General features: G+C 58.2%; 26 protein-coding genes and 2 pseudogenes (1 of these 28 running past the window's edge). 18 read left to right on the top strand and 10 right to left on the bottom strand.

What is annotated here, in order from left to right; translation table 11 throughout:
- The 10 genes and pseudogenes from IVB01_RS04860 to IVB01_RS04815 all read left to right on the top strand — a co-directional run.
- Positions 1-376: pseudogene (locus IVB01_RS04860) on the top strand (chitooligosaccharide synthase NodC); the annotation flags it as partial.
- A gap of 23 nt (positions 377-399) precedes the next feature.
- Positions 400-1,029: a nodulation methyltransferase NodS gene (gene nodS / locus IVB01_RS04855; RefSeq protein WP_247281312.1), complete on the top strand. Its 630-nt coding sequence runs from the start codon at positions 400-402 to the stop codon at positions 1,027-1,029.
- A gap of 11 nt (positions 1,030-1,040) precedes the next feature.
- A complete protein-coding gene (gene nodU, locus IVB01_RS04850; RefSeq protein WP_247494282.1) occupies positions 1,041-2,753 on the top strand; it encodes a nodulation protein NodU in 1,713 nt (570 codons plus the stop codon).
- A gap of 4 nt (positions 2,754-2,757) precedes the next feature.
- Positions 2,758-3,672, top strand: coding sequence for a nodulation factor ABC transporter ATP-binding protein NodI (gene nodI / locus IVB01_RS04845; RefSeq protein ID WP_247494281.1), 915 nt, complete (start codon positions 2,758-2,760; stop codon positions 3,670-3,672).
- A gap of 3 nt (positions 3,673-3,675) precedes the next feature.
- Positions 3,676-4,464 carry an ABC transporter permease gene (locus IVB01_RS04840; protein WP_247494280.1) on the top strand — a complete coding sequence of 263 codons (789 nt, stop codon included), beginning with the start codon at positions 3,676-3,678 and terminating at the stop codon, positions 4,462-4,464.
- Positions 4,465-4,662: 198 nt separating this feature from the next.
- Positions 4,663-6,675 (top strand): carbamoyltransferase, encoded by a 2,013-nt coding sequence (locus IVB01_RS04835; protein ID WP_247494279.1) that lies wholly within the window; start codon positions 4,663-4,665, stop codon positions 6,673-6,675.
- A gap of 192 nt (positions 6,676-6,867) precedes the next feature.
- Positions 6,868-7,842, top strand: coding sequence for a nodulation protein NodZ (locus tag IVB01_RS04830; RefSeq protein ID WP_247414818.1), 975 nt, complete (start codon positions 6,868-6,870; stop codon positions 7,840-7,842).
- A 929-nt stretch (positions 7,843-8,771) separates the two neighbouring features.
- Positions 8,772-9,608, top strand: coding sequence for an SDR family oxidoreductase (locus tag IVB01_RS04825; RefSeq protein WP_247494278.1), 837 nt, complete (start codon positions 8,772-8,774; stop codon positions 9,606-9,608).
- A 191-nt stretch (positions 9,609-9,799) separates the two neighbouring features.
- Positions 9,800-11,623, top strand: a complete 1,824-nt coding sequence (nifA, locus tag IVB01_RS04820) for a nif-specific transcriptional activator NifA (protein ID WP_247494277.1) — start codon at positions 9,800-9,802, stop codon at positions 11,621-11,623.
- Positions 11,624-12,039: 416 nt separating this feature from the next.
- Positions 12,040-12,906: an electron transfer flavoprotein subunit beta/FixA family protein gene (locus IVB01_RS04815; RefSeq protein WP_247468399.1), complete on the top strand. Its 867-nt coding sequence runs from the start codon at positions 12,040-12,042 to the stop codon at positions 12,904-12,906.
- Positions 12,907-13,391: 485 nt separating this feature from the next.
- Here the strand turns inward: IVB01_RS04815 and IVB01_RS04810 are convergent, their stop codons facing one another.
- From IVB01_RS04810 to IVB01_RS04785, 6 genes are all read right to left on the bottom strand, one after another.
- Entirely contained in the window at positions 13,392-14,741 is a 1,350-nt protein-coding gene (locus IVB01_RS04810) for an MFS transporter (protein WP_247458873.1), read from the bottom strand.
- Positions 14,742-15,732: 991 nt separating this feature from the next.
- Positions 15,733-17,559: a glutamine--fructose-6-phosphate transaminase (isomerizing) gene (gene glmS / locus IVB01_RS04805; RefSeq protein ID WP_247494276.1), complete on the bottom strand. Its 1,827-nt coding sequence runs from the start codon at positions 17,557-17,559 to the stop codon at positions 15,733-15,735.
- 234 nt (positions 17,560-17,793) lie between these two features.
- Complete coding sequence (locus IVB01_RS04800; protein WP_276577598.1) at positions 17,794-18,753, bottom strand: GDP-L-fucose synthase; 960 nt, start codon at positions 18,751-18,753, stop codon at positions 17,794-17,796.
- A complete protein-coding gene (gene gmd / locus IVB01_RS04795) occupies positions 18,734-19,819 on the bottom strand; it encodes a GDP-mannose 4,6-dehydratase (RefSeq protein WP_247281322.1) in 1,086 nt (361 codons plus the stop codon). The genes IVB01_RS04800 and gmd overlap by 20 nt, the downstream gene beginning before the upstream one ends.
- Positions 19,820-20,176: 357 nt before the next feature.
- Positions 20,177-20,353 (bottom strand): hypothetical protein, encoded by a 177-nt coding sequence (locus IVB01_RS04790; RefSeq protein WP_247494275.1) that lies wholly within the window; start codon positions 20,351-20,353, stop codon positions 20,177-20,179.
- A gap of 557 nt (positions 20,354-20,910) precedes the next feature.
- Positions 20,911-21,069 carry a hypothetical protein gene (locus IVB01_RS04785; protein WP_247302419.1) on the bottom strand — a complete coding sequence of 53 codons (159 nt, stop codon included), beginning with the start codon at positions 21,067-21,069 and terminating at the stop codon, positions 20,911-20,913.
- A 3,469-nt stretch (positions 21,070-24,538) separates the two neighbouring features.
- Between IVB01_RS04785 and IVB01_RS04780 the strand changes: the two genes are divergently transcribed.
- From IVB01_RS04780 to IVB01_RS04750, 7 genes and pseudogenes are all read left to right on the top strand, one after another.
- Positions 24,539-24,994, top strand: coding sequence for a hypothetical protein (locus IVB01_RS04780; protein ID WP_247494274.1), 456 nt, complete (start codon positions 24,539-24,541; stop codon positions 24,992-24,994).
- 579 nt (positions 24,995-25,573) lie between these two features.
- A complete protein-coding gene (gene bioB / locus IVB01_RS04775) occupies positions 25,574-26,557 on the top strand; it encodes a biotin synthase BioB (protein WP_247494273.1) in 984 nt (327 codons plus the stop codon).
- Positions 26,558-26,607: 50 nt separating this feature from the next.
- Positions 26,608-26,961, top strand: a complete 354-nt coding sequence (gene panD, locus IVB01_RS04770; RefSeq protein ID WP_247494272.1) for an aspartate 1-decarboxylase — start codon at positions 26,608-26,610, stop codon at positions 26,959-26,961.
- Positions 26,962-27,047: 86 nt separating this feature from the next.
- A complete protein-coding gene (locus IVB01_RS04765) occupies positions 27,048-28,202 on the top strand; it encodes an 8-amino-7-oxononanoate synthase (protein WP_247494271.1) in 1,155 nt (384 codons plus the stop codon).
- Positions 28,199-28,831 (top strand): dethiobiotin synthase, encoded by a 633-nt coding sequence (gene bioD / locus IVB01_RS04760; protein ID WP_247494270.1) that lies wholly within the window; start codon positions 28,199-28,201, stop codon positions 28,829-28,831. The genes IVB01_RS04765 and bioD overlap by 4 nt, the downstream gene beginning before the upstream one ends.
- Positions 28,828-30,093 carry an adenosylmethionine--8-amino-7-oxononanoate transaminase gene (locus tag IVB01_RS04755; protein WP_247494269.1) on the top strand — a complete coding sequence of 422 codons (1,266 nt, stop codon included), beginning with the start codon at positions 28,828-28,830 and terminating at the stop codon, positions 30,091-30,093. The genes bioD and IVB01_RS04755 overlap by 4 nt, the downstream gene beginning before the upstream one ends.
- Positions 30,094-30,945: 852 nt before the next feature.
- Positions 30,946-31,551, top strand: a pseudogene (locus tag IVB01_RS04750) (3-methyl-2-oxobutanoate hydroxymethyltransferase); the annotation flags it as partial.
- 456 nt (positions 31,552-32,007) lie between these two features.
- On the opposite strand, the gene nolL reads toward IVB01_RS04750, so the two are convergent.
- The 4 genes from nolL to IVB01_RS04725 all read right to left on the bottom strand — a co-directional run bounded on the left by nolL (position 32,008) and on the right by IVB01_RS04725 (position 37,758).
- Entirely contained in the window at positions 32,008-33,129 is a 1,122-nt protein-coding gene (nolL, locus tag IVB01_RS04740) for a nodulation factor fucose acetyltransferase NolL (protein ID WP_247494268.1), read from the bottom strand.
- A 1,047-nt stretch (positions 33,130-34,176) separates the two neighbouring features.
- Positions 34,177-35,439: a diaminobutyrate--2-oxoglutarate transaminase gene (gene ectB / locus IVB01_RS04735; RefSeq protein ID WP_247494267.1), complete on the bottom strand. Its 1,263-nt coding sequence runs from the start codon at positions 35,437-35,439 to the stop codon at positions 34,177-34,179.
- 1,208 nt (positions 35,440-36,647) lie between these two features.
- Positions 36,648-37,037 (bottom strand): response regulator, encoded by a 390-nt coding sequence (locus IVB01_RS04730; RefSeq protein ID WP_247354904.1) that lies wholly within the window; start codon positions 37,035-37,037, stop codon positions 36,648-36,650.
- 91 nt (positions 37,038-37,128) lie between these two features.
- Positions 37,129-37,758 (bottom strand): response regulator transcription factor, encoded by a 630-nt coding sequence (locus IVB01_RS04725; RefSeq protein WP_247355029.1) that lies wholly within the window; start codon positions 37,756-37,758, stop codon positions 37,129-37,131.
- Positions 37,759-38,724: 966 nt separating this feature from the next.
- On the opposite strand from IVB01_RS04725, the gene IVB01_RS04720 reads away from it, so the two are divergent.
- Positions 38,725-43,054, top strand: partial view of a trifunctional serine/threonine-protein kinase/ATP-binding protein/sensor histidine kinase gene (locus IVB01_RS04720; protein ID WP_247494266.1) — the 5' portion only. It continues 1,235 nt past the right edge of the window; only the first 4,330 of its 5,565 coding nucleotides appear in the window; it begins with the start codon at positions 38,725-38,727; the stop codon falls past the right edge of the window.

Below are 43,054 nucleotides of genomic sequence, written 5' to 3'. Positions count from 1 at the left end.
CGCGCTCACCGGCACCGTGCCCTGGTGGACCGGTCTGACCATCGTCGCGATGACCATGATTCGATGCGGCGTGGCGGCCCTTCGTGCCGGCGAGCTTCGATTTATCGGCTTCTCGCTCCACACCCCGATCAACATCTTCCTCCTGCTCCCGATGAAAGCCTATGCGCTCTGTACCTTGAGCAACAGCGACTGGCTCTCGCGCAAAGTAGCGAAATCATCACACGTTGACGAATCGAAGGCCTCGATCGAAGACGCGACAACTGGACCAAGCCTTAACCCGGTATCGGGAGCGCCTGGCTCAATTCGCGGGGCCGGTCTTTCGCGCGCTCCCTCGCAGCTGACCGCGTCTGATGGCATTGCGGCCGAGACTGACTGACAGCTTTATAGGGGCATTTAGCGGTGAGCGTGGACAAGACACATCAATCGTTGCAACGGGAGCTGACTAACGATGACCCGTGGCGGCTTGACGACAATCCGTTCGAACGTGAGCGTCACACCCAATTGCTACGGCTATCGCTGTCGAACGGCGCCGTCTCAACCGGGCTCGAGATCGGGTGCGCGGCCGGTGCATTCACAGAGAAGCTTGCTCCTCACTGCAAACGGCTCACGGTCATCGATGTTATGCCGCGAGCGATCGGTCGAGCGGTCCAGCGGACCAAGAGGTGGTCGCATATCAGCTGGGCGGCGAGCGATATTCTGCAGTTCTCGACCGAAGAGCTGTTCGATCTGATCGTGGTCGCCGAAGTTCTCTACTATCTCGAAGACATGACACGGATGCGTACCGCAATCGACAAAATAGTGAAGATGCTTGCTCCAGGTGGGCATCTGGTCTTCGGATCTGCACGTGATGCCACCTGCAGGCGATGGGGGCATGTCGCTGGCGCCGAGACAGTCATCACGATGTTGACTGAAGCGCTCATCGAGGTCGAACGCGTGCAGTGCCAGGGGCAGTCGGCTGACGAAGACTGCTTGTTGGTCCGCTTTCGCAATCCGGAGCGATCTTCGATCCGTCCTAACGGCCGAGCTTGAAAGGAGCCACTATGCGTATCTGCGGTATCAAGCTGACGCATGACGGGGCAGTCGCTCTGATCGAGCACGGCCGGGTGGTGTTTTGTGTCGAACAGGAGAAGCTGAACAACAATCCGCGTTATCAAACCATCGACAACCTGGATGCCGTTGTTAGCGCCTTGGCGGAGCACGGGTTGCATCCGAGCGATGTTGATCAGTTCGTTATTGATGGCTGGGATGGAGAGTTCGAGTCGCAGTTTGAAGTCCTTAGTGGGACGACGACCATCAAGCTCAAGGGCGCGCCGTATGTCGAACGGCTAGGCGATAGCCCCCTGACGTCCCGCGATGGCATCGGCCTCATGCTTGATGGGAAGCTATATCCCTATCAAAGCTATCCCCATGTCACCGGGCACGTAGCATCCGCATATTGCGCCAGCTCGTTTGCCAAATCCGCGCAATCTGCTTTCTGCTTGGTGTGGGACGGCTGCATGTTTCCACGCCTCTACTATGTCGAGCCCCATGGCATCCGGTTCATCGAGTGCCTGTTTCCGATGATAGGTCACGCCTATGCGACGGCAGGACATCACTTTGGACCTTACAGGCGGGCAGACCGCACCAGCTGGGATCTCGGTATTGCCGGCAAGCTGATGGCCTATATCGCGCTGGGATCGCCCGACGAGGACAGTATTAAGACGTTTCATGAACTTTATGAGGCGCACTTTGCCACGGATGCTGAGGGCGCTTGTCCTGAGCTTGGAGAGATCAACAGCTCACAAGCGCCGCTTGAAGCTCTGCACGACTTCTTCGATGCGTGCGCAATGCGATTGAAGGAAAAGCAAGCCGAAGACGTCCTTGCGTCATTTCACGTTTTTCTAGAGCGTCTGCTGGTTCGCACCATTGCTGATGTTGTGGAGCGGCATTCGGATCTTGCGGGGGCGCGTAACCTCTGCATAGCCGGCGGCTGTGGCCTGAATATTAAGTGGAATAGTGCATTTCGTGCGACCGGCCTATTCGATGTCGTGTGGGTGCCGCCCTTTCCGAACGACAGCGGCTCAGCCATTGGTGCTGCTTGCTCTGCGCTGGCGGCACAGCAAGGCTTTAGAGCTCTGGAATGGTCGGTCTACAGTGGACCGGCCGTGCGTCCCAGCGAAGTCCCGCCCGAATGGGAGGGCGCGCCCTGCACTATGGGCGAACTTGCGGCAATCCTCGCTTGCGACAAGCCAGTGGTCTTCCTTGCCGGGCGTGCCGAGCTCGGACCACGAGCCTTGGGTGGCAGAAGCATTCTCGCGGCTGCGAGCTGGGAAGGAATGAAAGATCATCTCAACGACATCAAACTTCGCGAGCATTTCAGGCCGGTAGCGCCGATATGCCTGGAGGATCGTGCGGCGGAGATTTTTAGCCCTGGAATACCCGATCCGTACATGCTGTTCGATCACCAGACGCGACCGGAATGGCGGGACAAAATTCCCGCCGTCGTACATCTCGACGGATCTGCTCGTCTACAGACCGTTTCCAGAACCTCTCAGCATAAAGTGGCCGAGCTTCTCGTCGAATACGAGAAGCTCACAGGCATTCCGCTGCTTTGCAATACCAGCGCCAATCTGCATGGACGCGGCTTTTTCCCGGATGCTGCCGCCGCGTGCCAGTGGGGACGCGTCGATCACGTATGGTGTGACGGGCTGCTTTGGACAAAAAAACGCGCAAGCGAGGAAGCGGCGCGAACAACGTCCGTCGCGATAGCGTAAGCAAATGTCAACCGCGGCAGTCGACCTTTTCCAGGTGAGCAAGTTCTATGACGACAGGGTCGTCGTGGACGCTCTTTCGTTTACGGTCTCGCCGGGAGAGTGCTTCGGTCTGCTGGGACCAAATGGCGCGGGTAAAAGCACGCTTGCGCGTTTGATCCTGGGCGTTGCATCGCCCGACGCAGGTAAGATATGCGTGCTCGGCGAGCCAGTGCCGGCAAGGGCGCGCTTGGCGCGCCGGGGGATCGGGGTTGTCCCACAGTTCGATAACCTTGATCTTCAGCTCACGGTGCGCGAAAACTTGCTCGTTTTCGGGCGCTACTTCGCGATGAGCGCGGCTGAGGTGAAAGCGGTCACGCCGTCACTGCTCGAATTCGCGCGCCTGGAGAACAAGGCGGATGCCCGCGTCTCCGAACTGTCCGGCGGCATGAGGCGACGCCTGACCTTGGCACGGGCCCTCATTAACGACCCGCAGCTCTTGGTGCTTGATGAGCCGACGACCGGCCTTGATCCGCACGGCCGTCACCTGATCTGGGAACGCTTGCGCTCGCTATTAGCGCGGGGCAAAACGATCCTTCTCACCACCCACTTCATGGAAGAGGCGGAGCGATTGTGCGACCGCCTGTGCGTGCTTGAGCACGGCCGTAAGATCGCCGAAGGTCAGCCTCACGCGCTCATCGAGCAGCAGATCGGCTGCCAAGTGATCGAGATTTACGGCGGTAATCCGCATGAACTGCTGCCGCTGGTCAGACCCCAAGTGCAGCGCGCTGAGGTGAGCGGGGAGACGCTCTTCTGCTATGTCACGGATCCAGAGCAGGTGCGCCTCCGGCTTGCCAACCGCACGAATCTCCGCTTTCTGCAGCGTCCTCCAAATCTGGAGGATGTCTTCTTGCGGCTAACCGGGCGAGAGATAAAGGACTGAACGATGTGGCAACGTTTTGCGCCGGCGCTCCCTGCTAATCCATGGAACTGGATCGCGGTATGGCGCCGCAATTTTTTGGTCTGGCGGAAAGTCGCTCTGGCATCGATTCTTGGGAATCTGGCCGAGCCGATGAGCTCTCTGTTCGGTCTCGGGTTTGGCCTTGGAATGATCATAGGTGGTGTTGAGGGGACCTCATACATCTCGTTTCTGGCGGCTGGCATGGTCGCCACAAGCGCGATGGTCTCCGCAACCTTCGAAACGATCTATGCGGCTTACGCTCGCATGCAGACAAATTGCACGTGGGAGGCAGTGCTCTGTACGCCCCTTACGCTCGGCGACATTGTTCTCGGTGAAGTGGCATGGGCAGCGAGCAAGGCCTTGCTCGCCGGGACAGCGATCACGATTGTCGCCGTCGCGTTGGGTTACGCAGAGTGGTCATCCATCCCCTATGCGTTACCAGCCATCGCCCTCACTGGCGTTACTTTCGCGAGCCTCGCAATGGTCGTTTCAGCCCTTGCACCAAGCCACGACTATTTCATCTTCTACCAGTCGCTTATTCTCACGCCCATGATGTATTTGAGCGGGGCGATCTTCCCAATGAGCCAGTTGCCCGGTTCATTTCAACGCATCGCGGCCTTATTGCCGCTGACTCATTCGGTCGATCTCATTCGTCCGGCAATGCTCGGTCGGCCGGTCGACAGCGTCGGATTGCATGTGGGCGCACTTTGCATCTACGCGGCATTTCCCTTCCTCGTATCGGCCGTGCTGCTTCGGCAGCGCCTGATGCGGTGAGAGGAACAAGACCTAAAGCGAAGCATCGCGTGTGCGAGATGCGATATCGGGCGTAACGAACTGCCGATGCGTGCGACGCTTATGTGAGTCTCGTCACGCTAGCGATGCCTGATCGGCCCCGCGACGACGTGCGGCCTACTCCCAAAGCAAGCGATACGAAATAGGCCAACAGGCCTCTCAGGATTAACGGAGAACAAGATGCTGTGTCTAGGATTGAGTGGCGGCCTCGACAGGGTCTATGAAAACCCCCTCGGACTACCGAACACGTTTCTGCACGACGGCGCCGCGGTACTTGTCAAGGACGGGCGCGTGCTCGCTGCCGTGGAAGAGGAGCGCCTCAACCGGATCAAACATTCAAACAAGCTCCCGAGCAGTGCGATTGAATACTGTCTTGCAGCCGCGGGTGTGGAGCTTCGCGACGTCGATCGTATTGCGTTCTACGCTACTGAAGCCTATTGCAATGCGATGCTCGAACGGTTGTTCATCTCACAACCGGAAATCTCAATTCCGCTAGATGCCAATCTGCTGTTACGGCATCTTCTAGCCACGGAGTTCGGTACCCAAGTTGATCCTTCGCGGGTGTCATTCGTAGGCCACCATCAGGCCCACGCCGTGAGCGCTCTGGCGATGTCGGGTTTTGAAGAAAGCCTGGTCCTCGCGATCGACGGTTGTGGCGACTTCCTGTCGGGTCTGTTGGCGGTCGGGTCGGGCACCGAAATGACCGAGCTTATGACCTTTCCAGAGAATAACTCTCTCGGACTGTTCTATCTGGAGACGATCCGATATCTCGGCTACGGCCTGTTCGACGAGTATAAGGTTATGGGGCTGGCTCCTTACGGAGATCCCGCACGCTATCGCGAGCTCTTTTCCCAATTCTATGAGCTCTCCGCAAACGGTGGCTACCGCGTTCACCTCGACCGTATCGGTCCGGCATTGCTGCGCAATATTGAGGTCCGGCGAAAGGGAATGCCGTTCACGCAACAGCATCGAGATGTGAGCGCATCGTTGCAGGAGGCGCTGGAGCGGATCGTGTTTCACATTCTTCGGCATTACCGTGAGTCGACTGGAATGAAACGGTTGTGCCTGGCTGGCGGGGTGGCTCACAACTGCACGCTGAACGGAAAACTCCTGTATTCAGGCCTGTTCGAAGACATCTTCGTGCAGCCGGCTGCGCATGACGCCGGATGCGCATTGGGCGCGGCACTGATGGTGTCGAACGAGGCCGGGCAGCCTGCGCCCCGCGAGCGACTACAGGCGGTTTATTGGGGGCCAGATGTCGGCAGCGACGACAGCATCGAACAGGAGCTGAAGGGATGGGCCGGACACCTCGAGATTGAACGGACTGCTGACGTCGCAACCAGAGCAGCCGAGTGGATGGCTGATGGCGCCGTGATCGGGTGGGTACAGGGCCAATCGGAGTTCGGCCCTCGTGCGCTCGGCAACCGCAGTATTCTTGCCGACCCGAGGCCCGCGGCGAACAAGGACCGGATCAATGCGATGGTCAAGAAGCGCGAGAGTTATCGACCATTTGCGCCATCGGTTCTGGAGGAGGATGCGGGCGCGTTCTTTGAGTTGCCGGATGGTCGCGCAGAATATCCCTTCATGAATTTCGTCGTTCGCGTGCGCGAATCCAAGCGTGCTTTGCTAGGCGCGATCACGCATATCGATGGTACGGCTCGGCTGCAGACGGTTTCCCGCACGAACAATGCCGCCTATTGGGAACTCATCAATGCGTTCAAGAGCCGGACAGGCGTCCCGATTCTGCTTAATACGTCCTTCAACAACAATGCCGAACCGATCGTAGATTCCGTTGCCGATGCGATTACGGCGTTTTTATCGACCGAGCTGGATGGTCTTGTAGTCGGGTCATTCCTCGTCAAGAAGCGGGCAACAACGCTCGAAAGCTGGACTGCACTCGCCGTATCACTGCCGCCCCATGTATCTCTTTACCGGGTTCGCGCTCATGCGGGCCGAGAACGCCAGGAGACAGTCTGCGAGATCCGCATGGGTCACTCCAGCCAGGACAGCGTGCGCGTCTCGCATGACCTGTTCGACATGCTGATGCAAATTGAGAAGGAAGCTGTTCTTGCCGATCTTCTCGCCAGGGTCACCTCTGACAGGACTAGGCGAGAAGCTCTCGTGAACGAACTGCGCGGGCTCTGGGATCTGCGCCGTATTCGGCTGCATCCGTCACAGACTGCGCGGTCGTAAAAGGTGGGCAATGCGGAAGAGGGCTCCTTGGACGCCTCTTGCATGACCTGCCAATCGCGGTGCCGTGGAGGAGGGCTTGCGGGTTGATCGCCTTGCGTCCAGGTGACCAGCCGTCCATTGGCGTGGATCGGAATCGCAAGAGTAGGTGCGCCACACAAAACTAATCTTACGCAACGAGAAGGGTTTGATAACTTGACGAAGGAACGCTTTGTTATTTCTCGGAGGCGTACCGGCTTTGGTGACTGCCTCTGGTCGCTGGCGTCAGCCTGGTCGTACGCGCAGCGCACCGGGCGGACGCTCGTCGTTGACTGGCGCGGTTCCTGCTACATCGACCAACCGTTCAGCAACGCCTTTCCGGTGTTCTTCGAGCCGCTTGAGGACATCGCTGGGGTACCGGTGATTTGCGATGACCGGGTCAACCAGATCTCGTTTCCCGGACCGTTCTTCCCGCGGTGGTGGAATAGGCCATCGATCGACTGCATCAATCGTCCGGATGAGCAGATCTTCAAAGAACGTGACGAACTGACCGAGCTGTTCCAGGCAAGAGAAGATAACGAAGCCAACACCATTGTCTGTGACGCCTGCCTGATGTGGCGTTGTGGCGAGGAAGCCGAACGACTGATCTTTCGGAACATCAAGCTCAGGTCTGAGATTCAAGCGCGGATCGACGCCTTGTATGAGGAACACTTTAACGGCCATAGCATCATTGGCGTTCATGTTCGGCACGGCAATGGCGAAGATATCATGGAGCATGCGCCGTACTGGGCCGATTCGGAGCTCGCCCTTCGTCAGGTCTGCATGGCAATCCGTAAAGCCAAGGCTTTGCCATATCCAAAGCCTGTAAAGGTCTTCCTGTGCACGGACAGTGCACAGGTGCTCGATCGACTATCGGATCTGTTTCCCGATGTCTTCGCCGTACCAAAACGTTTCCAGGCCGATCGGGCAGGGCCGTTGCATAGTGCGGAAATGGGAATTGAAGGTGGAGCTTCCGCTCTCATCGACATGTATCTTCTTGCGCGATGCGCTACAGTGATCCGCTTTCCCCCCACCAGCGCCTTCACGCGCTATGCCCGTCTGCTCGTGCCACGAATTATTGAATTCGACCAGAGCAAGCCGGAGCACTTGACCATGATCGATAACCCATACGAGCATTTCGCGGCTTCATGAAGCGCCAGAATGTGAGCCTGAGCAATGGCGGGCTAGATCATCGGTCTGATACTGCTGGCTTCGACACCATCGGTTTCGCAACGTCTCGCAGGATCGGTGGATGGCGACTTCCGTCCCGCAAGCGACGGCTGACCGGCGCACCACCACGGATGCGGTGGGGTGCGAGGGCGAACGCCTGCGAAGCGTAAGGGCCAATGCCCGCGGGCGCCGGCGGCCTTGCCCCGCAATGCTTCGGGCCCTCCTGTGTAAGTCGAGTCGCGCGGAAAGGTTATGGTTCTGTCATCCTCCGGCCAAATCCGCCATCGCTGGCCAGACGGTGAAAAGCACGGCAATGGCGGTCCGGGTCGCCGAGGAAATCTGACGTAACAGACAGTCACGTCAGAATGTCCCAGCAGCAAGGAGGCGCGTCCGGTAGATGGATCGCCTTTGCTGGGCAACCCTTTTGCGGTCAGCTCGTTTTCTGGACGACAGCCTTGTTCATGCGCCGCTCGCAGAGTCCTTTCGGACGGAGGTGTGATGAACCGCGCGGCCGGCGGCCCATCGATATTGCTCAAGAGCCGCATGTGCGGCCGCGCGTACCATTGGCCGAGAGCAACTTGGACGAACTGGCCATTAAATCCTGATCTCCGCCAAAGGCAGCTAACCTATCTCGTCCAGCCCCGCATGACCCACAGACCACTCTGGAGGGCGACGCAGTCAGCTCGCGATGGAAACACCAGCCTCTCGGCTCGAAGGCTTAGCGCACGCAGTGGGCAGCACCCGGGAGCTCGACGACAGCCATTGCTGCGTTGCTGGTGTCGAAAAGCAAACAGGCCAGATGTTCGGAACCTGCCATTTGCGTCCTAAAAGCGCGCCACCTGTGCCCTGCATCGCTCTGGCCCGGATCCTGCACCAGGTGCACAGGCGAGGGGTGCGGAGGGGAGTCGCGTGTGAATCTAGGTCTACCAGATGACAATGCGGTCGCAGCTCAATCGTCGGAAACGGACGCTCGCGGTCCAATTCACGCCGATGGAGGGGGCCGTCCGCTGCGTGAGCGGAAAACGCTGGTATTGACCGGGGCATCGCGCGGTATCGGTCGCGCCACCCGAAGATTGTTTTCGGAAGCCGGTTGGCGCATCATTTCTTGCGCGCGCCAACCATTCGACGCGGTGCGCTGCCCATGGGACTCAGAGGGGGATAGCTATATCGAAGTCGACCTGAGCGATCATCGGACGCTGCCGCGCGCGATTGCCCAGATAAAGGAGCGCCTTGCCGGCGCACCGCTGCAGGGACTGATAAACAATGCCGGAAACTCGCCAAAAACGCCAAACGGTGCCCGGCTGACGTCGCTGGCGACCTCAGTCGATACCTGGATGCGCGTGTTCCACCTCAATCTGGTGGCGCCGATCCTGCTCGCTCAGGGTCTGTTCGATGAGCTAAAAGCGGCTTCAGGCTCGATCGTCAATGTGACTTCGATCGCCGGCGCGCGGGTGCATCCATTTGCAGGCACGGCATATGCGACGTCGAAAGCTGCGCTCGCTTGTCTCACGCGCGAACTGGCGCACGATTGCGCCTCACATGGCATTCGCGTCAGTGCGATCGCGCCGGGCGAAATCAAGACGGACATTTTGTCGCCTGACACGGAAGCGCATCTTGTGCCAAAGATCCCACTTCGCCGGGTGGGTACACCCGAAGAGGTCGCCAAGGTCATTTTCTTCCTATGTTCAGATGCGGCAAGTTATGTCACTGGCGCCGAAGTGCCGATCAATGGCGGGCAACACTTGTGAGTGAATCCGTCCCTGCCGAACCCGGCTAACTGAGTTTCATCGATGGAAGCCATGTTGGCCGGGGCGAATCCGCGCAGCGAGTTGGAAAGAATAAAGCGGCAAATCTAGTCACTGTAAGTGCTGCCGGCGTGCCATGAAGAGGCGTCATCTCTCGCCCCGCCCTGAGAACTGGATGTCAGATCGAGGCAGGCATGCAACACGAGTCCAACAAGTCCGATCGAGGTGATGGGGAGGATCAAGAAAGGAACGGAGAAGTCATTATGCTGGACAGCGTTTCCCTGCGCGAAAAACCAAACTCAACCTCCGACGCGGACCCTTCAGCTTCTATTCTGCGGTCGCAAGAGAAATCGCTAAGCACGATCTTTGAAATAGCGCACACGCTCACCGGCCTATGCCGGCTCGAAGCCAAGCTGGCGACCGTCATCGAGCGTCTGCCATTGCTCGTGCAGATGCGGCGCGGCATCGTATGTCTGTTCGATCATGACGGGGTGCCCGAGATCATCGTAGACGACGGCCGGAGCGAAGGGCGCGACGCGCGTTGCGGGGTGCGCTTGCCGCAAGGAGCAATTGATCAAATTGTGGCGACGGGGCGGCCGCTCATCGCCGAGAACGTAGCGCTGGATTCGATCTTCAGTTCTTCGGACGTCGAGATGCTGGACGCCGCCGGTAATACGCGTATTGCGTTCATCGGTGTTCCCATAGACATTGACGAGAAAGTTGTGGGTACGCTGAGCATCGACCGCATCGCAGACAACGGGACGCACGCGCAGCTCGAGGACGACCTCCGCCTGCTGACGATGGTCGCAAGCCTTCTGGGCCAGACGGCGAAGCTGCATTGCGCTTTTGCGCGCGATCGCGGGCGGCCTATGGACGAGGAGTTCCGGCCGCAGAAGCAGCTGTCCGAACTCAAGCCTCATGGGCGGGAGCGTAAGAAGGTCCAAGTCGATGGAATTATCGGCGACAGCCCGGCGCTGCGCGCGTTGCTTGAGAAGATCGAGCTGATCGCAAAATCGAATAGTACCGTTCTGTTGCGTGGCGAATCGGGTACCGGCAAAGAGCTGGTCGCGAAGGCTATTCACGAGCGTTCAGCGCGCGCCAAACGCCCCTTTATCAAGCTGAATTGCGCAGCCCTCACCGAGACGGTGCTGGAATCCGAATTGTTCGGCCACGAGAAGGGGGCGTTTACGGGCGCATTCAACGCGCGCAAGGGTCGCTTCGAGCTCGCCGACAAGGGAACGTTGTTTCTGGATGAGATTGGCGAGATCTCGGCGTCGTTCCAGGCGAAACTCCTGCGCGTGCTTCAGGAGCAGGAGTTCGAGCGGGTGGGCGGCAATCAGACGATCAAAGTGGACGTCCGCGTGATTGCAGCCACGAATAAGAATCTTGAAGAGGCGGTGGCAAGGAAGGAGTTTCGTGCCGATCTCTATTATCGCATCAGCGTGGTTCCTCTGCTACTGCCGCCGCTGCGCGAAAGACGCACTGATATTCCGCTTCTCGCCGCTCGATTCTTGAAGAACTTCAACAATGAGAACGGCCGTGCTCTGGTCTTCGATTCAAGTGCGATTGACGTTCTTATGAATTGCGGATTTCCCGGTAATGTCCGCGAGCTGGAGAACTGTGTGCAGCGGACCGCGACCCTGGCGCACGGATCGTCGATCGTAAGAGACGATTTTGCCTGCTGCCACGGGCAATGCCTGTCGGCCACGCTATGGAAGTGCGGGCCGGAGCAAGTGGCGCGACAGCCGAGCCCGATAATCTCACTCCCCGCGAGGCTGAGCATGCCGCCAACACAAGCTGTGGCACACGTTCAGCCGTTCGGTAGCGAACTGACGCCGCTAGAGCCACCCGGCCGACCTAGCATAGGTGCCGCCAAGGTCACAGATCGCGAGCGCGTAGTCGCGGCGATGGAAAGGTCCGGGTGGGTACAGGCCAAGGCGGCGCGCCTGCTTGGACTGACGCCGCGCCAGATTGGTTATGCCTTGAGAAGGCACGGTATCGAGATCAAGCGTTTCTGAATAAAAGTCGGGCTCGCGTCTCTCTCGCTCGCCCGGGCGCGGTAGGAGAACGTGCCAAGAGGCGGTACTCTGGTCCATGAAGCGGATACGAAACCGATGTGCTCTGCTTGGGGGTGGCCATGCCGGGAAGCGTAAGCCCTATTCGCGTTAGCCGGGTGCTGGTCATCGTCTGCTTGCAATTTATTCGCCCTATGAGAAATGATTAGGTGTCGAACGAGCGCAAGATCACGGCCGCGCCATTTCTGCGACTCAGATCAGAGAGAGATCACGTCCGCTTTGCGCAGCCCGTCGCAGTTCCGACAACGGTCTCACCGTCAGTCGCCAGCCATTGCATTCGTCCCTCGTCGGCGAAATGCCTGGGGTGGTATGACAGTTGCTATTCGTGGGGAGCCTGCTCAACATCTTAGGAGAAGCATATGCACAGCATCGTCTGCATCAAACAGGTCCCCGACTCCGCACAAATCCGCGTGCATCCTGTCACGAATACGATCATGCGTCAGGGCGTGCCGACAATCATCAACCCATATGATCTGTTCGCACTGGAAGCTGCGCTCGAGCTACGAGACAAGTTCGGCGGCGAAATCACTGTTCTGACTATGGGCCCGCCGTCGGCTGAAGAATCTCTCCGAAAGGCGCTGACATTTGGTGCCGATCGTGCTGTCCTGCTCACTGATCGTAGTTTCGCGGGCTCCGATACGCTGGCGACGAGTTACGCGCTGGCGTGCGCGATTCGCAACATCGGGAAGGAATATGGCCCACCAGACCTCATATTCACTGGCAAGCAGACTATCGACGGCGATACCGCGCAGGTGGGACCTGGCATTGCGAAGAGGCTCGGGGTCCAGCAGCTTACTTATGTTTCCACAATCAAAGCGTTGGACTTCAAAGCACGCACGATCGATGCGGAACGGCGCTGCGAAGGAGGAGTCCAGGTGCTGCGTTCCAAGCTTCCTTGTCTCATCAGCATGTTAGAGGCAAGCAATCAAATTCGCCGCGGTGCAATGATCGATGCCTTGCGTGCGGCCCGTGCCTCAATCGTAAAATGGAGCGCTCAAACTGCCGGCGTGGATGACATGGCCAAATGCGGTCTGAGGGGGTCGCCGACCGTCGTCAAGCGTGTCTTCGCGCCCTCCGCACGAGCGGAGAAGGCGACGTGGGTGGAAGCGACCGAGCAGCCGGCGCAAGCGTTGATCGACGCCATGTTCAAGCGTAACCCTACGCTCGAGACGGAGCTCGCACAGCTTGCGCGCGGTACCTCATCCGCGCAAACTAGCGGTGCGTGAAGTCGCGGCTGATCGAGCGGAGCCAGCGCTGGCCTGGGTCGTGGTCATGCATTGGCCCGTCGCTCGGTGCACCAGGCACGATTCAAGCTTTTCGAGCGCTCGCTAAGGTTTGGCGAGCTGCGATACACCGGTCCCCTGGGAATTCATGCAACCTCAAGACGTGCGCGTTAAGTTTGCTTGGCAGCGCACGTGAAGCTCGCGCGAGGGATGTATTTCCCTCGCGCGAGCTCTGCCGTGTTTCACGTAACCGCAAAGTGCGAGCATTATCATCGCGCCGCCGACCACAGAACGAATCGAGCGTGGCGATAGTGCTCAGCCATTCCCGGTCAACATCAGCCACGGCTCGTCCCGATACGGCTCGACTCGCATAGGAAGAACCGTGACCCGCAGAGTGGCACGTGGACCACCGCGAGATCACCGCAAGGACCGCCACGCACCCCGTTCAGTTCAGTCTTGGACGTGAAGGTCCCCGCGTGGGCGCGCTGCTAATGCGTGGTAAATTGCGCGCTTACGGCCCGGTTAGACCGCTCGGGTCGCGACAGCTTCGCAACTCTCTTGGTGTTTCCTGGATAAATCGTGAGCGCGGCGATAATGCCGAGCAAAGCTGCAAACATCAACCAGAAACCCGGCGAAGCCTTGTCGTCGGTCCGATCGATCAGCCAAGTCGATGCGAGCGGCGTAAAGGTGCCAAAGAGAGCTGCGGCGAGTGCGAAGGCCAAAGAAAAGCAGGTTGTGCGAACGTGCTTCGGCACGATTTCGACCAAAGCGCCCAACATGGCGCCGCTGTAGGTGCCAAAGTAGAACGAGAACATCATTTCCACTACCAGCATCTTGCCAAAGCTTGGGTCGGTCACAAGCCAAGACAACGCCGGATATACAGTCACCAAGGCAAGGCCGGCAATGGTCAGCAAGACCGGCTTCCGACCGATTCTGTCAGAAATCGCGCCGCCAATTGGGTTCCAGATGAAGTTCGTCACGGCGACCAAAAGCGTCACCAAGAGCGTGTTCTGCGAGGACAGCTGCAATACGTGCTTGCCGAAGGTAGGCGTGTACACTGTGACGAAATAGAAGGTCGTGGTCGTCAGCATCGCGATCATCATGCCGAGAATGACAATGCGCCAGTTCGCAACTGTGGAGGTAAAGACCTCGCGGGCCGTTGGGTGGGTCTTCATGACCAGAAACTCCGGAGTTTCCTCCAGCGTCCGGCGCAGGAAGAAGATAAGCGGAACGATCAAGCAGCCAAGGAAGAATGGGATCCGCCAGCCCCAGGCCGCAACCATTTCGGCCGGAAGTGCTTCGCTCAAAAAATACCCGATAAGAGCCGCGACAAAGATCGCAACCTGCTGGCTCGAGGACTGAAACGATGTGTAAAAGCCGCGGTTGCCCGGAGTGGCAATCTCGGAGAGGTAGACGGAAACGCCGCCAACCTCAACGCCGGCAGAAAAGCCCTGCAACAGCCGTCCGAACAGCACGATCGCGGGTGCGGCAATGCCGATTGTTGCATAGCCGGGACAAAAGGCGATGATGACGGTGCCAACAGCCATGATCGAAAGCGTGATGATCAGGCCTTGCCGACGGCCAATCTGGTCAATATAGGCTCCAAGCACAATCGCGCCAACCGGTCGCATCAAGGCCCCCAACCAGAACACACCGAAGGTGTTAAGCAGTGAAGCGGTTTCGCTTCCTGATGGAAAGAACGCGTTTCCGATGGCACTGGCGTAGAACCCGAACAAGAAGAAGTCGAACTGCTCGAGGAAGTTGCCGCTCGTCGCACGTAAGATGGCGCCAATGCGCGATTTGGCATTTGACGCATGCGCGATGGACGCTGGTGACATGGCGAGTTTCCTCTCGGTTTGAAATGGCCGGTTCCGGAGAAAATCTCACGCCAGCCCAGTGCAGTTTCATGGCCGCGAATCTGCCATCAGGGCACTATCGACCAACCCGTAAGCGCCTGACGTTTCCGGCATATTTTCGGCAATTGCCGCAAACTCGCACAGTTTTTCGGGCGTTATTCCGCTCGCACGGCAGGAGTGACTCTCAAGCTACTGAAACGTCGGGCAATTCTCGGTGACAAGGGTTGTTGTCTGTGGCGTGGCCGAATTCGCTCATTGAGCGCACCGACATGCAATGAAAAGGAAAGGACGAGATGCATGGCATTCGAGCGGCAGGGAAGAGCTCCGTGAGATGTCGTGCTAGAACAGCTCGCGAGCCTGCGATTGGGGCCGAGGTCCGTTAGCATCTCACCCCGACGTCCAGCGATTTGGCCTCGAGTTGCTCAAGTTAACCTGAGGTTTGACGGAAAACGTTTGGTGAGCGTGCTGGCGATCGAGCCCGTCCGATAGCGCCGATCGCCATGCTCGGCAAGTGCCACGTTGTCCTTCGAAGCGAGGCGCGCCTCGTACTTCGAGGGGCGCTGCGGTCCTAATGCGCTCCAAAACCCGTGTTGAGGGGGAAGAACGTAGCGAGCCTCCTCAGCGATAACCGAGTATTCGTTTGGATCAATCGAACAGGTTCATCTGGCTTCCACGCCGTACGAAAAACCTGACGTTCGTCACGAATTATGACCAGGTCCAAGCAATCGGAATGCCATGATAAGTCATACGCGACTCCTTGCTTGCCGGAGGCAACGCCACACCAGCCTCGTAACCTGATTGGCCGTAGATTTTGCACATGAGTCTCGGCCTCCGTAAGCAAGCGCTATGAACCGGCACAAACCATGCTGTGGCATCGGGCCAGGAGCCGGGCGGCACATCGTAATTCGATCTGACCGAGGCTTGTGCGCATTCGGAATCTGACCACGACACTTCCAGGCCGCATCACCCTGCCTTATTCGACGGTTACCGATTTCGCGAGATTTCGGGGTTGGTCGACGTCCGTGCCCATCAGGATGGCCGTGTGGTAGGCCAGAAGCTGCACCGGAATCGCATAGACAATCGACGTAAACGTCGTACCCATCTCCGGCAGCACAATCGTCGCGAGTGAATCCATGGATACCTCTGCGGCTCCCCGAGCGTCCGTTATCAAGATAATCTTGCCGCCGCGTGCGGCGACCTCCTGCATGTTCGAGATGGTCTTTTCGAACACCCGGTCGTAGGGAGCAATGACGATTACGGGAACGCTCTCGTCGATCAAGGCGATCGGGCCGTGCTTGAGCTCTCCGGCCGCATAACCCTCGGCGTGAATATAGGAGATCTCCTTTAGCTTCAGTGCCCCCTCCAAGGCCAGTGGAAACGACGTGCCGCGACCAAGATATAGCACGTCACGCGATTTGGCGATGTCGCGTGCGATCTTCTCGATCTGCGGCTCGCTGGCAAGCGCCGCTGTAACGAGCCGCGGAATTTCGATCAGCACTCGCACGAGATCGACCTCGTCGCTCTCCAGCAATTCACCGCGGGCCTTGCCAGCAGCGACCGCAAGCGCCGCCAGGACGACGAGCTGGCATGTGAACGCCTTGGTCGAGGCAACGCCGATTTCAGGTCCGGCGAGTGTCTGCAACACTGTCCCGCTTTCGCGCGCAATGGTCGAACTCAGTACATTTACGATCGAGACGGTATGCAGGCCTTGCGATTTGGCATAGCGGAGCGCGGCCAGCGTATCGGCCGTCTCGCCAGACTGCGAGATGAAGATAGCAAGATCTCCCTTGCGCATCGGCGCCTCACGATACCGAAATTCGGAGGCGACATCGAGCTCAACCGGAATACGAGCCAGCCGCTCGAACCAGTATTTGCCGATATGGCCGGCGTAGCCTGCCGTGCCGCAAGCCGTGATCGAGATGTGTCCGATCTCGTTGAAGTCGAACGGAAGCTCCTGCGGCAGTGCTACGCTTTCGGTGGCGATATCGACGTAATGCGCCAGCGTCTGCCCGACCACCCCAGGCTGTTCGTGGATTTCCTTCGCCATGAAGTGGCGGTAGTTTGCTTTGTCGACGACAACCGACGACGCGCCAGATTTCACCACCTGCCGGCGGACAACTGTGCCTTGTGCGTCGTAGACCACGCTGAAGTTGCGGTTGAGCACAGCCCAATCGCCGTCCTCAAGGTAGGTGATCAAGCCGGTAAGGGGCGCGAGCGCGATAGCATCCGATCCGAGATACATTTCGCCTTCGCCATGCCCGATCGCGAGTGGTGAGCCCTTGCGCGCACCGATCATGAGGTCGTGTTGACCCTTGAACAGGATTGCAAGCGCAAACGCGCCGACTAGCCGCGGCAGGGACGCTTTTACTGCCTCCTGCGGCGAGCAGCCATGTTTCAGATAAAAGTCGATGAGATGCGTCACCACCTCGGTGTCTGTTTCAGAGGCGAAACAGGCGCCATGCTGTTTTAGCTCCGCTCGCAGCTCGCGGAAATTCTCGATTATGCCGTTATGGACGACTGCAACATTGTCCGTTGCATGCGGATGAGCATTGTGCTCCGTCGGCTTGCCATGAGTAGCCCAGCGCGTGTGCCCAATCCCGACATGGCCTGAGAGCGGATGGCACTGAACGCGTGTCTCAAGGTTCCTCAGCTTGCCCTCGGCGCGTCGAAGCTCGATTTGGTTTCCTTTGAGCGTTCCGATGCCCGCTGAGTCGTAGCCGCGATATTCCAGTCGCTTCAGTGAATCGATGAGACGATCCGCGACCGGACCGCGCCCCAAGATGCCGACAATTCCGCACATGCTAATCAGTTTACCTCAAGTTCAAAACAGAGCGTCCCGCAAGGCGCGCCTGACCAATTCGCTCGCTATAGTTATCGGCCAATCGAGCCGTGCCTGCCCTCCATCGGGCACGCGGCACCCAGAGGTGCGCGAGCTCCAAGCAACACGTGGAGCCCAGTCGAATTCGCCGGAAGATCCTAAAGCAACTTTCTGGCAATCGGACAATGAGCGACGTCAGCAGTTAGCAGCTGAGTCTCACGTTTTGTCCGATGTACCCGATACCGCCAAGAAGGCCTGGTAGGTCTGCCGCATTCCATCTACAAGCCTTGTCCTCGCGCGCCAGCCGAGCCTGGCGAGGCGGCTGACGTCGAGCAGCTTGCGCGGCGTGCCATCGGGGCGCGACGTGTCGAAAGTGATCTCGCCGCCGTAACCGACGACCTCAGCCACGACCCGCGCGAACTCGGCGATGGTGATGTCCTCGCCGGTGCCGATATTGACAAGATCCGCGCTCGAATAGCTCTTCATCAGGTGCACGCAGGCATCCGCCATGTCGTCGACATAGAGGAACTCGCGCCGCGGCGTGCCGGTGCCCCACACGGCGACGCTCCTTGCGCCCGCGACCTTCGCCTCGTGGAAGCGGCGGATCAGCGCGGCAACGACATGGCTCAGTTCGGGATGATAATTGTCGCCGGGGCCATAGAGATTAGTCGGCATCACGCTGATGAAGTCGCTACCGTACTGGCTGCGATAGGCTTCCGCCATCTTGATGCCGGCGATCTTGGCGATCGCGTAGGGCTCGTTGGTCAGCTCGAGCGGGCCTGATAGCACCGAATCCTCGCGCAGCGGCTGTGGGGCCAGCTTCGGATAGATGCAGGACGAGCCCAAAAACATCAGCTTCTCGGCGCCGTTTTGATGCGCGGCCTGGATCACATTCGCGGCAATCGCGATGTTGTCGTAGATGAACTCGGCACGCAGCGTGTCGTTGGCGACGATGCCGCCGACTTTTGCGGCGGCGAGGAAGATCACTTGCGGCCGCGTTTTCGCGAACCAGTCGAACACGGCGGCCTGGTTGCAGAGATCGACCTCGCGCCGGTCGACCGTGACGAGTTGCACGTCCTCCCGCGCGAGCCGGCGCATCAGCGCGCTGCCGACCATGCCGCGATGACCTGCGACGTAGATGCTCTTGCCCTTCAGCTCAAACGGTGCGTTTGCCATGGGCCACCTCCCGTTTTGCTTCCGCCAGATCGCTTGCCATCATCTCCTCGACGAGCTGGACAAAGCTGCGCTTCGGCTTCCAGCCGAGCACCTGTTGCGCCTTGCTGGCGTCGCCGACGAGGAGTTCGACCTCGGTCGGACGGAAGTAGCTCGGATCGATCCGCACCACGGTCTTGCCGCTCTTGGCATCGACGCCCGTCTCGTCGACGCCCTCGCCGCGCCATTCGATGCGGCGACCGACTTGCGCAAACGACAGCTCGACCATCTCGCGCACCGAGCGCGTCTCACCAGTCGCCAGCACGAAATCGTCGGCCTTGTCCGCCTGGAGGATCAGATGCATGCCCTCGACATAATCCCTGGCATGGCCCCAGTCGCGCTTGGCCGAGAGATTGCCGAGATAGAGCGTCTGTTCGAGCCCGACCTCGATACGCGCGACGCCGCGCGTGATCTTGCGGGTGACGAAGGTCTCGCCGCGGATCGGGCTCTCATGGTTGAACAGGATGCCGTTGCTCGCGAACATGCCGTAGGCCTCGCGGTAATTCACCGTGATCCAGTAGCCGTAGAGCTTCGCCACGCCGTAAGGCGAGCGCGGATAGAACGGCGTGGTCTCCTTCTGCGGGATCTCCTGGACGAGGCCATAGAGCTCGGAGGTCGAGGCCTGGTAGAACCGGGTCTCCTTCTCCATGCCGAGGATCCGGATCGCCTCGAGCAGCCGCAGTACGCCGATCCCATCGGCATTGGCGGTGTATTCGGGGCTCTCGAAACTGACGGCGACGTGGCTCTGGGCTGCGAGATTGTAGATCTCGGTCGGCCGGATCTGCTGCACCAGGCGGATCAGATTGGTCGAGTCCGTCATGTCGCCGTAGTGCATCAGGAACGGCACGTCCCCGAGATGCGGGTCCTGGTAGAGATGGTCGACCCGCGCAGTGTTGAACGAAGACGAGCGCCGCTTGATGCCGTGCACGATATAGCCGAGCGACAGCAGATGTTCGGCGAGATAGGCGCCGTCCTGTCCAGTCACGCCGGTGATTAGAGCGACCCGCCGTTTGCTCTCTTGGTTTGACAAATCGTTGCTCTGCGCAGGCTAATGTCGGTCCCCGATCGACGACGTCAATCGCGTCTGGCCTCTTCGAATGCGGAAGCGTCGCGCTCTCGAACTGCCGAGTTCTGGACTCTGTATAGGCATTGCATCAATTGCTCAACTGTACGGAGGTAACCTTCCACATCGAAAGGGTTTTGAAGGACTATACGAAAGTTTGTAGCCCAGAAGATTTCGTTCGGCCTTCGTCAGGCGTTTCTCTATTGCGCGGGTGCAATTAATGAAATTGCGGACGCGCATAGGAGGTAAGCAGACCCGTTTGGCCGAGAAGCGTTCCACAGTCCCCTGCGTGGTCAACTCGCGCGTTGAGCCAGCGAGTGTCCCTCATTTCGTGTCCTTACCTGAGAGTTTTCCAGTCTGCTGTTCATCCAGTGCAACCGCGAGCAAGCCGGGCAAACAAAGCATTGAAATTCGTTCTCTTGTCGCGCAGTACTTATCATCATCGATCGATTTCTGGACAATCAAGCTGGTGATCTGGCAAGCAAGAGTGAAGGCGCGCATATTGACTCTGTGCTGTCTGAGTTCACAGAAAAACGCTGCATGAATGAGGCCAGTGCTATATGGGACCTCAAGGGGTTTATCGCGACGATCAGTGTGCCCTGCGCCACCGAATGACGAATTCACTAGCGAAAAGAATCTGGCGGTTCATTGCTCGCGAGTGGCCACGGAATCAACAACAATCGTGCGTTTAGCGCGCGGACGATATGGCTCAGAAGGTCATTGCTCGGTTCGGCGACCATTCGGCGCGGGGGTGTTTTCCGCGCTCGCAAGCATGTCTTTGGGCCAGCCGTAGTATGACTAGGCAAAGCCCGCATGTGCGTGAATAGGCTCGCCTTGAGCACGTGCCGCTGCCATTGAAACTCGCGGTTTGCTGGTCCCGAGCGCCCCTTCTCTTATCGATGCCCGCGGCAAAGTCCCGGTTCTTGAGCAAGCATTCTGCGGACAGCAGCCTGAGCTGACGGATCAACTGCGTTCTACCTCAATTATCACATTTGATTTGCAGCCCCTCGGCAGAAAGAATTCGGATGAGCTGCTCGTGGAGAGGTCGACCCGGGCCTCTAAACCACGTGCCACCCGCTCGCATGCGCCGAAAGAAGCGTAAGCTTTAGAGGCGCGCCCTCGAAATGGATCGCCGGCTTATCGGCTTCGAACGCGGTGTTGCCCTCAATCAAGGTGCCGAGATCAATCTTCAGTCCCTCGCGGGTATAAACTTCCACTTCATTTCTGATCCAAGGCGCTCACATAAGCTTCTTAATACTCGTTCATCAGGTCTTGATGGGCCTCATTGCCTGGATCGGCGTTCGGCCCTGGGGCAATCGTCAGGCCTGCACGTCGCGCAGATCCAGCTCGCGGATCTATCGGCAGCTCTCTTGCTCCCGCGACGACCGCTGCCCATGCCTAGCAATTGCGCGCGCTCGTCTCGGATTACTGTTGGTCATCTAGTCTGCTTTCCTTCAACGACGCTGCGTCCGCCCGACCATGGCGTGACGTGCATTCGGGAATGGTGATAAGCGCACCATGATGACAGCTTTTGGCGAGGTCCCATCACAACAGGTTCGCCGCACATATATGCGGTTCCAGGATCGCCATTCCTGAAGCCAACAATGGCCCGGCATTGGCCCTCACAGTGATCGACGAGCAAGACCCTATTGGATCCATCGGGTCCTCTCACATGTCCGCTCCGGGATAGCGCATCAATCTCGCAGCGGCGGGTTGGGCACTCAGTGCCCGCAAACGTATATCGAAGCCTGCAAGGCTGGATTGGGCCTTCTTACATGTGGGCGATCTTGTCTTCATACGGGCCGGCGATCTGCGTGAACAGGACAGAAACAGCGTTCTTCGCAGTGAGCGCCGCTTTGGCAGAAAAGCTCTCATCGCAAGCAACCGGCCTGCTCCGCTTTAGCACAGGAACTTCTGAAGCGACCGAACATTGGTGCTCCCTAAGGGGGCACTCTACAATCTGACGCTACGTACGATTCAATCCCTCTGCGGGCTTATCGCGTGAATATGTCGAAACCGTCTTCGTTCGCCAGGAGCCAGCCGCATGACGAGGAGGGCGGGAGGCGCTTCACCACGGCAGTTGGCTTTCTGTATTCGTCGTCTGCGGAACGCGCAGCTCGGGTCCGCTCGAGTGTGCGCGCATAGCTACGCCCAGCTGTGAGGCTGCTCGTCGCCGGCCACGAGTGATCAAGCGAATCAATCAAGCTTACTTGAATGTGTGGATAGGAGCTGCCTCGGCGCCGGAATCAATCGTCCATGGCTGAATGCTCTCTCGAGTCTGTGCGAATTGGTTTTGTCTATCCAGCCGAGCTCTCCCGCTGTCCCCGTCATAATAGGGCTGCTTCCCGGGAGTTGTCGGTGCCGCGGCGGCTGAGCAGAATAGGAAACGAGATCAATCGGCAGCGCGTTAATCTGGTCAATGAGCCAAACTCCCGTCAAGGCACCTAACAGTGACTTCGCCGTTCTAGATAACGGAGGACAGACGGCGTTTTGAAGGCAATCAAGTGGCTGTTGGAACGAGCGGCGCAGTTGGCCATCTCTCTGATGGACGGGCGGGGCCTTGTAGCGGCGCCGATCGGTGTTCCTCCCATTCATCTTGAGGCGCAAGCGATTGTTAGGCCGGCATTCTCCAGCACATCCAAAATGCTGTCAGCAACCGCCCGCGGATCTCGCTGGTCCTCTTTGCTCACGGTACAAGCCAAGGTAGCTGCGATGATCGCGTGCGCTGCTTTGCGCTGGAGGCAATCGTACTCGGCATATTCACCGCAAGTATTGCAGTTGATCACTGGTCGGCCGCTCCAGGGATCGTGCATTGCGATCTCGCACCAGTTATCTGTGTGACATTTCGGACAGGGCATAGATCGAGATTTCCTTGTGGTCTGACCTCGCGCGCTCCATGGCCGTCAATTGAACGACTGCTTGGTAGCCAAAGCTGCAGAAGTCATTGCTACTCCCGAGGCCGTGTTGTCCGTCTTTGGATACGAAAAACATGATGGAGGCGGCGGCGGAGTCAATCCAGGCACCCGTAGGGGGCTCCGGCATGAGCGACCAGTCGGCGCATCTCTGGCGAGAATGCTGGCAACCGTGTATGCCTACAGCTACCTGTTTCGGCGTGAGCAAGCTATTGCAGGTTCGCCGCGGCCGCATCACGGCTATGTAAGATGAGTATGGCCTCCAACTTCCATTCCACTCTGAGCTGCGAGGCCCCGATCTCCGGACCGCGACCTCTGCGTGAGCAATCTATCAAAGCGGGCAATCGCCACGCGACGATGCTGCTGCGATCTTAGAATCCGGTTCTCCTGCAGCCTGGCTTCATCGCGACACGTTGCAATGATTCGCCGAGGCGGCTTCACTGCGGCGTCCGAGACAACGCGGGCCTTCTGCAATCTGGCTCGCCAAATGACACACTCGAAATTGTGTCGCCCGGAAGCTGTTGTACGGCCAAGCACGCTCGCCACCTGTAAGAAGACCCTACAATCTGACGCTACGTACGATTCAAGCCCTAATGTCGAGAGTCGCGCATTTCGCGCCCCTCGCCGCGCTTGCTGCGAGCGGCTTGTCGCATCTCAGACATCAACAGAGCGGTCGGCAGATAACGGCAAATGAGGTGCTTTTGCGACAGCCAACCTACGGGATCTTACGTAGGGCATGTGTCGCATTTTCTTGATCTAAAAACTGCATCGTATTCCGCATGAAGCAAAAAAACCTGTTCTCAGACGCCAAACATTGGCGAAGCCGTGCTGAAGCGACCCGAAGAAAAGCGGAGTCGCTCGAGGACGACACATCCAGATGCAGGCTGATCAAGGTCGCTGAGGAATATGATAAGCTGGCTCGCCTCGCGGAGGGGCGGCAAAGAAATGAGGTTGACGGGCAGTTCTGATCGACCGGGCGGACGGTTGCACCGATCGTCAATGCTTGTGACCCCGGCGCGGGGTGTCTCTCCGTTGGAGCTCACAGCCCGCTAGGGCTGAACTGCGAAACTGCGTCATGCGGTAAGGCCAATGAGCGAGGCTGCTGAACGAGTGCGGACCGCGCGTGCGAGCCTCTGACCATGAATCCATTCTGGGTCACGGTGGCCGGCCACATAGATGACGCATTGACGGTGTCTCAGGCGGCAAGCCGGCTAACCGCTAGACATGAAGGAATGAGATGAAAGCCCACCGTCAGATCGTCGAAATCAAAGCCTCTCGCTCGATGAACTGGCGAGGCATTGGCGTCGCTTTGCATCATGTGCTGAAGCCTGCGACGTTTGTTTGGGTGGCAAAGTAGCCGGTTCGCCGGATCATGCCACGCGAATTGGCTTCCGCCGCCATTAAGCGTTTCAGTCGAATTCTGGCATCTTGCACCAAGCACGGCGAGCTCAACGCCATACGTTGCGGACTTGTTCAGGCGACGAGGCGAGCAGAAGCTTCTGGTGGCACGGCTTGCCAAGACAAGCCATCGTAGATGTCTGCGCAGATTGTCTGCATGAGGCCAAGTTCGCAACGAACGGGCGAATGACGAGAAAGTTTAAGAGAGCTCAGATGTCGAAAGATAAACCCAAGAGAACTCCCCGGTGAACGATGCGGACAGAACCGATGTTCTTCATCCAAGTAAGTCGGTGCAGTTGATCAGCGGCAGTTGGGGCCGCCCATGCCAGGGTACCAGCCGTTCGATGTACGAGTCGAACAACACGAGTGGTGCCGGATGCAACTCTATCGGCCAAAAGAAGAAAGAGGACACATGAGGAAGCAAAGTGTAGAAAGACTCGAAGCGGGGCGCGTCCGCGATGGCCGATTCGCCACCGCACCGGGGTCTGGTCCTTCCGGTCTCTTCTTCGTGCAGGGGCCTTGTGGCTGCCAACTCAAGATCGTCGGCTTCGTCCGTCCGGGATGGGAGCATGTCTCTGTGTCGACGCCACGGCGATCTCCAAACTGGGAGGAGATGTGCTTCGCCAAAGATATGTTTTGGGATGAAGAGGAATGTGTGATGCAGCTGCATCCTCCTCATTCGCAGTATGTGAACAATAGTCGCTACTGCCTGCATCTCTGGAGGCCGACCCGTCAGGTCATTCCGATGCCTCCGGCAGCCTTCGTGGGCATCGTCGGGCTCGGGCCGTCTGAAGCGGCAATTCTGTTTGCGCAGATGAGTGCGACGTCTTAGCAGATCTCGCCGCGTCGTGCCAAGTCGGGCGGCGACGACGTGATCGAGAGTCCAGCGGAGTTGCTCACCACAGCCACGGGCTGCGAGCAAGCCTAGGTGGCCACAGACCCGCCAAGGGCGCGCCGGGCCGCTACTCTGCGCCCCAGAGCCCAACCCGCTGCGCTTCTGGAGGCGGCGGGAGGTAACGCTCGCAGAGTCGGCTCGTCCGGGCCACCGTTTATTGTACGGGGATGTGACGCGCATAACCACACCATCGTGGAATCGGCCAGGTGAGCAGATTCGTGGATCCGTTGTACACGGCGCGCGGCCAAATACATTTGTATCAGGAGAGGCTCCTACGGGGCGCAACTACCGTACGCATCGGCTAGTTACCTGAGTGAGGCGCGTCGAGGAGCGTTGTTGCGCTTGTCTCGGCCTCGCGAGGAAATCCTGCATGGGGGAGCGGCGATTAGCCTGATACGAGCGCCATGCCCGCGCAACTCGGCGATATTTCTCGTCAATACCGGGCAAGAGTGTTGCTTTGCGAAGCTACGCACGACCGTGTCGCCTGTATGATCGACCGAAAATCTTGGGGGTGCTGTGGAAGTCGAAGGCAATAGCGGCCGCAACGGCGCGCCGGTCCGCCGCGACTGGGAACGTGCCGAGGCGGAAGGGGTTTACGCGCAGCCATTTGCCGAGCTCCTATTTCAGGCCCAGACCGTTCATCGCGGCAATTTTGACCCAAACCACGTCGAAACCGCAAGCCTGCTCAGCATCAAAACGGGCGGCTGTCCTGAAGACTGCTCCTACTGCGCACAGAGCGTGCATTACGACACTGGCCTGAAGGCGACTCGCTTGATGGATCGCGCTGATGTGGTCGCCGCCGCGCAGCGCGCCAAGGCGGCCGGGGCGAGTCGCTTCTGCATGGCCGCGGCGTGGCGCAGTCCAAAGGACCGCGATCTCGATAAGGTCTGCGACATGATTGCCGCCGTTAAACGTGTCGGCATGGAGACGTGCGTAACGCTCGGCATGCTCACGCCAAAGCAAGCCGCGCGGCTCGCCGACGCCGGCCTCGACTTCTACAATCATAACGTGGACACTTCGCCGGAGTTCTACCGCAGCATCATCACTACGCGGACCTTGCAAGATCGGATCGACACTCTTACGCGCGTGCGCGAGGTGGGGGTCAAAGTCTGCTGCGGCGGCATTATTGGCATGGGTGAGCACGTCGATGACCGTCTCGGTATGCTGGTACTGCTCGCCAATCTTCCCAAGCATCCGGAAAGTATACCGATCAACCTGTGGAACGAGGTGGATGGCGTGCCGGTGAAGGTCACGGCGGAGCGTTCCGATCCGATTGCACTGGTGCGCCTGGTAGCGACCGCGCGGATCATGATGCCCAAGAGCGTCGTACGGTTGGCCGCCGGGCGCCAGTATATGACTGATGAACTCCAAGCCCTATGCTTCTTGGCGGGTGCGAATTCCATCTTTGTCGGCGATGTGTTGCTGACTACCAAAAACCCGCAACTTGACCGTGATGCAAGTTTGTTAGCCCGGCTCGGCATTACGTCTGGACTCGCTTAAGTCATCAGAACAACGGCGTGCTGCGTGCAAGCTATCAGCGTAGGTAAGAAATGCAGATTATCATGATGAAGGGAAAGATTCATTGCGCCTCGGTAACTGAATCCGACCTGCACTTTGAAGGCTCGATCTCGATTGATCGCGCACTGCTGGACGCGGCCGGTATCCTGATTAACGAACGCGTCGAACTCTACAACCTCGAGACGGGGGCACGCTTTGCAACGTTTGTGACGGAAGCGCCACAAGGGTCCGGCACGGTAGACGTGAACGGTGCGGCGGCGCGACTGGCGATGCCCGGCGATAAAATAAGTATCGTTGCATACGCCTCACTTGACGAGGCGGATGCAAGAATCTTCAGGCCGCGCATTGTGCTGGTTGATCGACAAAATCGCATCGTTCCGGTTTGAATCCAACAAGCTAGCCGCCGTAAGACCCTGTCGTTGGCGACCAGTTGGGAGTTTTGCTGCGTCCATCCTTGCTCAGCGAGTGAAGAATGAATTCCATCATTGCGGGTAAAGTCGCCAGCTATGCGGCAGGCTTAGATGCGCTTAAAAACGACGACCGCCTGCGGAGTCTCAGGCCGCGCACCGGGATTGACTTTTCATCAAACGATTATCTGGCGTTGGCGAGCGCGCCGCGCATGAAAAAAGCCATCGTGACCGCGCTCGAAGGGGGTACTCCGATCGGAGCCGGCGGATCACGGCTTCTGCGCGGTAACTGCGAGGAGCACGAACGCCTCGAAGCAGCAGCGGCGCGGTTCTTCGGCGCGCAGACCGCGCTCTTCTTCGGCGGTGGTTATGTCGCAAATTTTGCGGTGCTGACAACGTTGCCGCAACGGGACGACCTGCTCGTCCTTGATTCCCTGGTTCACGCCAGCATTCACGAAGGAGCACGAGCTGGCCGAGCCGCGTTTCGAATCAGCGCCCATAACGACCCCCAGGTTATCGAAAGCGCAATTTGCGACTGGCGTGCCGCGGGCGGAGCGGGGCGGGTCTGGATCGTAGTCGAGAGCCTCTACAGCATGGATGGCGATTTCGCACCGCTTGAAGACCTGCTCGCGATCGCGGACCGGCACGATGCGTTCTTGGTTGTGGACGAAGCTCATGCCACCGGCGTTTACGGCGAGCAGGGGCGAGGCCTCACAGCGGCCTATGAAGGACGCGAAAATCTCCTGGTTATTCATACCTGCGGCAAGGCGCTGGGAGCCGCCGGCGCGCTTGTTACCGCCTCTGGCGTGCTGCGCGACTTCATAATCAATCGCTGTCGCCCGTTTATCTTCGCGACCGCCCCTTCGCCGTTAATGGCGGTAGCCGTACGGGAGGCTCTGTTGATCCTGCAGGAGGAGCCGGAGCGCCAACAGCGGCTGGCGAGGCTTGTCGCGTTCACGCATCGGGAGATGGTTGCGCGAGGCGAGAGAAGTCCTTCGAACTCGCAGATCCTGCCCTATATCGTTGGCGAGAATGCCCGCGCCATGAGGCTAGCGTCCGCGCTACAGGCTCGCGGATTTGACATCCGAGGAATCAGACCGCCAACGGTGCCGGCCGGCACGGCCCGTTTACGAATTTCACTGACGCTCAACGTCGGAGAGAATGAGGTGCGTGCGATGCTCGATGCCCTCGTTGAGGAGACGAGGGGCGGATCTCGATGAGTCAGCGGATCGTGGTGACCGGCACAGATACAGGGATCGGCAAAACTGTCTTTTCGGCAGGCCTTGCCCATCTTCTCGGCGCGAATTACTGGAAACCAATTCAGGCCGGTGTTGAAGGAGAGACCGATAGCCAGCAGGTCGCACGACTGAGCGGTCTTCCGGCCGATCGGATCGTTCCGGAGCGTTACCGCCTTAAAACGCCCGCTTCCCCGCATCATGCCGCCGAAATAGATGGAATTCGCATCGACCCCGATTCGCTCGTCCTGCCGGATACCGGGGAGCGACCGCTCGTCATCGAAGGCGCTGGCGGGCTGATGGTGCCGCTGAATTCTAGCGCACTCTACATCGATATCTTCCAGCGGTGGCGACTTCCCGTCGTGCTTTGCGCGCGCACGCTACTCGGGACCATCAATCACTCGCTGCTCTCGATAGAGGCCTTGCGAAAGCGCCAAATCGACATTCTTGGGATCGCATTCATCGGGGAAAGAAATTCTGAAACTGAGAGCGCAATATGTGACATCGCGCGGGTGCGGTGGTTAGGACGGCTGCCCTGGATTTCTCCTTTGACGGCAGACAGCCTACGGGATGTCTTCAAAGGCTCGTTTGTTCAAGGCGATTTCAAGCCATGAAGCCAAACAAGAGGTGGCCAATTTGGCACCCATTCACGCAGCATGCTCTTCACAACGAGATGACCAAGGTTGTGCGTGGCGACGGTGCTTATCTCTACACGGCGGATGATCATCGAATCATAGATGCAATCTCATCCTGGTGGGTCGTCACTCACGGCCATTGCCATCCGCAGATCGTGAGCGCGATTCAGGAACAGGCCGGCAAGCTGAACCAAATCATTTTCGCCGGCTACACGCATGATCCGGCCGAGGAGGTCGCTCGGCTCCTTTTGAAACTCACACCCCGAGGCTTGGACCACGTGTTCTACTCGGACAGTGGCTCAGCCAGCGTGGAAGTCGCCTTGAAGATGGCGCTCGGCTATTGGCACAATATAGGCGAACAGCGAACACGCATCGTTGTCATGCAGCACTCCTATCACGGGGACACGTTCGGTGCGATGTCAGTTGGTGCCCGCGGTGTCTTCAACGTGGCGTACGGACCTCTCCTGTTCGACGTGACCTCAATCCCGTTCCCTGCGAGCGGTCTTGAGCGGGCGACGCTTGATGCGCTTGAGTCAGCATGTCGGAACGAAAATCCCGCAGCCTTTATTGTCGAGCCTCTGGTGTTAGGAGCAGGCGGAATGCTGATGTACCCAGCTTGGGTGCTAAGAGAGATGAAGCGGATCTGCGAGGCGTCGGACGTCCTGTTCATTGCCGATGAGGTCATGACGGGCTGGGGCCGCACCGGAACAATCTTCGCCTGTGAGCAGGCCAATGTTGTGCCAGACATAGCGTGCTATTCGAAGGGTCTCACGGGAGGGGCGCTGCCGCTCGCGGTGACACTCTGCCGGGCGGAGATTTTCGATGCCCATTATTCAAAAGACCGTACGCGCACATTCTTTCACTCGAGTTCGTACACGGCAAATCCGGTGGCCTGTGCCGCCGCTAAGGCTAACCTGGAGCTGTGGAAAGACCAGGAATGTCACCGGCGCATCGCTGCGGTTGCAACCATGCAGGAGCACGCAATTGAAGCATTCCGCGCCGATCCGCGCTTTGCAAACGTTCGCCGTAGCGGCACCATCACAGCACTCGATCTGAAGACGAGAGATACCGGCTATTTCGCAGGCATCGGCCCGAGGCTTCACGCCTTCTTTAAAGACCGTAATCTCTTGCTGCGCCCACTCGGTAATACGATTTATGTGATGCCGCCATATTGTGTAACAGCAGGTGACCTGGACGAAATATATGCAGGCATTTGTGGCGCTGCCGATACACTGGCCTGAAAGACACGCGCTGCAGCGCAAGATCAAGGATCCTGAGCTGTCGTCGGCTTCCCGAACGACTTGAGAGAGCCTTGCCATATACCTACGAAATGGACGATTGTGACCTCGCATCTGCAACGTGGGTGCTGCCGGCCGGGCGAGATCGCGGGCTTCGCCGGGTCGGTCCACAGTGTCATCGCGCGTTCGGTTTCAGTCCGATCGCGTTATCGCGATTGGTTGCGTGTTCATCTGTGTGGATGCCTGCGCGAAGTTGTTACAAAATCATGAAGTTATGCGTCCATTGGTGACAGCCTGTTGCGGAAGTTCCGCCTTTATTTCGATTAGATGAGATTGCCTGGACGGCAGGTCTTATCAAGCCTCTACGGACACGGACATGCTGGACACGTCATCCGCATTCCGGAGTTTGCGGCAGCCGCGCGAGCGCTGGTGCATCTTTCCTCTTTCCCTCGCCTGGTCGCGGTCGTTTGCGGAGCCTGCAGTCCGCCGAAGCCGTGGCTTTAAGCGCCAGCCCATCCTTGTCAGCAGCCAGAGGTAACGGACATGCCGCCTTAAGGGGCCGACAGCGGCTTTGACACGTAAATCGCAGCCTCATAAGCACACCCACTATCGCCGCTCGCGTGCGTCGTCTCCAGGCCGCCGTTTTTGACGCTCAGAATGTTCGGATGGTCAGTCCATGGAACACCGCGCAGAGGACATGTTGAAAGACCTTATTTGCTGACCGCCCAATCATTGGAAACTTTGTGCTTCCGACTTCTCAGTGACGCTCCTTTTCGGGCTCCCTAATGACAGATACCTTTCGCTCTCCAAGGGGAAGGCCATTTCCAGAGACATGCGGGGCCGGATCAGATCGACATGAGCCACACTTCGCAGCTGCCGGTTGAACGCGTCACGAGTCCAGTTCTGCAACGACGCAAGGAGGAAGGGCGCGCCATGGTGATGATCACGGCTTATGATGCGGGTAACGGCACGCATCGCCGATCCTGTCGTCGACGTCATTCTTGTCGGCGATAGCGTCGGCAACGTATGCCTTGGGTTTGATGACCACTTTACCGGTCAGCATGGCGACGATGAATCACCACCTGGTCGTGGTCGCGCAACAGGGCCTGGCGCCCTGCTTGTAGCTGACATGCCGTTTCTCAGCTTTCATCTCAGTTCCGACGACCCGATATGCAACGCTCGAGGCGTCCTGCAGCGTGGCGCAGACGCCTCGAACTTGAGGGAGGGGCAAGCGTGTTGAGATGATCCGGGCCTTGGTGAATTGCGAAATTTCCGTGATGGGTCATCTTTGGTCTCACACCACAAAAGCGTGAACGCGATGGGCGGCTTCAAGGTACAAGTTCGGAACGTGGACGATGCCCTACGCCTGCTTGACGATGCGCGCCAGCTACAGCAGCCGGATGCTTTGCTCTTGTCCTCGAAGGCGCTCCGGCCGAGCTCGCTGCGCGCGCGACTGAATCTGAGCACAACTTGCTCGCGATGAGTAATCGCCTCGCCATCTCATCGAACAAGAACGGCTTGTTCGTTGCTGAGGGCCTTTTACTTCGGGCAGCTGCGGGCCGAGACGGAGATTCGAACGACTGGACTCTCGGGTTCAGTACGGCACTCGAAGAAACATCTCGCCGAGTGTGATTGGATTAGTTCGATCGCCAGATCTGGGTCGAAACCCGGCGGCTGGACGACTGGTGCAGCGAAGCTAATCTCACGACAGTCGATCTTATTTGGACGGAGGCAATGGGCTGAGTTCGCCGGTGCCATACAAACCTGATCAATACACGCTTCGATGGGGTTGCTCTTATGCCGATCACCGGCTCGACCGGCGGCACGCCGTCGCCGTCGGATCTGGGTTCGAGCGCTATTCCCGCGGCGTCACAAGCTATCGCCATACCCTGCCGTACAAACGTCAAATGCATACAGCTAGTTCATTGCAGGTTTGGCTTGCGGAAGACCAGAGCGTGGCGGCATTCCAAGGACGAGCTGCGACAGATATGGAACGCCGCGAACAATCGAGCGCACCGTTAGCGCGATCGCAATAATCGCGGCCCCGAGCATACCCGCGATGATCAACCGGGTCGTGAGATCCCAAAGTTCTCCGAACTGTACGAAATCCATGAGACGGAACACGGTACCCTGGACCAGGTAGAGCAGCAGCGTGGTCTGGCCCAACTCCACAGCGATAAAGCGGGCAATTCGATTTGAATGGCCAACGCTCCAGCATTGCAGCAGGAGTTCGATAGCGATTGCTGAGGCAGCTGCAGAGCCAACAAACATCAGAAGCACGTTTTTAGCCGACCGAAAATCGTGAATTACCCCAAGATTATTGTAGACATAGGTATCCTTGCCCCAAGCGAGAAAGCATACGCAGGTCACTATTGAGAGAAGTAAAATTAGGAGCGGCTTGTGATGTCGCGATGTACGCGTCCATCGCTCTCTCGATTGAGCAAGCAAGAAGCCGAAGCAGAAGAACGGGTAAGTGAATCTGATCAGGGGTGATATGGAGAATGTCAGAGGCGCGAGTGCGACCAGTATGGCTAAGCCAGATATGACCCACGATTGGTGGTTTAGCCTGGTAGAAATCTTGAGGAGAAGGTAGGAAACAAACGTGGCCCAGATGAACCAGTATGTGCCAGCGAAATCGTCTACAAATTCCAAAAGTCCGCTCGTTAGGCGGGGCGCGCGCCACAATGCCGCCAGCTTAGCTGTCTCCATGAACGTCCACCAAAACAGCATCGGCAGCAAGAGCTGCTTCGCACGGTCGCTGGCTGCTCGAGTGAACGACTTTTGCAGCAGTGATCGAGAAGAAAGATATCCGCTTATCGCCATAAAGAGCGGCATGTGAAACATATAGATCGATTTGTAGTACGGCGAATACCAAAACCCGTCGTCTCGGTAGATGACATACTGAATCAGGTGCCCAGCGATCACCAAAACAATGAGCGCACCTTTCGCGAAATCTAAGCTTAGATCTCGATCGTTTGCCTCTGTCGTGCGCGAGCTCGGGGCGATCGTTCCAGTCACGCGTAGCAATGTGTCAAACATCTAGATATCTGTTGTTGATGAGCCGGCGGCCCGTTGTCCGCTTCTTCTGCCTCATTTTTGATCCAAACGAAAGGTGATGGCGGGAGTTTTTGGAACGGGAATAGTCAGGCCATTGAAGATGGAGCTGGCTGAGCGTCTCTGAATGCCTCGCGGAACTTTGTGGCAGGGCAGATATCTAATTTGAGATACTGGTGTAGCAGTGCGGGCACGGCATACTATTTGCAGACGCGGTTCTGGGAGGAAGACTGTCGCGCTCAGCCTTCCACTCAGCCCGACGCATCTCGGACCCGGCAGATGCGTCGGGCTTCTTCGGTTGGCCCAGTTGACATTTGGTCCGTCACCTTCGCTTGCCGCCGAGGCGCTCACGCCAAATAGGGGCTTCTGATAGCTGAACTCGAGGACTCGCCCGCACTTCCGCAAATGCTTCGTCCACCGCGCCGGCCGCCGGCCAACCAGCCGGTGTGTGATATCTCTCGTGATGGCGTTGCTCTCCTTTGGAATCAGCACCCCGAGCCTACCGGCTCAAGGTGGCAACGCCGACCTCTTCAGAAATTCAACAGAACCCGGGACATCCCCAGCGCTCGTTCCTTGACGGCGTTCGTCGCAACGCCGGCCGCCGGAGTGATTGTTGCTGCACCTATGCTGTAAACGGCTCAGGCTGGATCGCTGCTGCACAATCTACGGTCCCAACAAAGTCCGCACCCGTGCGGCTGGGCACGTGGGCACCAAGAAGCCATACCACACCATTTGACTCCATTCCGCTGCGAGCTCACCTTCGGCAGACCTCAGAGTGGAAACTTAGATAAGCCAGCTCGACCAGAATCGCTCGCGATTGCGAGGTTCTATGGTCAAGGTGCTGCTCGCACTCACGTGTTGTGGATCGAGGAGGGCAGCAGGCGTTCTCCGCGCATCAGCCGACTCGGAGGGTCACAGATAGAGTTGGCCTTCAGGCTTCACCTTCATGATCATGGCCTCAAAACTCCTGACCATTTCGGCGTGTGCGGCGATGCGGTCGCTAGCAACAGTTTCTCTCGTGTGCCTACAAGTTTAGCTTGCTCGGGCTGAATTCAACGTTTCGGTCAATGACTCCTCGAATATGTCGAGGCCTTGTCCCAACGTTTCTTGCTCGATCGTAAGTGCAGGCAAGAACTTTACAACCTGATCGGTCGGTCCGCATCGCTCGATAATCAATCCCTTCTCAAACGCTCTATGTGACGTCGCCTCTGCGATTTCGGTCGTTTTGCAATCGAATCCGCATACCATGCCCCGTCCACGAACAGCAAACCTGTTTCCGTGCTGGTGCGCGATAGCATCGAGTCGACGCCGCATAAATGCGCCCAATCGTCGGACCTGTTGCGAGAACGTCTGGTTGCGCCAATACAGATTCAAAGCCGCTTTGCCAGAGACGAGTGCAAGGTTGTTTCCTCGAAACGTCCCCGTGTGCTCGCCTGGTTCCCATGCGTCAATCGCTTCTTTGATCAGGAGCATCGATAGTGGCAAACCGTACCCACTCAGCGATTTCGACAGTACAACAATGTCTGGCGACAACGCAGCGAACTCGAAACTGAAGAACTCGCCTGTACGGCCACAGCCCATTTGGATATCGTCAACTATGAAAATAGCTCCGACCTCTTTTGCCAAAGCCTGAATTGACTGCAACCATTCCTCGCCGGCGACGTTAATGCCTCCCTCTCCTTGCACGGTTTCGACGAGAATGGCGGCTGGAAGATCAGTGCCACTGCTCTCGTCCATTAATACCTTTCGCACGTAATCCGCCGCACTGTGAGCGGAGCCAAGATACCCATCATAGGGCATGAACGTTGTGCCGGATAAGGGAATGCTGCTGCCTTTGCGGTAAAAGCGGTTACCGCTCGCGGCTATGGCTCCCAAACTTTGGCCGTGATATCCATTCGTGAAAGAAATGACGTTGTGACGTCCTGTGATCTTACGCGAGAGCTTTAGAGCTGCTTCAATAGCGTTAGCTCCCGTAGGCCCCGTAAACTGAAAGCGGTAGGAAAGATTCCGTTCACGAAGGATGACAGAGCTAAAGGTCTCCATGAATTCGATCTTTGCTGGAGTGGCCATGTCCAAGCCGTGGACGACCCCGTCCGACTCCAGATACTCGCTGATTGCCGATTTGATCTCCTGATTGTTGTGGCCATAATTTAGCGCTCCAGCGCCGGACAGAAAGTCAATGACCTTTCGGCCACCCTCTGCGAACATAATCGAGCCGCGCGCCCTGCTGAAGACAGCAGGAAAGGAACGTGAGTACGAGCGCACGTTGGACTCTAGCATTTCGACTGTCTTCATTCTGTGCGGCTCGTGTCCTCCAACCATGTGGTCGTCTCCTCGACAAGAAAATCTGCTCGACGAACAAGCGCGCGGCCAACATCGTACAGGATTGGCAGACCACGAGCGCACGGTTCCGGCGGCTCTCGGCGTCCTTTGGGCTATGCGTAGGGCGTCTGAAAATCAGCTCCAACGGCTTACCCGAGAACCAGGCGGAACAAAGCTACTATGTTTAGTAGTTTCGTCCCCATCCAGCGAGGGCCCCGGCTAAGTCGTCCTTCGCGGGCAAACTTGCTTAGCCGCGCGCGATTGAAGAATTTGCGCATACTGCGCGGTTAGCTTGGAAACGGGAAGTATGTGGGCCGAAAAATCTCGTCGCGACCAGAGGGGCCGATGCGCTCCGGCGATGGCGGCCCGCCAGGCGGAAGCGTGTGTTGGATGCTCACGCTCACGGTCCCGCGAGTAGAAGGGACACGGCCCCGCAGATCTGGCCCAGCGCGCGGGCTTATCGCGCGTCCAGAGCCCCGCTTTGGGCCTTGCGTTTGGCCGGGACCGGCGCGGAGAGTGGTCGGCGTGGATGCGTTCGGCAGCAAAGGCGTTGGGCTTGAAATCGCTTCGACCAGGGGCATTTGTGTTGCCCTGCAGCGGATGCGTAGGTTTTGGGTGCTTCGGCCCGCCGAAGGGTTGCTGGGAGCGAACGCAAGTTCGCGAGTTTGGCGCACACCACTCGATCCTGCGAAAGCCAACGTCGCCAAAATGCGATCTTTGTGGCTTTTGTGAATTCCGCACCGATCGTTTCGACCGACTGCGTGATTTTGGCCGCGATCGCCGCGCCTTTCCTCCCACAAACTCCGGTGCCCGACCTATCTGGAGCGGTCGCACAAGTTTCAGGTGAGTTCTTTGTTCTAACGAGGTACTGCCGGCAAGCCGCTGCCGTGGCACTTTCGCGCTAAGTCAGCAAGGATCGTAGCACTGAACGTAGGGCGCTCCTTCGTTAAAGCGAGGAGGGCCTCGCCTCGTCTGATTGCGCGATCATACCAGAGGCGCTTTGTCAGGAGCCCGACGAAGTGTTTCAACCAGATGCCGAAACTGCAACAACAACGACAGGAATGCGGCAAGATCGAAGGGCGAGGATCGCCACTGGCACGCGGTAGCACGGGTAATCGCGCATTGATCGACATCGTAAGCGCCGCGCAGGTGCGGCTTGGTCCAGACTGCTTCCCCATCTTTCACGCGTTCGTTCCACCAAGATGCTCGCTAAGCGCTTCATCGACGCAGGCGATCAACTCCAGACTGGCAAAGGGTTTGGCAAAAAAGCCGGTTACGCCGGCGCTCAACGCGCGGGCTCGCGTGCGATCATCTGCGAAGGCAGTCATCAGGATGAATGGCGCAGCGTGGCCCTGGGCCCGCATCTGTTCCAAAAGTTCAAAGCCGCTCATCATGGGCATCTGCACGTCTGCAATGACACAGGACGTATCGTTCAATTGAGATGACCGCAAGAATTCGTCAGCCGATGCAAACGTACGAACGTTGTGACCCTGCGATTTCAAAAGGTTGTTCAGTGCGGCACGAATCGAAGGATCGTCGTCGACAACGGAAATAGTTGAATACCTAGACAAGACGACCCGTTCTTAGTTGGGCGAAGGCGCTGGCGGAAGCATGACGGCCAGCAGAAGGATGCGCTTGCACGACGAAATTGTAAAACCATACCTAGGTTTGTACCCTGAAACGGTCGGTCCCAATTCCCAGCCTCTCAGTCATCCTGATCAAATCGGCCAGCGATCGAGCTCCCATCTTCTTCATCACGTGACCGCGATAGATTTTGACTGTAATCTCGGCGAGCCCGAGTTCCGCAGCTACCTGTTTGTTCAATAAGCCGGCGGCGACTAGTTTCAATACATCCTGCTCTCGTGGACTTAGGGCCTCAAACAAGGACTGCAGCCTCCTGACCACCTTGTCTACACCTCGTCTTTTCCGATCCTGTTCGATAGCTGCGACTACGCCATCGAGTAGTTCCTGATCGCGAAACGGCTTGCTGAGAAAATCGATTGCTCCACTCTTCATGGCTTTGACAGTCATCGGAATATCGCCATGAGCGGTGATGAAAATAATAGGAATGTGAATCTTCAGTTTGGCTAACTCACTCTGGAGCTCAAGGCCGCTCAATCCCGGCAGCCTGATGTCAAGCACAAGGCAGCTAGGAACATCAGGGAGCTCGCTCTGGAGCATTTCCCGGGCCGATCCGTAAGCAACGACATCCAGACCGATCGAACGAAATAGGTTGACCAGCGATTCGCGCATTGAGAGGTCATCGTCGACGAGGAAGACGCGCGGCCTCACCTCCGGCCCTACGACATTTGCGGCTTCCTTCCGCGGTTCAGAGCGCCTGGTCACGATCAGAGCCTCACTTGTACGATTTACAGTAGAATCGTCGCCCTACTACGACCTTTGATTGACCACGTTGCCTTTCAAGGACTTTCGCGCAGTGCAAAGTTTGAGATTTTCCAGGTATGTGACGGGTCAGCCATTCGCGCCAGCGTGATGGTACAGGAAAGTCTAGCAAAAACCGCCCGACTGGTCGAGAACTGCCTTTCGCGTCTGTCCGCCGTCGCGTCGGATCGGCCCCGCGGCATCGATCAAACGATCAGCAGCGATCGAGAAGCACCGACTCCAGAACTTGAGGCGCTCGCTTTAGCATGGCGGCGCGTGTCGCCTGGCCCTCGCGAATGAGGCTGCAGCGGACGACCCATTATGCGGCTGAAGGATCAGAATGCCCGGCGCCTTGGTAGTTGAACGCGGGGGCGCGAGCTGAGCGAATTGGCGCTATCGTGCCTGTGCATGCGCCGATCCCGCCCGCGTTGAGATCGGCAAGCGGCGTAGACTATCGCACCCATACTAAGGAAAATAGACATCAGAACGAGTAGCAGCGGCATCAGCACATGAACTTTTCTTTTTCTCAGAGCGCCTGTGAGTTGCTCTTTGCGCGGTTGAGGAAAGCACCTCGCACCGACTTCGTACAACCTGACGCTAGGTGCGATTCAAGTCCTTTCCGTCATGTTTGTCGTAAAGATGCTCGAACTCGAGCTGCTGCAGGGGCGCTCACGTGCGTTCGTTCGGCCGGCGCGCAGGACTGGGCTGGATCGACACGATCGGGCCACGCATTGGGTGTGTAAGTCGCGTCTCGGGGTGCCGCGGTCCACTCTTTGGCGGCCTTAATCGGTACTCGCGCCGTTTTGCGAAGTCCCTTCACAAGCTCGCCCCATATGTGTCAGGTTTCGGCTCAGTCCTTATTGACCGGGCGGGCAAATGCCGCGGGACCCCCTCAGCCGAACACTGTTCGGCTCAAATGTCGACAGTGACATCCAGCCCCTGTGGGAGGACGGTGATCGCGCGTTCTGCCGTGCGAGGCAAATCCACGGCAGCAGGGCTGTCGTGCTTGCCGTGCGGCCCATCACGGAAGACCCAACGACGCTCGACCGCCTCGCCCATGAGTATGAGCTGAGGGAGGAGCTAGACGAGGCATGGGCGGTGCGGCCGTTGGAACTGATCAGGGAAGCTGGTCGGACTATGCTGGTCCTGGAGGATCCATGCGGCGAGCCACTGCTAAATTTACTCGGGGTCCGTATGGAACCCAAGCGCTTCCTGCGCCTCGCTGTTGGTATCGCCAGGGCCGTGGGCAAGCTTCACCGGCACAGCTTAGTCCACAAGGACCTGAAACCCGCTCACATTCTGGTCAATTGTCCTGACGAACAGGTACGACTCACTGGTTTTGGTCTGGCTTCCCGTCTTTCCCGCGAGCGCGTGCCGCCTGAGCCTGCCGAGTTCATCGCCGGCTCGTTGCCCTACATGGCGCCCGAACAGACCGGACGAATGAATCGCTCGGTCGATTGTCGCAGTGATCTCTATTCACTTGGCGTGACATTCTATCAGATGCTGATCGGCGCGCTGCCGTTCACGGGCTCAGATCCCTTGGAGTGGATCCATTGTCATATTGCAAGAAAAGCAATCCCGCCCGTCGAGAAATCACAAAACCTCCCCCTGCCGATATCTCAGATTGTGATGAAACTCCTCGCGAAAACCGCCGAGGAACGCTACCAGACTGCCGCTGGCCTTGAGCACGATCTGCAACACTGTCTCGCAGCATGGGCCACCCACGGTCGCATCGACCCGTTTGAGCTCGGCACAGACGACACACCTGATCGGTTGCTCATCCCCGAGAGGCTCTATGGCAGAGCCCTTCAGATCGAGGCTTTGCTTGCCTCTTTCGATCGCGCGGTGAAGAGCGGCGCGCCGAGGTTGGTGCTCGTCGCCGGTTACTCCGGCGTCGGTAAGTCTTCGCTCGTCCAGGAGCTACACAAAGCACTGGTGCCCTCGCGCGGGCAGTTGGTGTCAGGCAAATTCGACCAACTGAAGCGCGACGTTCCCTATGTGACGCTAGTGCAGACGTTTCAGAGTCTTGTCCGTCCTCTTCTCAGCAAAAGTGAGGGCGAACTCGCCACCTGGCGGCAAGCGCTCCGGGAGGCGCTCGGCGCGAATGGACGACTGATGGCCGAATTGATTCCCGATCTGAGCCTGATCATTGGCGAGCAGCCCGCGGTTGCTGAGCTTCCAGCCCGGCAAGCGCAAATTCGTTTCCAGCTGGTGCTTCGTCGCTTTATTGGCGTGTTCGCCCGGCGAACCCATCCTTTGGTGCTCTTCCTCGACGATTTGCAGTGGCATGATGCCGCAACGCTCGACTTGATCGAGGATCTCCTGACCCAGTCGGATCTGCACCTGCTGCTCATTGGAGCTTACCGCGGCAACGAACTTGATGCAGGCCATCCACTCAAACGCAAGCTCGACTCCATCAGGGGAGCCGACGTAAATTGCGAGGAGATCACGCTATCGCCGCTCACTGCAGACGATGTCGCGCAGTTAGTCGCGGATACCCTTCGCTGCGGACCAAAACGCGCTGCCCCGCTTGCAAAGTTGGTGCATCAGAAGACGATGGGTAATCCGTTCTTCGCCATTCAATTCCTTTCTGAACTGGCCGAAGAGCAGCTGTTGACGTTCGATCACGAGTCGGCGCGCTGGCGATGGGATCTCGAGCGTATTCACGCAAAAGCGTACACCGAGAACGTCGTGGATCTGATGCTCGGCAAGCTCATCCGCCTGCCCGAGGAAACGCAGGACGCGCTGCAACAGCTGGCCTGTTTCGGCAACATCGCCGGGACGGCGGAGCTTGCGATCGTGCTCGAAATTTCGCAGGAGCAGGTGCACGCGACCCTGTGGCCGGCGATCCGGCAGGAACTGATCGCGCGCCACGGAACAGCCTACCGCTTTCTCCACGATCGCGTTCAAGAGGCGGCCTACTTGCTGGTGCCAGAATCCTCGCGCGCTTCTGCCCATCTGCGGATCGGTAGGATGCTGGCGGCACACGTCCCTGCGCACAAACGCGAAGAGGCGATCTTCGACATCGTCAGCCAACTTAATCGAGGTGTCGCGCTAATTGCCTCCGGTCAGGAGCGTGAGCAGCTCGCAGAGCTGAATTTAGTGGCAGGGCAGCGTGCCAGGGCGTCGGCGGCCTACGCCTCGGCACTCACATATTTCACCCTCGGTGCTGCGCTGCTCGCGGAGCACTCTTGGCAAAGGCGCCACGAACTCGCGTTCGCACTGGAGACAAGCCGGGCCGAATGCGAATTCTTGGTAGGCCAGCTGGAAATTGCAGAGAGCCTCCTGTCCGTACTGTCGAAGCGCGCCTTGAACGCGCCCCAGCGAGCAACGGTCGCATGTTTGCGGGTCGATCTTTACTTGACGCTCGGTCAGCACGGGCGGGCAGTGCTCACAGGGCTCGAATATCTTCACGACGTCGGGATCGAGTGGTCGCAGCATCCGACGGACCAGGAAACATTAGCCGAATATCAGCGGATGTGGTCACAACTGCCCGACGCAATCGAGGATCTTGCTAGTTTGCCTGCAATGACAGATCAGACCACGCTTGCCACGCTTGCCGTATTGACCCGGATTCTTCCGCCCGCAGGTTTCACGGACGCCAATTTATCCGCTTTGGTCATCTGCAGAGCTGTCACCATCAGCCTCGAATACGGCAACACTGATGCTTCTTGCGCCCATTACGCATGGCTAGGCCGAATCTTGGCCGGGCGCTTCGGTGACTACCAAGCAGCTGACAAATTTGGTCGTCTTGCTTGCGACCTGGTTGATCGCGGTGAGTTCTCCCGTTTTCGGGCTCCCGTCTATTTGGCCTTCGGGTGCAACGTCATCCCGTGGACGAAGCCCCTAAGAGGTGGCCGGGTTTTGATTCGGCGAGCGCTCGCAGCTGCGGTCAGCAGCGGCGATGTCATCTATGAGGCGTACAGCTTGCTTCATCTAACCTCAAATATGATCATGGCCGGAGATCCCCTGAAAGAGGTACAGAACGAGATAGAGAAAAGCCTCGCTATGATACGGAATAGAAAGGTTCAGTTTGCTGCTGATACCGTAGCCGCTCAGCTCGCAATCATTCGAAGCATGCGCGGCCTCACGCGCTCATTCGGTTGCTTCGATGACCAACAATTTGACGAGCTAGACGTCGAGCGATCGTTGGCACGCAGTCCGGAGCCGTCACCTAGCGAAACCATCTACTGGATCCGCAAACTTCAGGCGCGATTTATAGCCGGCGATTATGCTGCGGCTGTTGATGCTCGCTCCAAGGCGGAGCCCAAATTATGGACCATGCCGACAGAGCCCTTGATCGCGGAGTTTCACTTCTATGGTGCGCTGTCTCACTCATGTTATTGCGACAAGCCAGGCGAAAGCGAACAACACCAACATCGGGATATCATTGATGCCCATTACACACAGCTGCAGATATGGGCGACGAATTGCCCCGAAAACTTTGAGAATCGGGCTGCCTTGGTCGGCGCTGAAATTGCAAGGCGGGAATACCGCGATACAGACGCAATGCGACTGTATGAACACTCAATCCAGACCGCAGCACGTAACGGTTTCGCCCACCACGAGGCAATCGCTTGCGAACTTGCAGCGCGCTTTTATGCTGCGCGCGGTTTTGACAGAATCTCCCGGGTTTACCTGCAGGACGCGCGGCGCGGCTACCTTCGTTGGGGAGCAGATGGCAAAGTGCGTCAGCTCGACGAGCTGAATCCCCATCTCAACCATGAGGAGACCACTCCTGCCGCGAATGGAATGAGGATCGGAGCTCCGGCTGAGCATCTTGATCTCGCGACGGTTACAAAAGTGTCGCAGGCGATTTCCGGCGAGATGGTTCTTCAAAAACTAATCGACACGCTTATGCGGACTGCCATTGAGCAGGCCGGCGCCGAACGAGGTTTGTTAATTCTGCTGCATGGAGGCGAGCCGCGGATCGAGGCGGAAGCCGCAGCGGTAGCAGATGCGCTGCTTGTAAAGGTGAATGAACAGCCCGTAACTCCGATGGCACTTCCCGAGTCCGTGCTGCATTTCGTCCTACGTGTCCGCGAAAACGTCATTCTCGAAGATGCTGCCGCCGAGCCTTCATTTGCGGAAGATCCGTATATCCGCGAGCGCAAAGCGCGTTCTATTCTTTGCCTGCCACTGATCACGCAGGGCAAGCTGATCGGCGTACTTTATCTGGAGAATAATCTCGCCGCGCGCATATTCT

Source organism: Bradyrhizobium sp. 164 (genome assembly GCF_023073715.1).
GTDB lineage: Bacteria > Pseudomonadota > Alphaproteobacteria > Rhizobiales > Xanthobacteraceae > Bradyrhizobium.
Note: the sequence above shows the minus strand (reverse complement) of the source record. Positions and strands in the feature narration are given on the sequence as shown.

Coding starts and splice junctions, on each gene's coding strand:
- ectB (WP_247494267.1), bottom strand. CDS start 35,439: ATGAAGACAGTCGAAATGCTAGAGTCCAACGTGCGCTCGTACTCACGT.
- nolL (WP_247494268.1), bottom strand. CDS start 33,129: ATGTTTGACACATTGCTACGCGTGACTGGAACGATCGCCCCGAGCTCG.
- IVB01_RS04815 (WP_247468399.1), top strand. CDS start 12,040: ATGCACAGCATCGTCTGCATCAAACAGGTCCCCGACTCCGCACAAATC.
- nodU (WP_247494282.1), top strand. CDS start 1,041: ATGCGTATCTGCGGTATCAAGCTGACGCATGACGGGGCAGTCGCTCTG.
- panD (WP_247494272.1), top strand. CDS start 26,608: ATGCAGATTATCATGATGAAGGGAAAGATTCATTGCGCCTCGGTAACT.
- glmS (WP_247494276.1), bottom strand. CDS start 17,559: ATGTGCGGAATTGTCGGCATCTTGGGGCGCGGTCCGGTCGCGGATCGT.
- nodI (WP_247494281.1), top strand. CDS start 2,758: ATGTCAACCGCGGCAGTCGACCTTTTCCAGGTGAGCAAGTTCTATGAC.
- IVB01_RS04790 (WP_247494275.1), bottom strand. CDS start 20,353: ATGCGCGCCTTCACTCTTGCTTGCCAGATCACCAGCTTGATTGTCCAG.
- IVB01_RS04780 (WP_247494274.1), top strand. CDS start 24,539: ATGCAACTCTATCGGCCAAAAGAAGAAAGAGGACACATGAGGAAGCAA.
- IVB01_RS04755 (WP_247494269.1), top strand. CDS start 28,828: ATGAAGCCAAACAAGAGGTGGCCAATTTGGCACCCATTCACGCAGCAT.
- IVB01_RS04835 (WP_247494279.1), top strand. CDS start 4,663: ATGCTGTGTCTAGGATTGAGTGGCGGCCTCGACAGGGTCTATGAAAAC.
- IVB01_RS04765 (WP_247494271.1), top strand. CDS start 27,048: ATGAATTCCATCATTGCGGGTAAAGTCGCCAGCTATGCGGCAGGCTTA.
- IVB01_RS04840 (WP_247494280.1), top strand. CDS start 3,676: ATGTGGCAACGTTTTGCGCCGGCGCTCCCTGCTAATCCATGGAACTGG.
- IVB01_RS04800 (WP_276577598.1), bottom strand. CDS start 18,753: ATGGCAAACGCACCGTTTGAGCTGAAGGGCAAGAGCATCTACGTCGCA.
- nifA (WP_247494277.1), top strand. CDS start 9,800: ATGCAACACGAGTCCAACAAGTCCGATCGAGGTGATGGGGAGGATCAA.
- bioD (WP_247494270.1), top strand. CDS start 28,199: ATGAGTCAGCGGATCGTGGTGACCGGCACAGATACAGGGATCGGCAAA.
- IVB01_RS04810 (WP_247458873.1), bottom strand. CDS start 14,741: ATGTCACCAGCGTCCATCGCGCATGCGTCAAATGCCAAATCGCGCATT.